Origin of the sequence: Streptomyces sp. NRRL F-5122, from assembly GCF_001507435.1 — a bacterium.
GTDB classification, from domain to species: Bacteria; Actinomycetota; Actinomycetes; order Streptomycetales; family Streptomycetaceae; genus Streptomyces; species Streptomyces lannensis.
Map to the genome: position 1 here is coordinate 228,447 of NZ_LMWH01000001.1, position 56,746 is coordinate 285,192.

The following is a 56,746-nucleotide window of genomic DNA, read 5'->3' on the forward strand; positions in this document are numbered from 1 at the left end:
CTTCCTTGGCGGCGAAGAAGACGTGCCCGCGCACCTGCGGGTACCGCTTGGCCAGGGTGAGGTGCCGGGAGAGTTCCGCCGGGCTCCGCCAGGCGGCGGGCTGGGCCGGGTCACCGGCCTTGTACAGCGCCTCACCCAGGTACAGCCCCACGGACGTGCCCGCGGCGACCGCTGCCCACCAGCGGACTAGCTCCGCGTAGTCGGCGAGGCTGTAGCCGATGTTCCAGTACAGCTGGGGGCAGATGTAGTCGAGCCAGCCCGAGCGCACCCATGTCCTGGTGTCCGCGTACAGGTCGTCGTACGTCTGCACACCTGCCCGCGTCGCCGAACCACGGGAGTCGGTCGCGGCATTGCGCCACACCCCGAAGGGACTGACCCCGAAGCGGGCGGCGGGCCGGATCTGCCGTACACGGGCCGCGGTCTCCCGCACCAGGAGGTCGATGTTGTGGCGGCGCCAGGCAGCCCGGCTCGTGAAGCCGCCGCCGTACGCCGCGAACGCCGCGGCGTCCCCGAACGTCTGACCAGCGACCGGATACGGGTAGAAGTAGTCGTCGAAGTGGACGCCGTCGACCGGATAGCGGCGCACGGCGTCGAGGATCGCGTTCTCGACAAAGGCGCGGACAGCGGGCAGCCCGGGGTTGTAGTAGAGCTGCCCGCCGTACGCCACGGTCCACTCGGGGTGCCTGCGTGCGGGATGCGACGCGGCGAGCCGGGACCGGTCGGTGTGGGTGGCGACCCGGTAGGGGTTGAACCAGGCGTGCAGCTCGAGCCCGCGGGCGTGCGCCTCCTGGACGGCCGTGCCCAGCGGGTCCCAGCCGGGATCCTTGCCCTGGGTCCCGGTGAGGTACTGGGACCAGGGCTCGTACGGCGAGGGCCACATCGCGTCGGCCGTGGGGCGGACCTGGAAGAAGACGGTGTTCAGCCCGCGCCGTACCGCCGCGTCCAGGCGCTCGCGCAGCTGGGCCCGCTGGACGGACGCCGACAACCCGGGACGCGCCGGCCAGTCGCGGTTGAACACGGTCGCCAGCCACATTCCCCGCATCTCGACGCTCGCCCGCGGGTACCGTGGGGCGGCCGCCGCCCCGGTGGTCAGGACCGACAGGGACAGCGCCGCCCCCGTGAAAGCCCGCCGTGACAACCGCCCCATTGCACATCCTCGTACGCTGCGGATCCGCGCCCTCACGGATCGTCTCCGCGGCACAGCATGCACCCACCCCGGCGATCGATCATCGATACTTGGGAGTAACGTGCACGAATGGAGCAGGCGACCGGGACCCGAACGGACCTGCCACAGCCGTAGATCAGCGAAAGGGACGATGTGACCGACATCGAACGCGTCGGAGTGGTGGGCTGCGGCCAGATGGGAGCGGGGATCGCCGAGGTCTGCGCCCGCTCGGGACTGGACGTGAAGGTCGCCGAGACCACCGGCGAAGCCCTGGAGTTCGGCCGGACCCGTCTGTTCACTTCCCTGGCCAAGGCGGCCGAGCGCGGCAAGATCTCCGAAGAGGAGCGGGACGCGACACAGGCGCGCCTGACCTTCACCACCGACCTCGGTGAGTTCGCGGACCGCGACCTGGTGATCGAGGCGGTCGTCGAGAACGAGCAGGTGAAGACGGAGATCTTCCAGGTGCTCGACCAGGTGGTGACCCGCCCGGACGCCATCCTCGCCTCCAACACGTCCTCGATCCCGCTGGTGAAGCTCGCGGTCGCCACCTCGCGTCCCGACCATGTGATCGGCATCCACTTCTTCAACCCGGCGCCGGTGCAGAAGCTCGTCGAGCTGATCCCTGCGCTCACCACGTCCGAAGGCACCATCGGCCGGGCGCAGTTGTTCGCCGAGAAGCTCCTCGGCAAGCACGCGATCCGCGCCCAGGACCGCTCCGGATTCGTGGTCAACGCGCTGCTCGTGCCCTATCTGCTGTCCGCCATCCGCATGTTCGAGTCGGGCATCGCGGGCCGCGAGGACATCGACAACGGCATGGAGATGGGCTGCGCCCACCCGATGGGCCCGCTGAAGCTCTCCGATCTGATCGGCCTGGACACCATCGTCTCGATCGCCAACTCGATGTACGAGGAGTACAAGGAGCCGCTGTACGCCGCTCCCCCGCTGCTGCAGCGCATGGTGGAGGCGGGCCGGCTGGGGCGCAAGAGCGGCTCCGGCTTCTACTCCTACTCCTGATCCGTTCCCGACGTCGCGACCCCTCGGTCACGGACCGTCGCACGCCGTCCCCTGCGGGCCCGGCACCGTTCCCGGTGCCGGGCCCGTGTCATTCACACACCGTGTGCGCACCGGACCCGCATATGCCGCGCGCACACTCTCCCGCCGCGCCCACCAGGCGAGTTGACTCTCCATGCACATGCAAGGGATGTGACGACTACGGAAAGGAGCGGACTCGTGACCGCCGACCCCGAGCATCCCGTGGTCCAAGGAGAAGTCGCAGAGTTACGCCGCCGCCTCGATGTGGCACACGCCCGGGTCGAGGGAGGGCTGGCCCTGCTCAGTCATCGCGCCGAGGAGACCGCGAAGGACCTGGACGACCTGAGCACAAGGGTCGTCGCGCTGGAGCACACGCGCTGGCCCCTGCCCGCGGTTGCCGCACTGACGGCCGTGGGCGCCCTCGTCGTGACGATCTGGCAGGCGTGGGCCCACTAGGGTCCGTCGTTTGGAGCATGTCGGCGTCGCGGGGCGTGGTCTCGCCCCAGCCGACCCGATCCAACGACAGACCCTAGCCCGCCGAGCCGCGGGACGGTGAGGGCCATACGTCCTGGCCGAGCCTGAGGTGGTGCAGGAGGAGGAGCGCGGCCGCCATGTTCGCGGCCGGGACCTCTCCGCGGGCGACCATGTCGGGGACGAGCTTGAGGGGAACCCATTCCCGACGGTCCGACTCGAAGTCGTCCACGGGGTGCCCGACGTACTCGCCCCCGTCGGCCCAGTAGATGTGGTGCCGGGCGTCGGTGAGGCCGTTGGAGGGCTCCACGCTCATGAGATGGTGCAGGGGTCCCGGCCGCCAGCCGGTCTCCTCCTCGAGCTCGCGGGCCGCCGCGTCGGCGATGTCCTCGCCGTCCTCGACGACGCCGGCCGCGAGCTCCCACCCCCAGCTGTCGGTGATGAATCGGTGCCGCCACAGCAGCAGCACCTCGTTGGCCTCGTTGACGACCGTGGCCACGGCCACAGGCCTCAGCCGTATCAGGAAGTGGTCGAGATGCCTGCCGTCCGGCAGCTCGACATCAGCGAGATTGACGCTGAACCAGCGGTTTTCATACACAGTTTGTTCGTTCCGCTTCGTCCACTGCACGGTTCTGCCACCTTCCGTCGAGTAAGTGGCAATATCGCAGCAGGAGCGTCAACTCAGCAGGCTCACAGTGACGCACACCCGGCGCAGCCGCGGGCGCAGTCGGCCGCGCCGGCGGGAGAGCCGGACTCTCCGGCCGTGCGCGCGGCGATGTCTACAGCGGTACGCGCAGGGCCCCGTCGATCAGTTCGGCCGCCTCGGCCGTCCCGGCACAGCCGCTGCGTACGAGGTGTTCGCGCACCGCCCGGAGTCTGTCGCGCAGGCGCATGGACTCCATCCCCCGGGCCCGCTCGGCCATCTCGACGGCGGTGGCCACCGCCTTGTCGGCGTTGCCCTGGCGCAGTTCGATCTGGCTGAGCATCGCGAGCCGGTGCACCCTGCCCCGGTCGTGCGCCGGTGTGTCGACAGCGGCGGCGGCATGCTCCCCCGCTGCCACGAGGTCCCCGAGGCTGAGCAGTGCCTCCGCGACCTGGACGTTGACAAGACCGGGCTGGACGTAACCGGTCTCGTCCGGCTCGTGACCGCGCCGGATGCGCTCGGCGGCCGACTCGGCCCGCCGGATGCAGGACAGCGCGCTCGTGGCGTCGCCGAGGTGCGCGTACGCCTTGGCCTGCATCGCGTACAGGTCGGAGGCGAGCGCCGGGGTGATCTGCCTGCCGGCGGCACGCAGCGCGGCTTCGGCGAACGCGACGGCCTGGCGGTACTCCTTCATGAACAGCGACTGGTTGACCAGCAGCGCTATCACATACGCGCCGAGCCCGCGGTCCCCGCTCGCCTTCGCCAGACGCAGGGCCTGGTGGAAATAGCGCTGGGCGAGCCCGTGTGCGTCCGAGTCGTAGGCGCAGATGCCCGCGATGGCCACAAGGCCGCCGGTGGCACGGTGCAGTTGGCGCCCCATGGCGTCGGTGTAGCTGCCGCGGAGCAGCGGCGCGGTCTCGGCGTTGAGGAAGCCGACGATACGGCTGCGGGTCGCCACTCCCCCCGCCTTGCGGTACATCTGCTCGTAGTGGGCACGGGCGGCGCGCAGCATGTCGACGTCCGCCGGGGTGACCCGGTGCCTGCCGCCGCGCGAGACGTCCACGTCCTCCGGCGGGTTCTCCCACTCCCACACGGGCATCACCGCAGGGGTGCCCGTGACGGCGGCGGCGCCCAGGATGTGGGGCCGCTGCTGCTCGTCGGACCGCCACAGCGCCGTGGCCCGTTCCACAAAGCCGGACAGGCCGGAACCGTGCGCGGCGGCCGGTTCGCCGGGCACCCCGAGACCGATGTCGTCCAGGGTCACCGGACGGTGCAGGCGGGCGGCGAGCACCTCGCAGATCAGGTCGGGCACCTGGCCTCGGGGACGCTGCCCCTTCAACCACCGCGCCACGGCGGTGTGTTCGTATCTGAGCGCGAGACCGCGCGCCCGACCCGCCTGGTTGACGTGCGCGGCGAGTCCCGCGTGGGATATCCCTGCCTCGTCGAGGATCGCGTCGAGCAGAGTGTTGGGCTGCATCCGTGCCCCCCCGTGACTCGGTCTCGACAGCGTAGTGCGTTCGCCTTCACACGGGGTGTGAACAGAGTGCGCGAATCCGGGATGTGCGCGCGCTGTTGCGGACAGTTTCCGCCCGCTTGACTGAAAACCCTCGTAAGAGGCCGGCCGGGCCGCCGGCTCCCCCTCGTACAGTGCGGCGGTCCGAATCCGCGCCGTCCGCCCAGCTGCCTGCCCGACACTCCGTAGCGGGGCGGACGGCGCGGCCGTGTGGACACGCTCCGGCGGAAAGGCGGGGACAGCCGGAGCGTCGTCGGCAGTCAGGAGCGCTGGGTCGGACGCGGGTTCGTCGGCAGAGGACGCGCCCATGCGGTGGCCCCGCACGCGTCACGGTCCGGCGGCTCCGCGGCGGCGGCCCGGGACAGACGGTCGTTGAGCAGTACCAGCAGGGCGACGTCGTCCCGGAGTCGGCCGCCGGTGTGGCGGAGCAGACCGGTGAAGACGTTCCGCAGCAGCGCCTGTGGGTGCGGAGGCCGGGCGCGGACGGCCTCGCCGAGCAGAGCGGGCAGGGGAAAGAATCGGCCACGGCCGTCCCGGGCGTCTTCCGCGCCGTCGGTGTACAGGAACAGCGCCTGTCCCGGCGCCAGCCGGCCGCAGTCGGTCGGAGGCAGGTCCGCGGGAAGGGGGAACGGTCCGAGCGGAGGCAGCGGATCGTCGCCCGACAGAGCCGCGAGCCGCCCGGGCTCGAGCAGATACGGCCAGGGATGCCCGCAGTTCAGCCCGCGTACCTCGCCGCCGTGGTCGATCTCCAGGAGCAGCAGGGTCACGAACTCCTCGGCCACCGGGGTGTCGGGTACGGAGCCGGCCGAGGGATGTTCGGCCCTCGCCCGCTCGCGCAGATGGCGGGCGAGTGACCGGTCCAACCGGCGCAGCACGCCCGCCAGTTCGGGCTCGTCGTGCACGGCCTCCCGGAAGCTGCCGAGGACGGCGGCGACGGTGGCGAGGGCGGCGAGACCGTGTCCGCGCACGTCGCCCATCACGATCCGGACGCCGTGCTCGGTGGCGATCACCTCGTACAGGTCGCCCCCGACGGTGGCCCCGCACTCGGCGGAGAGCCGCGCGGCGGCGACCTCCAGCCCGGCGATGCGCGGCGGGAGCGGCCGCAGCACCACGCTCTGGGCGGCCCCCGCGACCTTGCGGGCCTGCCGTAGCTCCCGGAGAAGGGCGCGTCTGACGTACAGAAGCAGTCCGGTACTCATGGCGACGGCCATCGCGCCGCCCGCGGTCCGTGCGCGGCCACCGCCCTGCCGGGCGAGCGGCGATGCCGACGGCCGGTGGATGCGCGCGGCAACGCTGAGCCATGGCCCACGAACGGGCCAGGCCTTGATACGGGTCATGCCGGCCCCCCAAGAGTCCTGGGTGCACGGAAGCGGCCCGCAGGGTCCGTCCTCGCGCCCCCCGAGCCGGTCCGATTCTGTCGGCAGCCCACCCGGAACAGTCCGGATCCCGCGGATCAGCCACCCGAACGAGTGAGGTGATCGACAGCGGTACGGAGGCTCACACCCCACGAGGGAGCGCGAAACAGAACCGCGCGACCGGCCACGGATGACCGTGGCCGGTCGACGACCCGCCGTTCCCCGCTCCGCCGGTGCGGGCGACTAGCTCCGCAGCGTGGCTCCCGTGCGCTCGGCGGCGAGCGCGACCGCCGTGTCGCGGGCCGCGGAGGCCTCGTCGACGGTCAGGGTGCGGTCGGGCGCCCGGAAGCGCAGCGCGTACGCGAGCGACTTCTTGCCCTCGCCGAGCTGCTCGCTCTCGTAGACATCGAACAGCCGGATGGACTCGAGCAGTTGACCGGCGCCCTCACGCAGCGCGGCCTCGACCTCCGCGTGCGGGACGGCCGAGTCCACGACCAGCGCGACGTCCTGGGTGGCGACCGGGAAGCTCGAGATCCGGGGACCCTTCACGGGCCCGGTGCCCGCCCGCTCCAGCACGTCCAGGTCGAGCTCCATCGCGCATGTGCGCTCGGGCAGACCCAGGGTCTTCAGGACACCGGGGTGCAACTCGCCTGCGTAGCCGATGACCTGCTCGTTCCCGTCCACCACCACGGCCAGTTCGGCACAGCGGCCGGGGTGCCACGGGCCGTACTGGCCCTTGCGGACGACGAGGTCCGCACCCGCCTCCCGGGCGATGCTGCGCGCCGCCTCGATCGCGTCGGCCCAGTCGGCCGGGCGGCCCTTGCCCCACCAGCCGACCTGCTCGCGGGCGCCCGCGAGCACCACCGCGGCATGCCGGGGCTGCTCGGGCAGCGCCGCCGTGAGCGACGCGATCTCCTCGTCGGAGGGCCGGCGGTCGACGGTCAGACGCGTGGCGATGCGCTGCTCCTCGCGCGGGTGGAAGACCAGACCGGTCTCGAAGAGCGCCAGGTCGTGGGAGCCCCGGCCGTCGTTGCGGCGCAGCGCGCCCAGCAGGCCCGGCAGCAGCGTCGTACGGAGGGCGGGCTCCTCGTCGGAGAGCGGGTTGACCAGCTTGACGACCCGGCGGTTCGAGTCGTCGGCGGCCAGGCCGAACTGGTCGAAGATCTGCTCGCCGATGAACGGGTAGTTCGGCGCCTCGACGAAGCCGGCGCCGGCCAGCGCGCGCCCGATCCGGCGGTGCAGCCGCTGCCGGTCGGTCAGACCGCGGCCCGCCGGGGGCTTGGGCAGCGTGGAGGGCAGGTTCTCGTAACCCTCGAGCCGGATGACCTCCTCGGCGAGGTCGTTCGGGTCCGTGAGGTCGGGCCGCCAGGACGGGACAGTGACGATCAGCTCGTCCTGCCCGTAGACGTCGCAGCCGACCTGCTGGAGGCGGCGCACCACGGTCTCACGGCCGTACTCGACACCCGCCACCTTGTCCGGGTGGTTCGCCGGGATGGTGATGGTGTGCGGCGCCGAGGGCGCGATGACCTCGGTGACACCGGCGTCCGCGGTGCCGCCCCCGAGCAGGACCAGCAGGTCGACCGTGCGCTGTGCCGCGGCGGACGCGGCCAGCGGGTCGACGCCCCGTTCGAAGCGGCGGGACGCCTCGGAGGCCAGCTTGTGGCGGCGGGCCGTACGCGCGATCGAGATCGCGTCGAAGTGGGCCGCCTCGATCACCACATCGGTGGTGCCGCCGTTCTCGTGGGCGTGGTCGGCGATCTCCGTGTTGGCACCGCCCATGACGCCGGCGAGGCCGATCGGGCCGCGGTCGTCCGTGATCACGAGGTCCTCGGCGTCCAGCGTGCGCGTCACACCGTCGAGGGTGGTGAGCTTCTCGCCCGCCTCGGCCCGGCGCACACCGATCGCACCCTGGATCAGCGAGCGGTCGTAGGCGTGCAGGGGCTGGCCCAGCTCCAGCATCACGTAGTTGGTGATGTCGACGGCCAGCGAGACGGGGCGCATGCCCGCCTTCTGCAGCCTGCGCTGCAGCCAGAGCGGGGACCGCGCCTCGGGCTCGATGCCGGTGACCGTGCGGGCGGTGAACCGGTCGCAGCCCATCGGCTCGGAGATCTTCACCGGGTGGCCGAACGCGTTCGGTGCCGGGACGTCGATCAGCGCCGGGTCCCGCAGCGGCAGACCGTATGCGACGGCGGCCTCGCGGGCGATGCCGCGCAGGGAGAGGGCGTAGCCGCGGTCGGGGGTGACCGCGATGTCGAGCACCTCGTCGACGAGCTCGAGCAGCTCGACGGCGTCGATGCCGACCTCCGTCTCCTGCGGCAGGACGATGATGCCCTTGCTGCCGTCATCGCCCATGCCCAGCTCGTCGCCGGAGCAGATCATGCCGTGCGAGACCCTGCCGTACGTCTTGCGCGCGGCGATCGAGAAGCCGCCGGGCAGCACGGCGCCCGGCAGGACCACGACGACCTTGTCGCCGACGGAGAAGTTGCGGGCACCGCAGACGATCTCCTGCGGCTCACCCGTGCCGTTGGCCTGGCCGACGTCGACCGTGCAGAACCGGATGGGCTTCTTGAAGCCCTCCAGCTCCTCGATGGACAGCACCTGGCCGACCACCAGAGGTCCCTTGAGGTCGGCGCCGAGCTGCTCGACGGTCTCGACCTCGAGACCGACCGAGATGAGCTTGGCCTGGACGTCGCGCCCGGTCTGAGTCGCCGGCAGGTCGACGTACTCCCGCAGCCAAGAAAGCGGGACCCGCATCAGATCTCCATCCCGAACGGCCGGGTGAACCGGACGTCACCCTCGACCATGTCTCGCATGTCTTCGACGTTGTGGCGGAACATCAGCATCCGCTCGATGCCGAACCCGAAGGCGAATCCGCTGTACTTCTCGGGGTCCACGCCGCAGGCGACCAGCACCCTCGGGTTGACCATGCCGCAGCCGCCGAGCTCGATCCAGCCCTCGCTGGAGCAGGTGCGGCAGGGCCGGTCCGGGTTGCCGACGGACTCGCCCTTGCAGACGTAGCAGAGCATGTCCATCTCGGCGGACGGCTCGGTGAAGGGGAAGTAGTTCGGGCGCAGCCGGGTCTTCATGTCCGCGCCGAAGAGCGACTGGACCATGTGGTCCATCGTGCCCTTGAGGTCGGCCATGGTCAGGCCCTCGTCGACGGCCAGCAGCTCGATCTGGTGGAAGACCGGGGTGTGCGTGGCGTCCAGCTCGTCCGTGCGGTACACCCGGCCGGGGCACACGATGTAGACGGGCGGCTCGCGGTCGAGCAGCGAGCGGGCCTGTACGGGGGAGGTGTGCGTGCGCAGCACGACACCCGACTCGCCACGGTCGCCCTCGGGACCCTCGACGAAGAAGGTGTCCTGCATCTGCCGCGCCGGGTGGTCGGGCGTGAAGTTCAAGGCGTCGAAGTTGAACCACTCCGCCTCGACCTCGGGGCCCTCGGCGATCTCGTAGCCCATGGACACGAAGACGTCCGCGACCCGCTCCATGAACGTGGTCAGCGGGTGGCGGGCTCCGGCGGGCACGCGGTCGTGGGGCAGCGTGACGTCCACGGCCTCCTCGACCAGTACACGGGCGTCCCGCTCGGCCTCCAGCTCGCTCTGGCGCGCGGCGAGGGCCTTGTTCACCGCGCCGCGGGCCATGCCGACCCGCTTTCCGGCGTCGGCCTTGGCGTGCGGGGGCAGGGCGCCGATCTCGCGGTTGGCGAGGGCCAGCGGCGAGGCGGGGCCGGTGTGGGCGACCTTGGCCTCGTGGAGGGCGTCGAGGGAGTCCGCGGCGGCGAAGGCGGCGAGCGCCTCGTCCCGCATGCGCTCGATCTCTTCCGGTTTCAAGGCCTCGACCTCGACAGGGTCGTACGACTTATTGGGTGCCGACATCTCTTCCCGTGCTTCCGATTGGCTGGCTGAAGGTCCCCGTCACTGGTCCTGACACTGGTCCGATGACGCATCGTCGCCGACTTCGGGACACAAAGGTGCCAAAGGCCGAGTCTAACGGGGTGGGAGCGGCTACCGGACCGCACGTCCATGAGGCGGCCCGGTCCGGGGCCCGTCGTCGCACGCGAACCGTCCATCCGAGGGGTGGGCCGGAGCGGCGCCGGTGCGCGAGTACGACAGCGGGATCCGGGGCTCCCGGGGAACGCGGAGGAGCCCGTGGGACCCGACGCTTCTACAGGAGATACGCCGGTGTGCCCACGGGCAACGTAAATCGGAACTCCGCCCCGCCGCCGCGGGCGCGGCCGACCGTGATGGTGCCGCCGTGGGCCTCGACGATGCCTTTGACGATGTACAACCCGAGGCCCGTGCCGCCACGCTTGCTGCCCCGCCAGAAGCGGGTGAAGACGCGGTTCATGGACTCCTCCGGGATGCCGGGCCCCTCGTCGCCCACCGTGACCGACGTGTCGGCGTCCTCCCCGTCGCGCGGGGACGCCGAGGGCGTGATCTCGATGGTGACGGTTCCCTCGCCGTGGCGCACGGCATTTTCCAGGAGGTTGCTCAGCACCTGGTCGATCTTGTCGGGGTCGGCCCACAGGGCGGGCAGCGGATGCTCCAGGCGCAGCAGGAAGCGGTCGGCGGGCTGGCCCGCGGCGACATAGGCCTGGATGTGCCGTCCCACCGCCGCCCCTATGTCGACGGGCTGGCGCCGCACCTCCAGCCGCCCGGAGTCGATGCGTGAGATGTCCAGCAGCTCGGCGATCAGCCGCGTCACCCGGTTCGCGTCGGCGTCGACGGTCTCCAGCATCAGCCGCTTCTGGTCGTCGGTGAAGCGTTCCCACTTGGCGAGCAGGGTGGCCGTGAACCCTTTGACGGACGTGAGGGGCGAGCGAAGCTCATGGGCCACCGTGGCGATCAGCTCGGCATGGCTGCGCTCGGTACGGCGCCTTGCCTCGGTGTCGCGCAGACAGACCACGACGTGGCGTACGGGACCGGTGGGACGGTCCCGCACATAGCGCGCGGAGACGAGCACCTCCCGCCCTCCCGGCAGCAGCAGATTCCGCTCGGGCTGCCGTACCCGAATGGCGAGACCTCCGTAGGGATCGGTCAGCTGCCACCAGCGCCGTCCCTCCAGGTCTTCCAGGGGCAGGGCCTGGTCGAGACGCCCGCCGAGCGCCTCGGCGGCGGGCGTGGCGGTGATCCGGGCGGCGGCGGCGTTGAAGCAGATCACCCGGCCGTTCTCGTCGGCGATCACGAGGCCGTCGGGGAGGTCGTCCGGGTCGATGCCGAGCTCGGCGAGATCACCGCGCCGGGACGCGGGCGCACGGTCCGCGTCACGTGCTCCCGGTGCTCTGCTCGTGCCGATCATCCCCGTACCCCACCTCTCATCCGGTGTGGGGGGTTCCTCCCTGCTCGAGGCAAGTCGAGAGCTGGGGGAGGGGCCCCCGAGCCCGCCACCCTACTAGCCGGGGGTGACGGAACGGCACCCTCCGGCGGCGCGCTGTGCACGGGCGGATGCGTAGAGACATACGGCGGCGGCGGTCGCGAGGTTCAGACTTTCGGCCTTTCCGTGGATCGGCACGCGCACGACGGCATCGGCCAGCGCCCGGGTCTCCTCCGGAAGCCCCCAGGCCTCGTTGCCGAACACCCAGGCGGTGGGCCCGCCCATGGTGCCCTCGTCCAACTCGTCGTCGAGGTCGCGGTCCCCCGCCCCGTCGGCGGCCAGGATCCGCACGCCGGCCTGCTTCAGCCCGGACACGGCGCGCTCGACGGGGACGCCGACGGCCACGGGCAGATGGAACAGGGAGCCCACGGAGGCCCGGACGGCCTTCGGGTTGTAGAGGTCGACCGAGGCGTCGGTGAGGACGACGGCATCGGCCCCTGCGGCGTCCGCACAGCGCAGGACGGTCCCGGCGTTCCCGGGGTCCCGGACATGGGCGAGCACGGCGACGAGCCGCGGGCGCGCGCTCAGGACCGCGTCGAAGTCGGTGTCGAGGAACCGGCAGACCCCCACGAGGCCCTGGGGCGTGACCGTGGTGGACACGTCGGCGATGACCTCTTCGGCCGCCAGGTGCACCCGGGCTCCGGCGTCGCGGGCCGCGCCGACGATGTCGGGATACCGCTCCGCGGCCTCGGGTGTGGTGAAAAGTTCGACGAGGGTGGACCTGCCGTCGGCCCGGTGCCCGGCGGCCTCCCGCACGGCCTGCGGCCCCTCCGCGAGGAACAGCTGCTCCTTGCCCCGGAAGCTCCGCCTGCCGAGCCGCCGGGCGGCGCCGACGCGGGGAGAGCGGGGGGAGATCAGCTCGAGGGCCGGGGGCATGCGTCCACCTTCGATGGGTCAGGGTCTGTTGTCCGCCGCGACGCGACGGCCGCCGGGGCGGCGGGCCCGGTGCCTCGTGCCGTGCAGGCGGTGAGGGGAGGCCGGAACGGCCGTTGCGTCGCGGAACGCAGTCGGACCCGCAGGCTGCGTAGCCTGCGGGCCCGTACGATCACGTCGGCCCGGCCGACGTGGCGCCGTCGTGTGGTTACGCCGCCTTGGGCGCGTTCACGTCCGCCGGCAGCGCCTTCTGGGCGACCTCGACGAGCGCGGCGAACGCGCGGGCGTCGTTGACGGCCAGCTCGGCGAGGATCTTGCGGTCGACCTCGACGTTGGCGGCCTTCAGACCCTGGATGAAGCGGTTGTACGTGATGCCGTTGGCGCGGGCAGCGGCGTTGATGCGCTGGATCCACAGCTGACGGAAGTCGCCCTTGCGCTTCTTGCGGTCGTTGTAGTTGTAGACCAGCGAGTGGGTGACCTGCTCCTTGGCCTTGCGGTACAGGCGCGAACGCTGACCGCGGTAGCCGGAGGCCTGCTCGAGGATCGCCCGGCGCTTCTTGTGGGCGTTGACTGCCCGCTTGACGCGTGCCACTTGTTTGACTCCTTGTAGCGGGGCCGCGGTGGTACTCACGCGGCCCGGGTTCGATTGGGTCCCGGTCCTGACGAACGGCGCGCTCAGATCGGACGATCAGGCGCCGTCACGTCACTTGCCGAGAAGCTTCTTGATCTTCTTGGCGTCGGCCGGGGCCATCTCGGCGTTGCCGGTGAGGCGACGCGTCAGACGGGACGACTTGTGCTCGAGCAGGTGGCGCTTGCCGGCACGCTCACGGAGCACCTTGCCGGAGCCGGTGATCTTGAAGCGCTTGCTGGCACCGCTGTGCGACTTGTTCTTCGGCATAGCGCCGTTCTCTCCTCGTCGGTGGCGCCCCGGTGCCCGGTCGATGAAACCGGGCACATCGGAGCGTCGCTCTTGTAATCGGTTGGTCCTGGGACTGACGTCCCGGGGGTCACGCCTCGGCGGAAGCCTCGGCCGGGGCCTCGGTGGACTCGGCCTCGGCGGCGTTCTGCGAGCGGCCCGGGTGGGCCTTCGCCTCGGCCTTGCGGGCCTCCTGCGCCTGACGAGCCTCGGCCATGGCCTCGGTCTTCTTCTTGTGCGGACCGAGAACCATGATCATGTTCCGGCCGTCCTGCTTCGGGTTCGACTCGACGAAGCCGAGGTCCTGGACGTCCTCCGCGAGACGCTGCAGCAGCCGGTAGCCCAGTTCGGGCCGGGACTGCTCGCGACCGCGGAACATGATCGTGATCTTGACCTTGTCGCCCTGCTTGAGGAACCGGACGACGTGACCCTTTTTGGTGTCATAGTCGTGCGGGTCGATCTTCGGCCGGAGCTTCATCTCCTTGATGACCGTGTGCGCCTGGTTCTTGCGCGCCTCACGGGCCTTCATGGCCGACTCGTACTTGAACTTCCCGTAGTCCATGAGCTTGCAGACGGGCGGACGGGCGTTCGCCGCGACCTCGACCAGGTCCAGGTCGTACTCCTGCGCAAGCTCCAGGGCCTTGGCAAGCGGCACGATGCCCACCTGCTCGCCGCTGGGACCGACAAGTCGCACCTCGGGAACGCGAATCCGGTCGTTGATGCGGGGCTCGGTGCTGATGGATCCTCCTCGGTAGCACCATCACGACCGTCTGGCGGACAGCCGCGTATGTCTGGTTGACATGGGACCCAACCTTCGCGGCACACGAAAAATGCCCCGAACGGTACACAGGCGGGGCTCCAAAGCGTCCGGAGCACCGCGCGGGTGAACCGCGGGGCGCGCATTCGGGCGACTCCACCGTCCGTACGGAACGGTGGTGGCCGCCTGACCGGTGACCCGCCGTCCCGGAGGACGGTCAGGTGGGAGATCGGAGCCTCCACTTGTGGGCCGGGCACTGCCATGTCCGGCCGGTCGTCACACAAGGTTAGCAGCTCCCCGTGAGTGGTGCGAACCGGCGTGCACCCGGCATCCGGCACCCCGCCCACGGTCCGCGCCCGGCCCCCTCCCGAGGGCGGCGGGCACCGGGCCTGGGCCTATCGTGTGGGGCATGAGTGACACCTCCCCCGAGGGATCCCCAGCTTCCGCAGAGTCCCCTGCCGCCGCCGGGAGTCCCGACTTCGACGACATGACCCGTGACATCGCGGAGGTCCCCGCCGTCGAGGTGCTCGTGACGGTCGCCGTCAACCTGATGAGCGCCGCCGCCGTGAAGCTCGGTCTGACCGAGGAGGGCGACAAGTACAAGGACCTGGACGAGGCCCGCAAGCTGGTGCACGCCCTGGCCGGTCTGCTCGACGCCAGCGCGACGGAGATCAGTTCCTTCCACGCGGCGCCGCTGCGCGACGGCCTGAAGTCGCTCCAGCTCGCGTTCCGTGAGGCCTCGGTCGTCCCCGACGAGCCGGGCCAGGGACCGGGCGAGAAGTACACCGGACCGGTCTACGGCTAGTCGGAGGTACAGCGGACCGGTTCCTGGTCCGGCGACCGCGACCAATTCACCCGCGGACGAACAGGGGCTCGCCCGGAGGCGCCGCCTCGGCCGGCAGTACCGCCAGGTCGAGGCCGCGCACCAGGCGGGCCCGCAGTGTCTCGTCGGCCGCCATGCGCCGCGCCACGGCGCCGGCGGCCTCGGCCGGCGCCGCGCCGGGTGCCAGCACGAGGGCCAGGATGCCGTCGGCCTGTCCGGGGCCGAGGTAGGCACGCAGCACGTCGGGCTCACCCGCCACGGCGGCCCGTACGGCGTCGGTCACGGCGGGATCGGCGAGCGGATCCGTCGTCGTACGGCCCTCCGCGAGCGCCAGCAGAGTGGGGCCGGACAGCTCGAAGGGCACCGGGCCTGACATGTCCAGCACGATCGTGTCGGCCTTCTCGTGCACGGCGGCCTGCAGCGCCTGGTGCACGGGGACCGCGACGGGGCGGGCCTGCGGGTCCCAGCGGGCCAGCGACTCGGTGGACGTGAAGGCGGGCAGGGCCGTGCGGCCGCCGGCCTTCAGGGTGGGCACGGCCATCTCACTGGTCTTCTCGCGGCGCAGTACGCCCCCGTGGCCCTCGTGGTCGCCCTCCTCCACCTCGCCGAGGAGGGCGACCACGGGGACGAGGAGCCGCGCACTCTTCAGGGCCTCCAGCACGGGTCCCACGGCGGTTCGGTCCTCGGCCCACGCGGCGAGCGCCGCGCTCAGCCGGGGGTCGGCGGAGCCGTCGTCGTCGGAGAAGCCGGAGTCGGGAATGTTCTTGTTCGCCACGGACCGACCCTATCCGGGGGTCACCGCCGGGGGCGCGCCGGCCCAGGACCCCGGCGGGCGGCGCCTCACGGATTTCTCAGCGATTACTGACACGGCTCTCATGCCCGTCCCAAGCCGCGCACAGGACCGCTTTCGAGCATCGCGGGCATGGAGTCCCACAGAGTCACCCGGCGCCGCGCCCGATCCTCCCGGGGCCGCGCGGTCCTCTCCACGGTGCTGGCCTCGGCCGTCGTCGTCGGCGGCACCGCGGCGGGGACTGTGTATGTGAGGGCGCACGCCGACGCGGGCGCCGTATCGTCGCAGTCGTCGGTGACGCCCTCGGCGTCGGCCTCGGCGAGCCGGGAGGCATCGGTGGAACCTGCGGCGGAACCCTCGGACGATCGGGACGCGCTGCTGGAGAAGGCCATGAGGGCGGTGGCCGTCGAGGACGGCGCCGACGTGGCCGTGGCGGTGCTCGACCTGGACTCCGGTGACAGCGCCCGCTACGGCGACGGCGCCTTCGACACGGCGAGCATCGTGAAGGTGGATATCCTGGCGGCGCTGCTGCTCCAGGCGCAGGACGCGGACCGGCGGCTGACCGCCCAGGAGAAGGCGTACGCCACCGCGATGATCGAGGAGAGCGACAACGACTCCGCCTCCGCGCTGTGGACCGCGATCGGACGGGCGGACGGGCTCGCCCGTGCGAACAAGCGCTTCGGCCTGACCGACACCACGGGTGGCGACGGCCCCCTGTGGGGCCTGACGCGGACGACCGCGGGCGATCAGCTCGTTCTGCTCCAGCAGGTGTTCGGTGACGGCTCCGAACTGAGCGACGCCTCCCGGACGTATCTGCAGGGGCTCATGGGCAACATCGCGGCGGACCAGCGCTGGGGTGTGTCGGCGGCCGCGGACGGTGCCGGGTGGGCGCTGAAGAACGGCTGGCTGGCGCGCAGCACGACCGGGCTGTGGGACGTCAACAGCATCGGGCGGATCACGGCCGGCGGCCGCACCTACCTGGTGGCGACGCTGTCGAACGGCAGCTCCACCAAGGAGAAGGGGATCTCGCTGGTGGAGGCGGCGGCCCGGGCGGCGGTCTCGGCGTTCGCCTGATGACGGCGCCCCGTCAACGCCAACGGCCCCACGGCCCGGTCCGGTTGCGCCACAGCACCACCGACGCCACCAGCAGCGCCACGCCCAGGCCTCCCGCCAGCGGGCCGGCCCAGCCCGGGGAGTTCGACATGACTCCTGATGTGTCGGGACCCGGGCCGAAGTACTTGCCGCCGTACGCCGCCGCGTGCAGGCCCTCGGGTTTCAGGTGCGCTGCCGCCTTGATGGCCGCCGCGGGGTCGATGAAGCCGAAGCCCCGGGAGTCGTCGCGCCCGCCCTTGGGTGCGTTGCGTGCCGTCTTCTCCAGCAACTGCTTGACCTGGGCCGGGGACAGGCCCGGATGCGCTGCCTTGATCAGTGCCACGGCGCCCGAGACGAACGCGGACGCCGCGCTGGTGCCCCAGCCCTCGTAGTACTTGCGGTCGGGGTCGGCGATGACGACGTCGACCCCGGGCGCGCTGACGGTGGCGTACCAGCGGCGGGTGGAGAACGAGGCGCGGGTGCCGTAGCGGTCCACGGCGGTCGCCGCGATGACGCCCGGATAGGCCGCCGGGTAGGAGATGTGGTCGCCCTTCTCGCCGCCGTTGCCGGCCGAGGCGACGACGACGGCGCCCTTCTTCAGCGCGTACTGCACCGCCTCGTCCTCGGCCGCCTCGGGGTGCGCGGACTTGGAGTCGTCGCCGAGGGAGAGGTTGATGACGTCCGCGCCGTGGTCGGCGGCCCACCGAATGCCCTCGGCAAGGGCGTTGCCGCGCGTGTTGCGGGCCTTGGTGCGGCCGGGGTCGCCGTCCTCGAGGATGACCCGGACGGGAAGGATCTTGGCCTCGGGGGCGATGCCGACGACGCCGTCGGCGTCCCCGGCGCCATGGCCGTGACCGGCGATGATGCCGGCCATGGCGGTGCCGTGCCGGGCCCAGGAGCGATCGCCGCGCTCGGCGCCGAAGCCGACCAGGTCCTTGCCCGTCAGGACGTTGCCGGCCAGGTCGGGATGGGTGGAGTCGACGCCGGTGTCGAGGACGGCGACGGTGATCCCCTTGCCCTTGGTCGTCTGCCAGGCCTGCTGGGCGTGCAGGGCGTCGAGGGCCCACTCCTGGGCGCGTATCCCATCGGCGTACGCCGCAGTGGACGGCAGCACCACGAAGGAGCCGGCGAGAAGCAGGGTGAGGAACCGGGCGCCGGCCCCGCGGACACTCATGACGGCTTCTCCGTGGCCGAGGTGACGGTCTTTCGGAGGGCGGCTCCGACGCGGTCGGCGAGTCCGGCCGACTCGAAGCCGAGGCCCGCCTGGGCGGGGGCCGTGGTGGCCCCGGTCGCCGTGGCCTGCGCGGAGGGCTGCGGCTCGGTGACCGTGCGGCCGTCGGCGAATCCGGAGACGGAGTAGACGACGACGGGGGCGTCGGTGCGGACCGAGATCGTCCAGGAGGCGCGCTGGGCGTCGCCGAACCTCTCGGCGGCGGTGCCCTTCGCGGCGTAGGGCCGGGGCATCAGATCGGTGCGCCGGTCCAGGCCTTCCTTCCTGAAGCGGCTGTTCAGGGCGGTCATGGCGGCGGCGTCGGCCCGGGTGAACAGCAGGCCCACCGTGGTGACATGGCTGCCGGTCGCGTCCGTGTAGGTGGCGCGCAGCAGCCGGAGACAGCCGACCGGGGCGAGGACCTTGCGCAGCAGGGGGTCGAAGGCGGCCTTGCAGCTGCCGTCCGGGGCGACGGCGACCCTGGTCCAGGTGCGGTCGGCACCGCCGGGGCCCGCGCCCGGACCCTGGACGGTGGGCGGGAACAGCTGGTCGACCGGCACGCTGTGCCACAGGCCGCCGGCGACGGCGAAGGCGTCCCGGGCTCCCTCCCCCGAGCCCTCCCCGGTGAGCCAGGTCCCAGTCACGGCACCGCCGATGAGCCCGAGGCCGAGGACCAGGCAGGCGGCCGCCGCGGCGATCCGGGGGTGCACCCGGCCGCCGAGGAAGGGACGGCGCCGGGTGCCGGCCGCGGATGTGTCCGGCTGGGCAAGGGTGGTGACGAACGGGCGCGGGGCGGCTGGACCGCTCCCGTCCCGCTGGAACCCGAGGCGCACCGTCGTCTCCACGATGCCCTCGGCGGGCAGGGAGGCCCGCGGCGGCGGCACCGCCTGCGCGTCCGCGCCGCGCGGCACGGCACCGGCGGCCGGAGGCTCGTCGGGGAAGCGCGAGGAAGCCGTGGGCGGGGGCGGGGGCGGGCCGTACGGCTGGGCGCCGCGGTCGAGACGAAGGTTCGGGAACCGGGGGGATTCCGGTGTGCGGCGCGGCGGCGCACCCCCCGTCTCCGACGCGGCGGCGTCGGCGGACGAGGACGCGCTCGGGGGCGTCCCCTCGGCGCTGTGCCGGTAGGGACGGCCGTTCACGGCGGTTCGGCCCGGGCGGCCGTCGGCCGCTGCGGAGGACACCGCTCCCCCACCGGCCGGTACCTGCCCGCGGCCGCCCGAGGGGGCGTCCGTCAGGCCGCGGCTTCCCGTCCTGTCGGCCTGCTCGGGCAGCGGTGGCGGCGGGAACGAGGGCGCTCCGGCGGACGGCACCCGGGGCGCGTCGGCACGGTGTCCTGCGGGCGGGTGCTCGGGCCGCGGCGGTACGGATCCGGGGGTGCCCTCGTGCCACGTCGTCCGGGGCGGCTCCTGCGGGGCCGGCGGCGTACCGTCCGGCTGTACGGGGGCCCCGTCCGGCGGGGTCGGCGGATGAGGCGGTGTCGTGGGGCGCGGAGGAATGGAGGCGCGGTGCGCTTCCGTGCTCATGCACCCCCCGTTTCCTCGTGGCCGGCCCGCCCCGGAGTCGCCGGGGTGTTCGACCGCCCACGGGGAGCGGCCGGTCCTGCGGGATGCGGGACCGCCACCCCGTCCTGGGCAGGCATACCCGCGCGGAAGGACACCCATCCCGGACGTGCGCGCCCGGGGGGATCCGACACGGTCCCCGCGTGCGCGTCACTCTACGGGTTGAACGCCCTCGAACGGGAACCAGTCCGCGGCACCGGGGCATCTGCCCGGATCGTCCCCCTACCCTGCGGTAATCGCATCTGGCAGGCTGCGTTCATGACTGCCCGCGCCGCAGACAGGGCCCGGTACGACCGGGCCACCGCCGACCTCGACGCGCCCCTCGCGATCGTGGATCTGGACGCGTTCGACGCGAACGCCGAGGACGTCCTGCGCAGGGCCGGCGGCAAGCCGGTCCGTGTCGCCAGCAAGTCCGTCCGCTGCCGCGCACTGCTCGAACGCGTGCTGGCCCGGGAGGGCTTCGCGGGCGTCATGTCCTTCACCCTGGCCGAGTCCTTGTGGCTGGCCAGGTCCGGTTTCGACGACGTCCTGCTCGCCTATCCGTCGTCCGACCGGCGGGGCTTCGCCGAGTTGGCCGGCGATCCCAAGCTCGCCGCCGCGGTGACGGTGATGATCGACGACCCGGCGCAGCTGCGCCTCATCGACGGCGCCCGCCAGGGCGGCACCGAGGAGGTGCGTGTCTGCCTGGAGCTGGACACCTCGCTGAAGCTGCTCGGCGGACGCATACGCGTCGGAGCGCGGCGCTCGCCCCTCCACTCCCCCGACCGGATGGCCGAGATAGCCCGTACGGTGGCGCGCACGCCCGGTTTCCGGCTGGTGGGCATCATGGCGTACGAGGGCCACATAGCCGGCGTCGGCGACGCGGTGGCGGGGCGGCCGGTGCGCTCGCGTGCCATCCGGCTGATGCAGGCCGCGGCGCGCAGGGAGCTCGCCGGGCGGCGCGCGGAGGCGGTGCGCGCCGTCCGTTCCGTGGTGCCGGACCTGGAGTTCGTCAACGGCGGCGGCACGGGCAGCGTCCAGTACACGGCCGCCGAGGACGCGGTGACGGAGATCGCGGCGGGCTCGGGGCTGTACGTGCCGCGGCTGTTCGACAACTACACCTCGTTCCGCGGGCGTCCGGCCGCGCTGTTCGCCCAGCCGGTCGTGCGCAGGCCGGGGGTCGGGGTGGTGACGGTGCTCGGCGGCGGCTATCCCGCGTCGGGTGTCGCGGGCCCCGACCGGCTGCCCGTCCCGTATCTGCCGGAAGGACTGAGGTACGACCCGCAGGAGGGACCCGGCGAGGTGCAGACTCCGCTGCTCGGCGCACCCGCCGACGACCTGCTCATCGGCGACAAGGTGTGGTTCCGGCACGCCAAGGCCGGGGAGCTGTGCGAACGGTTCGCCGAACTCCACCTGGTGGAGGGCGACAGGGTCACGGCGACGGTGCCGACCTACCGCGGTGAGGGGCACACCTTCCTCTGAGGCCGGCCGGGCGTCAGTGCCCGGGACCGATGCTGCTGCCCACCCCTCCACTCGCCGCCGCGTCGCCCACCGGTCTGATCCCCTTGGTGATCCTGTCCATGTCGGACAGCGGCGGACCGTCCGGGCCCGCGTCGAAGGCGAAGCGGACGACGACCGGCGTCTGCGAGCCCGCGCTGGAGGGGAACGCCAGGGACTCGACACAACCGCCGGGCCCCTTCGCCGTGTTGACGCGCCAGCGTACGAAGTACCCGGCCCGGCCCGCGACCGCGACCTGGCCGGACCCGAGCAGCCGGTGGGAGGTGACACCGCCGTAGGGCCGGTTGCCGATCGGATCGCGGTCGTACTCCTCGTGCGCGGCGTCGGCGATGTCGCCCTTGGCGATCGACTCCGGGGACGCCCCGGGCACGGACGTGGCGGTGCGCGACAGGACCCGGCCGCGGCGGCAGAAGCCGGGGTCGCCCGGGCAGTCGTACACACCCGGTGTGGTCAGCACGACGTCGTCCTCGGCGACGTTCTCGGCTCTTGCCCACCCCTTCGGCACGGGGAAGGTGATGCCGTTGAGGTCGTCGAGGACGACGTTCGGATCGCCGGTCGCCGAGGGCGCCGCAGCGGTCGGTGACTCGTCGCTCGCCGGGGCCGAAGTCGGCGCCGCGGCGGACGACTCGGCCTGCGCCGCCCCGTCGCCGTCGTGCCCGAGGACGACGACGCCGGTGACGACAGCGGCGACGAGGACGGCCCCGGCCGTCGTGAGCGCGATCGCCCCGACCCGCCGGCGCTCCCGGCCGTCGGCCGGCTCCGGCGGCGCCACCGGCGCCACCGGCGCATCGGGTTGCCGCCGGTGGTCGGTCCAGGCGGCCCCGTCCCACCAGCGTTCGGTGAGCGGGTACGACGGATCCCGATACCAGCCGGGCGGGGGCGCACTGCTCATCCCGGCACTGTAGGCCGTGCCGGGAACCGCCACACGGGGCCGGCGGCAACTCGCTCAGAACACGGTGTCCTGCTGGTCCGGGACGACCGAGCCGTCGCGCCTCAGGACCGGACCGCGGCCGCCGTCCGGCCTGTTGTAGGCGGTCGTCGAGCACGGATAGGGGTCGGGCCTGCGCGGCAGCGGCTCGATGAACATGGGGTTGATCAGCCAGCGCCCGTCGGCGTCGTCGTACGCCCTGCACATCAGTTCGTCCTTGTTCCGGTTGATCACCAGATGGACGCCGGTGGCGTCGCCGACGAACGTGACATCGGTATCGGCGTCACCCGCCGCGAGCACCGGGCGGTGTTCCGCGCGCTGCCGGTGCCACGCCGCCGCACCCCGGACACCGTAGATCTCCTGGTTGATCCAGCAACGCTTGCCGTCGATGTACGGGATGACCTCGCCCCGGCTCGCCGGGACTCCGCCGCAGCCCCGGGTCAGGGTGGTGATGCGACCGCGGCGGTCGAGGACCGAGCGGATCGCGACGGTGTGCGCGGGGTCGACGCCGACGCCGCGCGACCACACCTCGGTGACGGGTTCGAAGCCGGCGGAGACGATGTAGACCTCGAACCCGGCCTGGTGCAGCGTGCGGATCAGATCGCGCTGCTGCGCGTAGTAGCGGACGTACGCCGGAACCGTGTGCGTGCCGAGGACCCGGGTCGCGCCGACGGGTGCGGCGAGGTCCCGGGCGCGTGCGCGGCGGGCGTACGCGGAGACTTCGGCGGGGGTGTGGCCCGCGAAGAGCTGCGGGATCCAGGCGTACTGCGGGACCGTGCGCCGGTGGTTCCAGCGGCCGGCGAAGGCGGCGGCGCCGCTCATGGTCCTGCCGTCCTCGTAGATCTCGAGGATCTCGTCGGTGCAGCGGGGTTCGGTGGACGTCGGCAGCGGCGCCCCGACCGGGGTGCCGGTCCCGCACGCCTCGGTGAGGGCCCGGTCGGCCTCGTCGGTGAGCCACCGGCTGGTGTGCTTCCAGCGGGCCGGGCGCAGGATCTTGTCGTGTCCGAGTGCCCAGTAGAGGGTGGCGTCGGTGACGTCGTTCTTGGTCACCGTGTTGTCCCAGTCGAAGACGGCCACCGGGCCCCGGGCGGACTCGGAGCAGGTGCCCCGCTCGTCGATCAGCCGCTGCAGGCGCTCCCGGTTGTCGCCGTACCAGTTTCCCTTCAGGCGGGGGCACTTCGTGGGAGGGGCGGTGGCGGCGGCCGGCGAAGGCGTCGCGGCCGCCGCGAGGACGGCGGCCGCGACGAGGGTCCACGCGTAGAGGTGTCTCATATGGCGTGGACCATACCCTTTGCCCCTAAAGGGGCGTGACGTACGCGCCCGAGATTCCGCCGTCCACAAGGAAATCGGTGGCGTTCACGAAGGAGGAGTCGTCGCTGGCGAGGAACGCGACCGCCGCGGCGATCTCCTCGGCCCGCGCGAACCGGCCGACCGGGATGTGCACCAGTCGGCGCGCGGCACGCTCCGGGTCCTTGGCGAACAGCTCTTGAAGGAGCGGGGTGTTGACGGGCCCGGGGCACAGGGCGTTGACCCGGATGCCCTCGCGGGCGAACTGCACGCCGAGTTCCCGGGACATGGCGAGCACCCCGCCCTTGGACGCCGTGTAGGAGATCTGCGAGGTGGCCGCCCCCATCCGGGCGACGAACGACGCCGTGTTGATGATGGAACCCCTGCCCTGGCGCCGCATGTACGGGATGGCGGCCTTGCAGCACAGGTAGACGGACGTCAGGTTGACCTCCTGGACCCGCTTCCACGCCTCGAGGCCGGTGTCCAGGATGGAGTCGTCGTCCGGCGGCGAGATGCCCGCGTTGTTGAAGGCGATGTCGACACTGCCGTAGGTGTCGTGGGCCGCCTTGAAGAGCGCCTCGACCTGCTCGGGGTCGGTGACGTCGACCTTCACGAACAGCCCGCCGACCTCCTCGGCGGCCGCCTTGCCGCGGGTCTCGTCGATGTCCCCGCACACCACGTGGGCCCCCTCGGAGGCGAGCCGTCGCGCGGTGGCGAGACCGATGCCGCTGCCGGCACCGGTGATGACGACGGTACGGCCGACCAGTCGGCGGCAGATGGTGTCCGATGTCTGAGCTGTCACTGTGCGGGGCCCTCCGTGCTGATGAAGACGTTCTTGGTCTCGGTGAAGGCGGTCAGGGCGTCCGGGCCGAGTTCGCGGCCGATCCCCGACTGCTTGAAGCCGCCGAAGGGGGTCCAGTAGCGGACGCTGGAGTGGGAGTTGACGGAAAGGTTGCCCGCCCGGACGGCCTGGGAGACGCGCAGTGCGCGGCCGACGTCCCGCGTCCAGATGGAGCCGGAGAGGCCGTACACGGTGCCGTTGGCGAGGCGGATCGCGTCGGCCTCGTCCTCGAAGGGCAGGACCACGGCGACCGGTCCGAACACCTCCTCGACGGCCACCGGGGCGTGCGGGCCGACCTCGGTGAGGACGGTGGGCGGGAACCAGAAGCCGGGGCCCTCGGGCGCCTTGCCGCGGATGCCGGGTGCATCGGCGGCGACGTACGAACGCACCTTGTCCAGCTGCGCCCTGGAGATCAGCGGGCCCATCTGGGTGCTCTCGTCGGCCGGATCGCCGACCCGGACCGACTCGACCGCGGGGGCGAGGAGGCCGAGGAAGCGGTCGAACACCGAGCGCTGGACGAGGATGCGGGTGCGGGCGCAGCAGTCCTGGCCGGAGTTGTCGAGGAACGACATCGGCGCTGCGGCCGCCGCGGCGTCCAGATCGGCGTCCGCGAACACGATGTTGGGACTCTTGCCGCCGAGTTCCAGGGTGACGCGCTTCAGATGGGCGGAGCCCTTCGCCAGCACCTGCGTGCCCACGGCCGTGGACCCGGTGAAAACGATCTTCGCCACACCCGGGTGCTCGACGAGCGCGTTGCCCACGACGGGGCCGTGGCCGGGCAGCACCTGGAACAGATCCTCGGGCAGACCGGCCACCAGGGCGAGTTCGGCCAGGCGCAGGGCGGTGAGCGGGGTCGTCTCGGCGGGTTTGAGGATCACCGCGTTGCCCGCCGCGAGCGCAGGTGCCGTGCCCCATGCGGCGATCGGCATCGGGAAGTTCCAGGGGGCGATCACACCGACCACACCCAGCGGTTCGAGGATCGTGATGTCGAGGCCGCCGGGCACCGGGATCTGCCGGCCGGTCAGGCGCTCCACCCCCCCGGCCGCGTAGTCGAGCAGGTCACGGACGTTGCCCGCCTCCCAGCGGGCGTTGCCGACCGTGTGACCGGCCTCGCGGACCTCCAGCCGGGCCAGCTCCTCGAGGTGGTCGTCGACCGCCGCGGCGAACCGGCGCAGCAGCCGGGCACGGTCACCGGGAGGGAGCGCGGCCCACCGCGACTGCGCCCGCGCGGCCCGTCCGACGGCCGCGTCCACGTCGGCCGCGGTGGCGGCGGGGACGGTGGCGACGACCTCCTCGGTGGCCGGATTGAGTACCTGCAGATCGAACTCGTTCGGCACGAAAGAACCTTTCACATGCGTTCGAAGGAGCGGCGCAGCTCCCAGTCGGTCACCGCGGCGTCGAAGGCGGCCAGTTCCACGCGGGCCATGTTGTGGTAGTGCGCGACCACCTCGTCGCCGAAGGCGGCCTTGGCGACAGGGCTGTTCTCCCAGAGCTCGGCGGCCTCACGCAGCGTGGTGGGCACGTGCTCGTGCTCGGCGGTGTACGCGTTGCCCGCGCACGGCTCGGGGAGCTCCAGCTCCTGCTCGACGCCGTACAGCCCGGCCGCGATCATCCCGGCGACCGCGAGGTGCGGATTGACGTCACCGCCGGGCAGGCGGTTCTCGAAACGCAGTGAGCGGCCGTGGCCGACGACCCGCAGGGCGCAGGTGCGGTTGTCGTAGCCCCAGGCGACGGCGGTCGGGGCGAAGGACCCGGCCTGGAACCGCTTGTAGGAGTTGATGCCCGGAGCGTAGAGGAGCGAGAAGTCCCGGAGCGCGGCGAGCTGCCCCGCGAGGAAGTGTCGCATTGTCTGCGACATCCCGCCGGGGGCACCGGACGAACCGGCCATGACGTTGTGGCCGTCCGCGTCGGCGAGTGAGAGATGGATGTGGCAGGAGTTGCCCTCGCGCTCGTTGTACTTGGCCATGAAGGTGATCGAGACGCCCTCCTGGGCCGCGATCTCCTTCGCACCCGTCTTGTAGATCGCGTGCTGGTCGCAGGTGACCAGGGCCTCGTCGTACCGGAACGCGATCTCGTGCTGGCCCGGGTTGCACTCGCCCTTGGCGGACTCCACGGTCAGGCCCGCGCCCGTCATCTCGTTGCGGACGCGGCGCAGCAGGGGCTCGATCCGTCCCGTGCCGAGCACCGAGTAGTCGATGTTGTACTGGTTGGCCGGTGTCAGACCCCGGTAGTTGGCGTCCCAGGCCTGCTCGTAGGTGTCCTTGAAGACGATGAACTCGAGCTCCGTGCCGACCTGGGCCGTGAGTCCGAGGGCGGCGAGGCGCTCCGTCTGGCGGCGGAGGATCTGGCGGGGGGCGGCCACCACGGGAGAGCCGTCGTTCCAGGCGAGATCGGCGATGACCATGGCCGTGCCCTCGTTCCAGGGCACCCGGCGCAGTGTGTCCAGGTCCGGCCGGAGGGCGAAGTCGCCGTAGCCGCGGTCCCAGGAGGACATCTCGTAGCCGTCGACCGTGTTCATCTCGGTGTCGACTGCGAGGAGGTAGTTGCAGCCCTCCGTGCCGTGCTCCAGGACCTCGTCGAGGAAGAACCGCGCGGCGAACCGCTTGCCTTGGAGCCGTCCCTGCATGTCGGGAAAGGCCAGCACGACGGTGTCGATCTCGCCGCCCGCGACGAGGGCGTGCAGCTCCTCGACGCCGAGCGGGGGTGTGCGGTGTGCCACGGGAGGTCTCCTTCGGTCCGCCGAGAGCCATAAGGTATTTCCGAGAACCATTTCTTGGGAAGGGGGCACGGCCGGATGTCGCAGGCGGAACCCGGGAGCGGCTCCGTGCAGGACCGGCTGACGCCGGTGCTGCGGACCGTACGGGCCGGCAACGGCTTCGAGGAAGCGCTGGAGCAGATCCTCCAGGTCGTCCGGCTCGGGCTGGTGCCCGCCGGTGAACGACTGCCCGCGGAGCGGGAGCTGGCGGAGCGGCTGGGCATCAGCAGGGTGACGCTGCGCGAGGTGCTGAAGGTGCTCCAGGACCAGGGTCTCGTGGAGTCGCGGCGGGGGCGGTACGGCGGAACGTTCGTGCTGCCGCGCCTCGACGCAGGCGGCCAGGACGAACTGCGCCGGCGTATCGAGCAGGTCGACATCGAGGACGTGCTGCGGTTCCGCGAGGTACTGGAGGTGGGGGCGGCGGGACTGTGCGCGGCGCACGGCCTCACGGCGGAGCAGGCCGGCCGTCTGCGGGAGGCGCTCGCGCGCACGCAGGACGCCCCGCTCTCCGAGTACCGGCGGCTGGACACGCTGCTGCACCTGACCCTGGCCGGGCTCGGCGGCTCGCCGTCGCTGACCGCGCAGTACGCGGCCGTGCGGGCGACGGTGAACGACCTGCTGGACTGCATCCCCCTGCTGGTGCGCAACCTCGAGCACTCCCAGCGGCAGCACGAGGCGCTGGTGGAGGCGGTCCTCGACGGGGACGCGGACGGGGCGCGGGAGATGATGCGGGAGCACTGCGCGGGCACGGCGGCGCTGCTGCGGGGTTTCTTGGCATAGCCCGCCGCGTAAAGGTATGAAGGCGTTCCATTGAACCCCGGGAGGTCCGCGTGGCGGCACGACCGCTGATCGGTGTGAGTACGTATCTGGAGGCCGGCGCGCGCTGGGGTGTGTGGGAGCTGGAGGCGGCACTGCTGCCCGTGGGCTATCCGCGCCTGGTGCAGCGGGCCGGCGGACTCGCCGCGATGCTCCCGCCGGACGGTCCCGCGCACGCGGCGGCGACGGTGGCCCGGCTGGACGGCCTGGTGATCGCGGGCGGCCCGGACGTCGACCCGGCCCGCTACGACGCGGAGCGCTCCGCGCGGACCGGCCCTCCCGCGCCCGAGCGGGACGCATGGGAACTGGCCCTGATCGAGGCGGCCTTGGCGTCCGGCACACCGCTGCTCGGCATCTGCAGGGGGATGCAGCTGCTGAACGTCGCCCTCGGCGGCACGCTCGTCCAGCACATCGACGGACATGTCACGCAGGTCGGGGTGTTCGGCCGGCACGCGGTGGATCCGGTGCCCGGAACCCGGTACGCGGAGGCGGCGCCGGAGCCGGCCTCGGTGCCGACGCACCACCATCAGGCGGTGGACCGGCTGGGCGACGGCCTGGTGGTCTCGGCGTACGCGGCGGACGGCACGGTGGAGGCGGTGGAGCTGCCCGGTGCCGGCTGGGTGCTGGGCGTCCAGTGGCACCCGGAGATGGACGAGGACCTGCGGGTGATGCGGGCGCTGGTACGGGCGGCGTCCGCCGCCCCGTGACGCCGGCGTGATCCTGACGACAGACCCTAGCCCCGGGTCAGGGCCAGCAGGTCGCGGCCGGGTCCCGCCGGCCGGTGGCCGGTGCGCCACACCGCGCGCAGGTCCCGGTCCAGCCGCACGTCCTCGACCGGGACGCTCACCAGCCGGCGGGCCGCGAGTTCCTCGCCCACGGCCAGCTCGCTCAGGACCGCAGGACCGGCCCCGCTGACCGCGGAGGCCTTGACCGCCGTCGTCGAGGACAGCTCCAGGAGGGGCCGGGCCAGACCACCGAGCGCCGCGTCCAGCACCTGGCGGGTGCCCGAGCCCTCCTCACGGAGGATGAGCGGTGTCGAGGCCAGCTCCGTGGCCGACAGCGGGCGCCGGCGACGCGCCCATGGATGCCCGGGCGCCGTCACCACGATCAGCCGGTCGTGCGCGATCACCGCCTCTTCCAGACCCGCCGGCACGGACAGGCCCTCGACGAAGCCCAGATCGGCCTCGTCCGCGAGCAGCCGCTCCACGACCGCCGCCGAGTTCCCGGCCAGCAGCGACACCGCCGTGTCCGGCCGCCGGCCACGCAGTGCGATCAGCCAGCCCGGCAGCAGGTACTCCGCGATCGTCATGCTCGCCGCCACCCGCAGCCGCGAGTCCCGCCGGCCTCGCAGCGCCTGCGCCCCCGCGTCGAACGCCTCGGCAGCCTCCACGATCCGCCGCGCCCAGTCCGTGACGAGCGCTCCGGCGTCGGTCAGCCGTGAGCCCGCAGGGGAACGGTCCACCAGCGCCACGCCCAGTTGCCGCTCCATCGACCGGATCCGGCTGCTCGCCGCGGGCTGGGTGATGCCCAGATCCCGGGCCGCCCGCCCCAGGCTGCCCAGCCGGGCCACCGCGAGCAGAAGCTCGAGCGCCCCCAGCTCCGGCACCCGGTGCGCGAGTCCGGCCACGGAATGCCCAACGTCCTCCCTCATAAACTCACCTTATGCCCCCATAGAGAAGCAGCCCCTGGTCAGGGGCCCGTTTCGGCGCCACCGTGTGGGACATGGTCTTCGCAGCCCGGTCCCTCGCCCTGCCCGCACCGCGTCGGCGCGCCACCGCCGTCCGGCACCTCGGCCCGAACTGGTACGCCGCCGTGATGGGAACGGCGATCGTGGCGACTGCGGGCGCGGGACTGCCCGGGCCCGCGCAGGAGGCCTGGCTGCGCACGGTCTGCGCGGCCGTCTGGGCGCTGTCGTCCGCCCTGCTGCTCGCCCTCCTCGGCGCTCGTGCGCTGCACTGGACCCACCACCGCGACCAGGCGCGCGCCCATCTGCTCGACCCCGCCATGGCGCCCTTCTACGGTTGTCTGGCCATGGCCCTGCTGGCCGTGGGCGGCGCCACCCTGGTCGTCGGCCGGGACTGGCTCGGGGCGGGCCCGGCCCTCGCCGTGGACACCGTGCTCTTCACCGCCGGTACGGCCGTCGGTCTTGTCGTCGCCGTCGCCGTGCCGTACCTGATGGTCGCCCGGCACCGCATGGAGCCGGGCCAGGCCTCCCCGGTCTGGCTGCTGGCCGTGGTCGCCCCCATGGTCTCGGCGGCCCAGGGCCCGCTGCTGGTCCCGCATCTTCCGGCCGGTCAGCCCCGGGAGACGCTGCTGCTCGCCTGCTTCGCGATGTTCGGGCTGAGTCTGCTGGCCACCCTTGCGCTGCTGCCGGCGATCCTCGCCCGGCTCATCACCGCGGGCCCGCCGCCGCTCCCCCAGACCCCGGCCCTGTTCCTGGTGCTCGGCCCGCTGGGCCAGTCGGCGACGGCGGTCGCCGCGGTCGCGAACGCGGCGACGGGCGTCGTCCCGGCCCCTCACGACCGGGGATTCGGCGTGTTCGCCCTGCTCTACGGTGTTCCGGTGCTGGGCTTCGCCCTGCTGTGGCTGGGGCTCTCCGCCGCGCTGGTGGTGCGGGCCCGCCGCCACGGCATGGGTTTCGGTATGACCTGGTGGGCGTTCACCTTCCCGGTCGGCACCTGCGTCACGGGCGCGGAGGCGCTCGCCCGGCGCACCGGCCTCGTGGCTCTGGACGGGCTCGCGATCGGCCTGTACTTGCTGCTCGTGGCCGCCTGGGCGGTCATCGCCCTCCGCACGGGCCGGGGGCTCGTCAGCGGACGGCTGCTCGCAGCGCCTCGGTGACGACCTGCGGCGCCCGGGCCAGCGACGGCCCGTACCAGGTGAGGTGGCGCCCGCTGACGAGCGCGCAGCGGACTCCCTCGAAGGCCTCGGGGCCGTCGTCCGCCGTGAAGCGGTACGGCTCGTCGGGCAGGACCACGAGGTCGGGCGCCGCCTCCCGCAGTTCCGGCAGGGGGATGCGCGGATAGCGCTCCGGGTGGGTCGCATACAGGTTGTCCACACCCAGCCTGGCCAGGACGTCCCCGGCGAAGGTGTCCCGGCCCAGCACCATCCAGGGCCGCCGCCACACCGGGACGACGGCGGTCCTCCGCGTCGCCGGCTCCGCGAGCCCCGACCATGCCGCCCTGGCCTGCGCAAGCCAGTGCGGCGGGACGGCCGCCCCGCAGGCGGTGACGACCCGCTCCAGCTCGCCGAAGGCCTGGGGGACGGTGCGCACCTCGGTGACCAGGACCTCGAGGCCTGCCGCGCGCAGGGCGGCCAGGTCCGGCTCCCGGTTCTCCTCCTCGTTGGCGACCACCAGATCGGGGGCCAGCCGGACGATCCGCTCGACATCCGGGTTCTTGGTTCCCCCGATCCGGGTGACATCGAGACCGGCCGGATGGCTGCACCAGTCCGTGGCACCCACCAGGGCGCCCGGCACGGTGGCGGCCACTGCCTCGGTCAGCGACGGCACGAGGGAGACGACACGCACGTCGGGCATGACGGTGAGTATTGCAGCGGGGCGCACCCTCGCGCGCCGGCAGAACGGGCCGGGACGGCGTTCGGGCCTCTCCGTCGGGTGTCGGGGGCCTCCGGGCCGAGTCAGCGCCGCCTGGACGCGTCCTCGATGGCTTCGATATGGTCGGCGACCGCGACCACGACCACGCGGGTCTCCGGCTCCGTCGCCCGCCAGCGGTGACGCACCCCGCCGCTCAGGTAGAGCGTGTCCCCGCGCCCGAGCCGGTGCGCCCGGCCCTCCGCCTCCACCTCGACGGCGCCGTCGACGACGTACATCAACTCGTCGTTGCGGTGCTGGAACTCCCGGCCCTCGTCGTGGTCGCCGATGAACTCCATCGCGTGCAGCTGGTGGTGGCCGCGCACCAGGGCGCGCATGCGCGCCGCTCCCGGCGCGACCTCTTCGTCGTCGGCACGCAGCACGTCCACGCTGCACGCCGGGTCGGCCGCCGCGAGCAGTTCGACGGCGGTGGTGCCCAGGGCGTCGGCGATGCGCTCCAGTGACGGGCGGCTCGGGCGCGCCCGCTCGTTCTCGACCTGGCTGAGGAACGGGACCGACAGACCGCTGCGCTCGGCCACGACGGCAAGGGTGAGCTCCAGCGTCCGGCGCCGTCGCCGAACGGCGGCGCCCACCCGAAGGGGCTGTTCTTTGCGGTCGCCCATCGCTCCGGCTCCCTCCCTCGCTCGTCGGTCCGCTGCTCTGCCCGGCGGGCGTGTCGCCGCCGCCCGATGGTTCACCGGTCATTGCTTCTGTTGAGTTGTCTGCACCCTACGCATGTTCGGCAAACCGTTTCATGCGCCCGTCACATCGCTGTCACATACAAGAGTGGTGAAGGCAACGGTTCGCGCCACCGGGCGAGCCGTCCCGCCGACCGGCGCGCGCCTCCCGTGTACGAGGGTGAAATCCCTGACCAGACGGGTGGAGCAGGGCTGGGGACCCGTTTCGCCACCAGGGCGGGCGACGTGGCGCCGAAGGTCGTGGACGGCGCGAAGCCCGGCGGATCCGGACAACCCCGACGGGACCGCCGGCCCCGGGAGCAGCACAACAGGACCGAGGGGCGCCGAAACGGTGTTCGGCGCCCCTCGTCGGCAGGGCTGTGCGGTCCGTGCGTGGACCCGTCGGGGTTGTCCGGATCCTTCCCGTACGGCGGTACGAAGCGGTCCGCGACTACTGCGGCGTCATCCGCTCCACCATGTCCGGGTGCTGCTTCAGCCAGGTGGCCACCGCGTCCTCCTCATGGCCCTGGCCGCCGCGCTTGACCTCGCTCTCCAGGCTGCCCAGCTCGGCCTCGCTCATCCTGAAGTTCTTGATCCACTTCGTGAGCTGCGGGTACTGCTCCGGGAACGACCGGCCGGAGATGGTCCGGATCGTGTTGCCCTCGCCGAACAGCTTCTTGCCGTCCTGGAGCTTGGTCAGCTTGTACTCGCTGTAGGCCCAGTGCGGGGACCAGAGGACCACCGCGACCGGCTCCTTCTTGGCGTAGGCACGCTTGAGCTCCGCGAGCATCGCGGGCGTGGAGCCGTCGACGACCTTGTACTCCTTGTCGAGGCCGTAGCCGGGCAGCACCTTCGTCTTGAGCAGGTTCATCTCGCCGGTGCCCGGCTCGATGCCGATGATCCTGCCGCCGAAGGTCTTCGCCTTGCCCTTGAGGTCCTCGAGGGACTTGACGTCCTTCACGTACGAGGGCACGGCGATCTCCAGCGAGGTCGGCTGGTACCAGGTGCCCAGGTCTCTGAGGTCGTCCTTGCTCTTGTCCCAGTAGTTCTTCTGGGCGTAGGGCAGCCACGCGTCGAAGTTGAGGTCGAGGTCGCCCGAGGCCAGTCCGGTGTAGACCGGGCCGACGTCCATCTGCTTGAGGTTCAGCTGGTAGCCGCGCCGCTCGAGGACGTTCTTCCACAGGTAGGTGACGGCCACGTCCTCGTCCCAGGGGAACCAGGCGACGTTCAGCGCGCGCTTCGCCTCGGCCGGGGTGCCGGTGGCGGACTTCTGGACGGGGGCCAGCTTGTCGACGATGCCGGGGTTCTTCTTCAGCCAGGCGCGCACCGCGTCCTGCTGCTTGCCCTGGCCCGACCGGTTGATCTCCGCCTCCAGGCTGGTGAGCTGCTTCTCGTCCATCCTGAAGTTCTTCAGCCAGTTGCCGACGACCGGGTTGTCCTTCGCGAAGCCCTTGCGGGAGAGGGTGTGCACGGCGTCGCCCTTGCCCCAGGCGCCCTTCGGGTCCTTGAGCTTCTTCAGGTCGTAGTCGTCGTACGCCCAATGCGGCGACCACAGCGTGACGACGATGGGCTCCTTCTTGGCGTAGGCGCGCTTGAGCTCCGCGAGCATCGCGGGCGTGGAGCTGTCGACGACCTTGTACTCCTTGTCCAGGCCGTACTGCTTGAGGACGGTGCTCTTGAGCAGGCTCATCTCGCCGGCGCTCGACTCGATGCCGGTGATCTTGCCGCCGAACGTGGCGGCCTTGCCCTTGAGGTCCTCCAGCGAGTCGATGCCCTTCATGTACGAGGGCACGGTCAGCTCGAGCGAGGTGGGGCTGTACCAGGAGCCCACGTCGTCGAGCCGGCTGCCGTACTTCTTCCAGTACTGCTCGTGCGTGGTCGGCAGCCAGGAGTCGGTCTCGAAGTCGATGTCGCCCTGGGCGAGGGAGGTGTAGAGCGGTCCGGCGTCGAACTGTTTGACGTCGACCTGGAACCCGCGCTGCTCGAGTATCTCCTTCCACAGGAACGTGGAGGCGACTCCCTCGTCCCACGGTATGTACCCGATGCTGACCTTCTTGCCCTGGCCGACGTTCTGCGCGTCGGACGCGTCGGCGGCCTTGTCCCCACCGCCGAAGATGCCCATGCCTCCGGCGACGAGCGCCAGGACGACCACGCCGATCACGGCCACGGCGGGCCGGGGACGGTAGTTCCAGATCTGCAGCCCCCGCGCGGCCCTCAGCCGGGCGGCGGCGCGCCGGCCCAGCGGGGAGACCTGGGTGCCGAGCGCGCTGGTCATCCGGTCCAGGTAGATCGCCAGGATGACGATGGCGACACCGGCCTCGGAGCCGAGACCCACGTTGAGCTGGCCGATCGCCTCGTTGACGTCGCCGCCGAGGCCGCCGGTGCCGACCATGCCCGCGATCGCCGCCATGGACAGGCCCAGCATGATCACCTGGTTGACGCCGGCCATGACGGTGGGCAGGGCGAGCGGCAGCTGCACACGCAGCAGCGTGCTGCGCGGCGTGGTGCCGAAGGCGTCGGCGGCCTCCACCAGCTCCTTGTCCACCTGGCGGATGCCCAGCTCGGTCATGCGGACGCCGGGTGCGAGGGCGAAGATCAAGGTGGCCACGATGCCCGCGGGGGCACCGGTGCCGAAGAACAGGATCGCCGGGATGAGGTAGATCATCGCCGGCAGCGTCTGCATGAAGTCGAGCACCGGCCGCACCAGCCCGCCGACCCGGCTGGAGCGGGCCGCCCAGATGCCCACGGGCACGGACACGACGAGCGCGATGAGGGTCGCCACCAGGACGAGCGACAGGGTCACCATCGCGTCCTCCCACAGCTCCAGGGAGTCGATGAAGGCGAATCCCACGAAGGTGAGGAGGCCGGCGGAGGTGCCCCGCAGCCAGAGGGCGATCACGGCGAAGATCGCCGCGAGCAGAAGCGGCTCGGGAGCCTGGAGGACGGCGTTGATGCCCTCGAAGGCGCCCTGGAAGACGGTCTTGCAGAAGTCGAACAGCCACGCCATGTGGTTCAGCAGCCAGTCGACCACGGAGTTGACCCAGTCGCCGAACGGGATCCTAGGCACGAGCGATCACCTTCCCGCCCTGGTCGTGCCGGGAGGCACAGGGCGTGGGCTCGTCCTCCCGGTCCCCGAGGAAACCCACCAGCCGCTGCCGCGGTACGACGCCCACGAGCCCCTCGCTCGGGTCGAGCACCGCGACCGGGTGCGTGAGGCGCGCGCTGATGGCGCACAGCTCCACGAACGGGGTGTCGGGCGTCGCGGTCTCACAGTCGCAGTCGGCCTCGTCGCCGCGGACCGAGGTGTCCATGACGGCGCCGGCAGTGAGCACACGGGAACGGTCGACGTCCTTGGTGAAGGAGGCGACGTAGTCGTCCGCCGGGCGCACCAGGATGTCCTCGGCGGTGCCGATCTGCACGATGCGGCCGTCGCGCATGACGGCGATGCGATCGCCGAGACGCATGGCCTCGTTGAGGTCGTGGGTGATGAAGACGATGGTCTTCTTCAGGGTCTTCTGCAGCTCCAGGAGCTGGTCCTGCATATCGCGGCGGATCAGCGGGTCGAGCGCGCTGAACGACTCGTCCATCAGCAGCAGGTCGGCGTCCGTGGCGAGCGCGCGGGCCAGGCCCACACGCTGCTGCATGCCGCCGGACAGCTCGTCGGGCCAGGACTTCTCCCAGCCGGCCAGGCCACACAGGGCGAGCGCCTCGTCGGCACGCGCGGCGCGCTCGGCGCGGGGCACGCCCTGCACTTCCAGGCCGTAGGCGGCGTTCTCACGAACGCTGCGGTGCGGGAAGAGCGCAAAATGCTGGAAGACCATGCTGATCTTCCGTGAACGGACCTCGCGCAGCTCGCGGGGACCGAGTGCGGTGAGGTCCTGGCCGTCGAAGAGCACCTTGCCCGCGGTGGGCTCCAGCAGTCCGTTGAGCATGCGCAGCAGGGTGGACTTGCCGGAGCCGGACAGCCCCATGACCACGAAGATCTGGCCCGGGTCCACGGTGAAGGAGGCATCGATGACGGCAGCCGTCGTGCCGTCGGCACGCAGCTCTTCGCGGTCCGCTCCCTGCCGGAGCCGCTCCACCGCCTCGTCCGGTCGTCTGCCGAACGCCTTGTACAGGTGCTCGGCTTCAAGCCTGGATGACACAGGTACCTCTCGTCTCGTGAACTCCGAGCCGCTGCAAACGATTGAATGTGCAACGGGCATCGCTCCGAGGCCGCGCCTGCCCGGGCTTTTGTCCGGCAAACACAGGAGTGATCCTCTTCACACCGCGTTCACAGATGTCATCCCCGCCCCGATGTCCGTCGCCTGAGGGTCGCTGTCGGTGGCGTACGGCATGATGCGGAAGGTGACCCGACGCCTGATGCTCCTCGACACCGCCTCGCTCTACTTCCGGGCCTACTTCGGCGTCCCGGAATCCGTGAAGGCCCCGGACGGCACGCCCGTGAACGCGGTGCGCGGACTGCTGGAATTCATCGACCGCCTGGTCCGGGACCACCGTCCGGACGACCTGCTGGCCTGCATGGACGCCGACTGGCGCCCGCAGTGGCGGGTGGAGCTGATCCCCTCGTACAAGGCGCACCGGGTGGCGGAGGAGCGCGAGGCCGGCCCGGACGAGGAGGAGGTGCCGGACACCCTCTCGCCCCAGGTTCCCGTCATCGAGGACGTCCTGGACGCGCTGGGCATCGCGCGCGTGGGCGTCGAGGGGTACGAGGCGGACGACGTGATCGGCACGTTCACCGCCCGGGCGAAGGGCCCGGTCGACATCGTCACCGGCGACCGCGATCTCTACCAGCTGGTCGACGACGCCCGCGGTGTGCGCGTGCTGTATCCGCTCAAGGGCGTGGGCACGCTCCAGCTGACCGACGAGGCCTTCCTCCGCGGCAAGTACGGGGTCGACGGCCCCGGTTACGCGGATCTGGCACTGCTGCGCGGCGACCCCAGCGACGGGCTCCCGGGGGTGCCGGGCATCGGCGAGAAGACGGCCGCGAAGCTGCTGGCCGAGTTCGGCGACCTGGCCGGGATCATGGCCGCGGTGGACGACACGACGTCGAAGCTCACCCCGGCACAGCGCAAGCGGCTCGACGAGGCGCGGCCGTACGTCGCCCTCGCGCCCGAGGTCGTACGGGTCGCGGCCGATGTACCGCTCCCCGATGTGGACCCCGGCCTCCCGCGTACCCCGCGCGACCCGGCCGCGCTCGACGGCCTGGCGACCCGCTGGGGGCTCGGCGGCTCACTGCAGCGCCTGCTCACCACGCTCGGGGCGTGACACGGCCCCGCCGAGCGACGGGCCCGGCAGGACCCCGGCCCGAAACCCCCTCGCGCACCTCGCACGTCCCCACCGGGTGACTCAGCGGCCGGCCCCGGCGGGGCCGGCCGTGCGGTGCACATCGCGCGCCCGGCTCCGGACGTGAGGGTTCCGACGAGATGTGGTCATCAAGGCTTCATGGGAGAGGTGTTAACCGCCCGGAGATGCTAGGTTAGGTAAACCTAAGCACGTGAACTGGGAGGCCGTCATGGCAGAGCGCCCGGCAGCCAGGGCCCGCAAGGCCCACTCCGCGCAGGTCATCCGCACGGAGAGGCTGACCCCGCACATGCAGCGAGTGGTGCTCGGTGGCGAGGGTCTCGCCGATTTCACGGTGGGCGACTGCACGGACCACTATGTGAAGCTGCTCTTCCCTGCCGAGGGCGTCACCTATCCCGAACCCTTCGACATGCAGCGCATCCGCGAGAACTTCCCCCGCGACCAGTGGCCCGTGACACGGACGTACACCGTGCGGGCCTGGGACCCCGAACACCGCGAGCTGACACTGGACTTCGTGATCCACGGCGACGAGGGTCTCGCCGGCCCCTGGGCGGTGCGCGTCCAGCCGGGCGAGACCGTGCGCTTCATGGGCCCCGGCGGCGCCTACGCCCCGGACGCGGGCGCCGACTGGCATCTGCTCGCCGGGGACGAGAGCGCGCTGCCCGCCATCTCCGCCGCCCTGGAGGCGCTGCCGCCCGGTGCGGCGGCGCATGCCTTCGTCGAGGTCACGGGCCCGCAGGAGGAGCAGAAGATCGACTCCGAGGTGGACGTGGTCTGGCTGCACCGCGGTGACCGGCCCGTCGGCGCCGCCCTGGTGGAGGCGGTCCGCGCACTGCGGTTCCCGGAGGGCCGGGTGCACGCGTTCGTGCACGGTGAGGCCAGTTTCGTGAAGGAGCTGCGCCGGCTCCTGCGGGTGGAACTGGAGATCCCGCGCGAGCACATGTCCATCTCCGGTTACTGGCGCCTCGGCCACAACGAGGACGGCTGGCAGGCGTCGAAGCGGGAGTGGAACGCCCGCATCGAAGCGGAGCAGGAGAGCTCGGAGCAGGAGAGTTCGGAGCGGGAGAGCGCCTCCGCCGCCTGACCGACCGCGAGCGGCGGCACCGTGCCGGTGCCGCCGCCGTGTCGTGCGGGGCTCACACGGAGCGCTGGTACGACCGGAAGGTACGGATCGACAGCCACACCGCGACCACCGCGAGCCCGAGCAGCGCTGCGCCCCGGCCGGCCACGGCACCCCACTCCGGCTGCTCCGACATCGCCGAACGTCCGGCGACCATCGCCCAGTTGAGCGGATTGAAGTCGGCGATGTGCCGCATCCACGAGGGCATCTGGGACGGCGCCATGAAGGCCGTGGACAGGAATGTGAGCGGGAGCAGCAGGAAGGTGTTGATGCCGATGATGGACTCCCGCTCCTGCACCAGCATACCCAGCGCGTTGGACAGCGCCCCGAAGATCGTGCCGAGCAGCACGGCGGCGAGGACGAGGATCGCGACCCCGCCGACGCCGCCCGCGCAGTGGGCGCCGCCGAGCAGCCCGAGCAGGACGATGATCACCGACTGAAGGGCGGTCACCAGGCCGTTGTGGACGACGTTGCCGTTCATCAGCGCGGCCCGGCTGACCGGCGTCGTCAGGAACCGGTTGAGTGTTCCGCGCTGGATCTCCTCCAGGGTGCCCATGCCCGCCCACATGTTGGAGCTGAGCGCGCTCATCACGACCACACCCGGCACGAGGTAGTCCAGATAGGAGACCGTGCCGAAGCCGCCCAGTTCCACGACCTTCCTGAAGAGGCTGCCGAACAGGAACAGCCAGATCACCGGCTGGATCAGGGTGATGACCGCGTATGCGGGCTGCCGTGCGAACACCATGAGCTGACGCTGCGTCATGTACCAGGTCTGGGCCACCGCCGTGCTCATCGCGCACCTCCCGCGAGGGCGAGGTGGCCCGCCGCCTCGGCTTCGACGTCGGAGTAACGGCGCCCGGCGTAGCGGAGGTAGACGTCGTCCAGCGAGGGGCGGGCGACGGTCGCGGCGGCGACCCCGACACCGGCCCGCTCGAGTGCCCCCAGCAGCGCGGGCATCGCCGCGGCCCCGTCGTCGGCGCGGACGCTGACGCGGCTCGCGTCGAGGTGCGTCTCGTTGATGCCCGGCAGTGCCGCGAGGGCACCCCTGAGCAGGGTGCCGCCGGCCTCGCCGAGAGGTTCGCGCAGTTCCACATGGACCGCGTCACCGCGGAGTTCGCCCTTGAGCGAGTCCGGGGTGCCCTCCACCACGATCCGGCCCCGGTCGACGATCGCCACCCGCCCGGCGAGCCGGTCGGCCTCTTCGAGGTGGTGCGTGGTGAGCAGGATGGTCAGGCCCTCTTCGCCGGCCAGACGGCCGATCTCGTCCCACATTGCGGTGCGGGCCTCCGGGTCGAGGCCGGTGGTGGGCTCGTCCAGGAAGAGCACCTCGGGCCGGTGCACCAGGCCGAGCGCGACATCGAGACGCCGGCGCATGCCGCCGGAGTAGCCCTTGACCTGACGCCCGGCGGCGTCGGTGAGCGAGAAGCGCTCGAGGAGCACGGCGACACGCTCGTTCAGTGCCCGGCCCTTCAAGCCGTGGAGCCGGCCCTGGAGTCGGAGGTTCTCACGGCCGGTGGCGACCGGGTCGGCGCCGGAGTTCTGGGCGACCACACCGATGGCGCGCCGCACCCGGTCGGGGTGGCGCATCACATCATGGCCGGCGACGGTGGCCGAGCCCGAGTCGGGGCGGGCCAGGGTGGTGAGGATCTTGACCGTGGTGGACTTCCCCGCGCCATTCGGGCCGAGGAGCCCGAGGACGGTGCCGGGCTCGACGGTGATGTCCATGCCGTTCAAGGCCGTGACATCACCGGGATAGGTCTTGATCAGCTGACGCGCCTCGACTGCGGGCGCACGGGTGGTCATGCCGACTGCTCTCCTGTGGTCAGCGGACGACGACGGGTCCGCGGTGCAGCGGACGGGCCGCCCTCCTGATGAGGGATGACTGCTGATCCACGTGAGGAGCGCCGGGCTATCCTGGGTGTGCCGCACCTCGATCGCCTGGATGTGCCTCACGGCGGATTCAGCTCGGGGTTCGAGACCCTGGCGGGACTGCTGCAACAGCCCTGCCGGGGTTTTTACTTGTTCAGCGGCTACGGTCTGCCGACATCGCCGCCTTCCGGCTTCAGGTACTCCTCGGGGAACTCCCCCGTCTCGTGGAAGGTCCGCCACTCCTTGACGCCGGGCAGCGTGCCCGACTTGATCTCCGCGAGGAAGCCGCGCACCCACGCGGCTTCCGCCTCGACCATGTGGAGCTTGTACTCGGTCTCCACGAGGAAGAGTCGCGGAAGCGTCTCGTACAGCTTCTCCAGCCCGCCGCGCGCGCTGGCGGCCTGCACCACCAGCGTGTCCAGCCGCTCCTCGAGCAGCCGGGCCACCTCGTCGGGATGGATCACTGCCATCAGTGACAGCGCCGACTCGAAGATGGGGTACTCCTGCACGGGGACGGCGAGCAGGTCCGACAGCCACTCGGTGGCCTCGTCGCGCCCGGCGTCCGTGATGCCGTAGAGCGTGCGCTCAGGACGGTTGCCCTGGCGCTGCACGTCGGCGACCTCGACAAAACCGTGCTTCTCCAGGTTCTGGACGACGGTGTAGAGCGAGCCGTAGTTGATCTTCAGGCTGGTGTCCTTGCCGCGACGGCGCAGCGTCTGGGCGATCTCGTACGGATGCATCGGCCTCTCGGTGAGCAGCACCATGACCGCGAGTGCCAGTGGGTTGCCGAGCTTGCGGCGCTTCGTCGCCATGGGGTGTCACCTCGATTGCACTTCTCCACCGAATATCCGTCACCGAACATATCGCGACCGCGAGGCGCCGGTCAAGATACACGATGTATCGCGTATCCGGACGGTTCTCAAGGCCTCCGGGCGGTTCGCAGGGTGAGGGAGCGCCCCGACGCGCCCTGCCCCGTCGGACCGCAGCGGCGTGCGGGCGGCGGGCCCCCCACGCCGCACGTGGGCGGCGAGGGAGGCGACGCGGGGCGGCGACAGCGCGGCATATGGGTGCCACGCCCCGCGACGCCTGCACCGTCCGAACGACGGGCCCTAGGCCGGATGACCCTCGAGCCGCGCGTGCAGGTGCATGTCGTGCCAGCCGTCCGGGTGGAGCAGGGCGCTGCGCTTGGTGCCCTCCAGGGCGAAGCCCGTCTTCGTGGCGACGCGGCAGGACGCCTCGTTGCGGACGGAGTGCGTCAACTCGAGGCGGTGGAAGCCGACGCCGAAGGCCCAGCGCGCGAGCGCGGTCACCCCGCGCGGTGCGACACCCCGGCCCCGGGCGGCGGCGACCGTCCAGTACGCCACCTCGGCCGCGCCGTCACCGAGCAGCATGTTGCGCAGGGCCACGCGGCCCAGCAGTGCACCGGTACCGGGGTCCACCACCGCCCACTGGGCCTGCCGCTCCCCCCTCCACGACCTCACCCACTCGGCTATCCAGTCGCGCACCTCGTCCTCGGAGTCGGCGCCGCGAATGTGCCATTGCTGCAAGGCGGGGTCCTGGAACGCCTCGTACACGGCGGGCGCGTCCGCGGCCGTCCAGGGACGCAGGACCAGGCCGTCACCGGTGATGGTGGGCTGTGCGGTGCGAGCGAGGGCTCCGGGCGGCAGAACGCCACTGATCAGGAATGGCATGCCCGACATCCTGCCAACCGCCCGGCACCGCACCCGGCGGATTCCGGCCGTCCGCCCGTGGCACCGGGCCGGCCGCGGCCCTCCGCGCCCGATCCCGTTCCGCCGGTGCCCGCGCCCCCTCGTACGCTGGGCGGTGATGCGACGCAAACCCCCGGCCCCGCCCTCTCCCCTGCCGCAGCGCGACGGGATCGATCCCGTGCGGGTACGGCTGCCCTTCGACGGGGCGTGGGACACCGTGCGGGATCATCTCGTGGCGCGGCTGGCCGCCGGGGCCGGGGTGATCGACGGCATGCTGGACGCGGGTCTGATCGTCGGGGTGGACGGACGGCCCGTCACACATGACACGGCGTACGTGCCGGGCATGTATGTGTGGTTCCACCGCACGCTGCCCGACGAGGTGCGGGTGCCCTTCCCGGTGGAGGTGGTGTACCGGGACGAGCACATCGTGGTCGCCGACAAGCCGCACTTCCTCGCCACGACCCCGCGCGGCAGCCATGTCACCGAGACCGCCCTGGCCCGGCTGCGGCGCGACCTCGGCATCCCCGCGCTGTCCGCGGCGCACCGGCTGGACCGGCTCACCGCCGGGCTCGTCCTGTTCACCGTGCGGCCCGCGGAACGCGGCAGGTACCAGACGCTGTTCCGCGACCGCAGGGTCGCCAAGGAGTACGAGGCCGTGGCGCCCTACGCCCCCGGGGTGTCCCTGCCGCACACCGTGCGCAGCCGGATCGTCAAGGAGCGCGGGGTGCTGACGGCCCGCGAGGTGGTGGGCGAGCCCAACGCGGTGAGCCGGATCGAGCTGCTGGAGAACCGCGCCGGGCGCGGTCGCTACCGCCTGCTGCCGCACACCGGGCAGACCCATCAGCTGCGCGTCCACATGAACGCGTTGGGGCTGCCCATCCTCGGCGATCCCCTCTACCCGGTGGTGGCCGACCCCGGGCCGGCCGGCGACTTCCGGCGGCCGCTCCAACTGCTCGCACGGGTACTGGAGTTCACCGATCCGGTCACGGGGCACGCGCATCGCTTCGTCAGTGGGAGGGCGCTCGAGGCCTGGACGGCATACGAGTCATGGGCCCGTTAGGCGCCGTCCACCCTGCGCAGGACCGGCGCCCGGCGGCCGTGACGACGCCGGTCCCCGGCTCATTCGCCCCGCCACCACCGCACCAGGCGCTGCCACACTCCGGGACGTTCCGGCGGCGCCGGTGCCACGGAGGGCACCGGCGGGACCGGCGGAGCGGCCTCCGGGACCGGAGCGGTGGCCGCCGAACCGGGCGTCGCGACCAGCCATCCGGGACGCTGATGCGGCATCGCGTGCAGCGACGGCCGCTGGGTCGTGTCCTGCGGCGGCCTCGGCTCGAACCGCACCGGCAGCTCCACCAGATGCCGCGACGCGATGGACCCGGTCCACTGCAGTGCGTCCTCCCCGCAGTCGAGCCGGATGTCCGGCAGCCGCATCAGCAGTGCGTCGATCCCGGTGTCGGCGATGGCACGGCCGATGTCCTGGCCCGGGCACTCGTGCGGGCCGCCGCCGAAGGCGAGGTGGGAGCGGTTGCCCTGCATGTTGGCGGAGAGGTCGGGCCGCACCCGGGGGTCGACGTTGCCGGGCGCGATGCCCAGCAGGAGTCCGTCGCCCTTGCGGATGCGCCGGCCGCCCAGCTCGGTGTCCTGCTTGGCGTAGTAGCCGAGAATGCTGCTGAAGGGCGGCTCGTCCCACAGGGACTGCTCCACCGCCTCGGGCACCGTCATCTGCCCGCCGTTGAGCTGGGCCCTGAAGCGCGGATCGGTGAGGATCACGCGCAGCACGTTGGCGAGGAGGTTCGCCGTGGCCTCGTAGGCGGCGATCAGGACGACCCGCAGATGCTCCCGGATCTCACCGTCGGTGAGCGCGGCCGGGTGGTTGACGAGGTGGCTGGTGAAGTCGTCCTCGGGCTGGGCGCGGCGCCGGGCGGTGAGCCGGGTCAGCGCGTCCACGATGTACTGGTTGCTGGCGATCGCGGTCTCGGTGCCCTTGAGCATGTCGCGGGCGGCCTGCACGATCCGGTCGTTGTACTCGTCCGCCATGCCGAGGACCTCGCACATCACCGCCATCGGCAAGTGGTCGGCGAACTGGCCGACCAGATCGGCCCGGCCCGTCTCGCAGAAGCGGTTGACCAGCATCTGCGTGGCGCGGTTGATGTGGCGGCGCAGACCCCGGTAGTCGATGGTCGAGACGGCGCCGGTGACGGCGCCGCGCAGCCTGAGGTGCTCGTCGCCCTCGACGTGCGAGCAGATGGGCTGCCAGGCGAAGTGCGGGCTCAGCGGGTGGTCCGGCTTTACCTCGCCCGACATCAGCGGCGCCCACACACGGCTGTCCCGCGTGAACTGTGCGGGTGACCGCACCATGTGCAGATTCTCGCTGTGGCCGAGCACCACCCAGATCGGGACGTCGTCGTGGAGCAGCGCGGGCGCCACGGCGCCGTGTTCGGCACGCATCTTCTCGTACAGGGCCCCCAGGTCCTCCGCCTCCGGACCGTACAGCCGGTGCGCGCCACCGGGGCCGCGGCCGTGGGCCGGGCAGCCCGGCGGAGGCGTGGGGGTCGAGTCGTCCGTACCGGTGAGGTCCCTGCCGATCAGGGAGTGGGATTCAGGCGTCACGATGGTCGCTCCGAAGCTGAGGTGGATCCGGTGTCGGGGGTGGGGACGGGACGTGCGGACGGGTGCGGCGGGGTGCGGGCGACGGACGCCGCGATCAGACGGGCGCGCGGGCCGTCGCCAGCGAGTGCAGGAAGTGCATCAGCGTCATCAGGACGTCGCGGCTGGAGGCCCGGCGCCGCGCGTCGCACTCCACGATCGGGATCTCGTCGGACAGGTCGAGCGCGGCGCGCAGCTCCCTCATCGGGTGACGGGGCGCGCCCGGGAAGGAGTTGACGGCGACCACGAACGGCACGCCGCGCTCCTCGAGCCGGCCGATGACGTCGAAGCTGACCTCCGGACGGCGGGTGTCGAGCAGCACCACCGCGCCGAGGGCCCCCTCGAACAGGCCGTTCCACAGGAACCAGAAGCGTTCCTGGCCCGGGGTGCCGAACAGGTACAGCACCAGTTGCTCGGTGATGCTGATCCGGCCGAAGTCCATCGCCACGGTGGTGGCCGTCTTGCTGTCGGAACCGAAGTTGTCGTCGACCCCGACACCCGCCTGGGTCATGGTCTCCTCGGTCGTCAGCGGTCTGATCTCGCTGACGGAACCGACCATGGTCGTCTTGCCGACCCCGAAGCCGCCCACGATCACGATCTTGACCGCTGCCCGTGCCGTGTGCGGCAGATGGTCCTCGGCCCGTGGACCGGGGACGGGGTCAGAGCTTTTCCAGTCCATGCATCACCGCTTCGAGAAGGGAACGGTCGGGCGTCGCCTTCCGGACGACGGGGGCGCGTGCCTGGACCAGTTCGGCCGCCAGCAGGTCGGTGAGCAGGAGGGTCACGACGCTGAACGGCAGGCTGAGGTAGGCCGAGATCTCGGCCACGGACAGGGGTGACCGGCACAGCCGGAGCAGCGCCGACTGCTCCGGCGTGGCCGTGGGTTGGGGGTCGGCGCACGCCACGATCAGGGTGACCAGGTCGATGGAGGCCCGCTCGCCCCCGTCGGTCGCGCCGGTGAGGATGTACAACCGCTCGGGTTGCCTCTGCTCACCCTCCTTTCCGCCGGGGCCCGCCGGGGCGGGCCCCGGCGGCGGCTGTTGCTCGGGGTCGCGCCGACGGCGTCGCGGAGGAGTCATACGGTCTGCCCGTTGCGCCGCGGCGGGCTGGTGAGATGGGAGCCGATGCGGACCACGAGGTCCCGCATGCGGTTGCTCATCAGCCCGGCCTCGGCGACCGTGTCGGCCAGCACCGCAAGGTAGGCGTTGGGGCCGGCCGCCATCATGTAGAAGTAACCGCCGTCGATCTCGATGATGACCATGCGCATCCGGCCGTCGCTGTCCGGGATCTCGGCCGCGACCGCCCCCGCGAGGCTCTGCAGTCCGGCACAGGCCGCGGCGACACGGTCGGCCGCGTCGGGGTCACCGCCGTAGCGGGCGATGCGCAGACCGTCGGCGGAGAGCACCACGACCTGGTGAACGCCCGGTACGCCGTCGGCGAGTTCCTTCAGCAACCAGTCGAAGCTTCCTCGCTGCTGGATCACTTGAGGTCCCCCTCGTCGTCGGCCCGGGCCGGGGCCGGCTCGTCGTTGGTGGATGCGTACGGGGCGTCGGCCGGAGGGCCGGCGGAGAAGGCGTTCGGGTCCGGGTCGGCCTTGAGCCCGTTCATGAAGGCCTCGACCCACAGGCCGGGGGCGGGCTCCTCCTTCTCCGGCTCGGGCTCGGGCGTCCACGGGGCGTGCGTCGAGGCCTCCGCGGCGGCCGCCGCCTCGGCCGCGGCGGCCTCCGCCATCCGCCGGCTCAACGGGATCTTGACGCGGCTGCGGCGCTGCGGCAGACCGCCCGGTGTCCACTCGGTGACGACGGGGACGTCGTCCTCCATCGCCAGGTGCTGCGGGATCCGGGGGCCGGTGGTGGGCCGGCGCTTCTTGGACTTGCGCTCGGGACCCTTCACCCCCTCGTTGTCCAGGGTCGGCACGGAGGTGGCGCCGATGCCGTGGGCGAACCCGGGGGCGGGGTCGGTGGTCAGCATGTCGTTGGGGACGACGAGGATGGCGCGGACTCCGCCGTACGCGGACTGCCGCAGCGAGACATGCATGTTGAACATCGACGACAGGCGTCCGACGACGGCGAGGCCGAGACGCGGTGCCTCGCCCAGTTCCTGGACGTCCACGCCGGCCTGGGCCTCGGCGAGCATCCTCTCGACCTTGGCGCGGTTCTCCTCGCTGAGGCTGATGCCGCCGTCCTCGATCTCCACGGCAATGCCGGTCTGCACCTCGGTGGCGGTTACGTGCACCTTGGTCTGCGGCGGCGAGTAGCGCGTGGCGTTGTCGAGCAGTTCGGCGGCGGCGTGGATGATCGGCTCGACCGAGATGCCCTTGACGTTGACCTTGGCGATGGAGTGCAGCTCGATGCGGCGGTACTCCAGGATGCGGGACATCGCCCCGCGCAGCACGCTGTACAGCGGGACGGGCTGGGGCCACTGACGGCCGGGGCGGCCGCCGCCGATGACGGCGATGGAGTCGGCGAGGCGGCCGATCAGCGCTGTGCCGTGGTCGATGCGCAGCAGGTCGTCGAAGACCTCGGGATTGCGGCCGTGGTCCTCCTCCATCTCCCTGAGTTCCTTGGCCTGCTGGTGGACGATGGCCTGGACACGGCGGGCGATGTTGACGAAGGCACGCTGCGAGGAGTCCCGCATCGCGATCTCCCGGTCGACGATCTGGAGCAGGGTGCGCAGCAACTGCCGCTGCGGTCGGGGCAGTTGGCGGAACCGGGGATGGGAGTCGACGACCGTGCGGATGACCTCCGCGGGGGAGACGCCGCTGCGCAGGCTGTTGAGCGTCCGGGGCAGCACCTCGGCGCGGAAGTACTCGATGTCCTCGTCCTGGGAGGCGATGCGCTGCTCCAGGTACGCGTTGCGCTGCGCGAAGTCGGCGCGCAGGGCGCGGAGGGTACGGCCGCGGCGGGCCGCCACGGCCGCGACGGCGGTCACCAGGACGGCGGCGACGGCTCCGCACCAGCCGACGGTGATCCGGAACTGGTCCGGCACCACCGCGGCGGCGGCCCCGGTCACCGCCGCCGTCAGCACGGCGGGCGCCAACAGCTCGCGCGTGTAGAGAAGTTCACGGCCACCGGGAGGCGATTGAACACTCACCATGTATGCCCTCTGAGACGAATCGGCTGGTTCGCGGATGCTGGGGAGGAGAGGCGGGGGGGTCGCCGGATCGAATCCGGACAAAAACCGACTCTTCATAACGTTTAAGAACAAACGCACGAATACATCTCAACCCGGTGCGCTGCGGGCGAGCCTAATCCGAGCGGATCATCGCCGTGTCATATTCGGCAAGCACCTGAAATGCCCACGGGCCAGGAGTACGCTCGGCTGATTTACACGCCGCGGCATCGTTCGAACACAATGCGTCATGACGTGCCGGCGTACGAAACAAGCCTCTCCGGCGGGTGAGATCCCGTGCTGTGAAGGCGATTTGAGGAGCCGTCGGTCATCTGCCGGAACACCCGCCGGACCGGCCGGACAACGCGCTCGGGACTTCGCATCGGCAGGGGTGAGCCCTGGGCCCCCCTCGGTCGCCGAGGGGGGCGGCGCCGCAGCGTCGGTACGGTAGGCCCGGCAGCCCACCGGAGCCGCCGAGCCGTTCGCCGCCGCGGGCGCTCAGGTGTGTGCGACCGTCACCCCACCGACGAGTACGCCACGACGCCCCGCAGCAGCCCGTCCACGGCCTTGCGTGCGTTCCTGGCAAGGGTCGAGCTCTCGGCGGGGGCGGCCGCCGCGATCTGGCCGAGGACGTCGATGACCTGCTTGCACCAGCGGACGAAGTCGCCGGCCGGCATCTCGGCCTCGCGCAGTACCTCGTCCAAGCCCTTGCCGCTGGCCCACATGTACGCGGCCCAGGCAAAGCCCAGGTCCGGCTCGCGCTGACCCACACCCTCGGTCTGGGTGATCCGGAACTCCTCCTCCAGACCGTCGAGCCGGCCCCAGATGCGCACCATCTCGGCGAGCGCGGCCTTGGCCCTGCCCGACGGCAGCTTCGGCGCCATCGCGTCGTCGGCCATCCGGGACTCGTACACCAGCGCCGAAGCGCACGCGGCCAGTTCGGCCGGGGCGAGCCCCTCCCAGACGCCCTCCCGCAGGCATTCGCTGGCCAGCAGGTCCAGTTCGCCGTAGAGCCGTGCCAGGCGCTTTCCGTGTTCCGTCACCTCGTCGCCGCGCAGGTAGTCCATCTCGGTCAGCAGCGCGACGATACGGTCGAAGGTGCGGGCGATGGTGTTCGTACGGCCCTCGATGCGGCGCTCGAGCTGGGAGGTGTCGCGCAGCAGCCGGTGGTACCGCTCGGCCCAACGAGCGTGGTCCTCACGATCGTTGCAGCCGTGGCAGGGGTGAGCGCGCAGGGCCGTGCGCAGCCGGGCGATCTCGCGGTCGTCTGCCGCCGCGGCACGCCTCTTGCGGTGCCGCTCGGGCGGGATGTGCCCGGCCTTGCTGCGCAGGGCGGAGGCCAGGTCGCGACGGGACTGCGGCGAGCGCGGGTTGAACGACTTGGGGATGCGCATCCGCTCCAGCGGCTCGACGGGCACCGGGAAGTCCATGGCCGCCAGCCGTTTGACCTGCCGTTCGACGGTCAGGACCAAAGGACGCGGGCCGTCGTGCTGTTCGAAGCCGCGGTGGCCGTTGGAGCGGCCGGCGGGCAGGCCGGGGTCGAGGACGAGGGCCAGACCGGCGTACTTGCCGGTGGGGACGTGGATGACGTCACCGGGCTTGAGCTTCTCCAGGGCCACGGCGGCCTCCGCACGTCGCTCCACCGCGCCCTGCCGCGCCAGCTCCGTCTCGCGGTCCTTGAGCTCGCGGCGCAACCGGGCGTACTCCCCGAAGTCGCCGAGGTGGCAGGTCATCGACTCCTGATAGCCCGCGAGTCCTTCCTCGTTGCGCTGGACCTGACGGGAGATGCCCACGACCGACTTGTCGGCCTGGAACTGCGCGAAGGACGTCTCGAGGAGTTCGCGCGAGCGGTGCCGGCCGAACTGCTCGACCAGGTTCACGGCCATGTTGTACGACGGCTTGAAGCTAGAGCGCAGCGGGTAGGTGCGCGTGCCGGCGAGGCCCGCGAGGTGCTCGGGGTTCATGCCGCGCTGCCACAGCACCACCGCGTGGCCCTCGATGTCGATGCCGCGTCGGCCCGCACGGCCGGTCAACTGAGTGTACTCACCGGGGGTGATGTCGGCGTGCTGCTCGCCGTTCCACTTGACGAGCTTTTCCAGCACCACCGAGCGCGCCGGCATGTTGATGCCGAGCGCCAGGGTCTCGGTGGCGAACACGGCCTTCACCAGGCCGCGGACGAAGAGTTCCTCGACGACTTCCTTGAACGTCGGGAGCATGCCTGCGTGGTGGGCGGCGATGCCGCGCTCCAGGCCCTCCAGCCATTCGTAGTAGCCGAGGACGTGCAGGTCCTCGGGCGGGATCGAGGCGGTGCGCTCCTCGACGAGGGCGCGCACCTGCTCGCGCTCCTCCTCGTTGTTGAGCCGCAGTCCCGCGTACAGGCACTGCTCGACGGCGGCCTGGCAGGCGGCGCGGCTGAAGATGAAGGTGATGGCGGGCAGCAGGCCCTCGGAGTCGAGGCGCTCGATGACCTCGGGTCTGCCCGGAGTCCACACCCGGGCGCGCTGTCTGCGCTCCCGCTCACGGTCGGCCTCGCGCATGGCACGGCCGCGTCTGCGGTCCGTGTAGGACGGGCGGGTGGCCTCCGTGCGGGCGAGGCGCGCCAGATCGGGGTTGACGGCCTTCTTGTGGCCCTCACCCTCCTCGAACAGGTCGTACATCCGGCGGCCGGCCAGCACATGCTGGAACAGCGGCACGGGCCGGTGCTCGGAGACGATCACCTCGGTGTCCCCGCGGACGGTGTCGAGCCAGTCGCCGAACTCCTCGGCGTTGGACACGGTCGCCGACAGGGACACCAGGGTCACCGACGCGGGCAGGTGGATGATCACTTCCTCCCAGACGGCGCCGCGGAAGCGGTCGGAGAGGTAGTGCACCTCGTCCATGACCACATAACCGAGGCCGAGGAGGGTCTGCGAGCCCGCGTAGAGCATGTTCCGCAGGACCTCGGTGGTCATGACGACGATCGGGGCGTCCGAGTTGACGCTGTTGTCGCCGGTCAGGAGGCCGACCTTGGCCGCGCCGTAGCGGCGGCTCAGATCGGAGTACTTCTGGTTCGACAGCGCCTTGATGGGTGTCGTGTAGAAGCACTTCTTGCCCTGCTTCAGGGCGAGGTGGACGGCGAACTCGCCGACGATCGTCTTGCCGGAGCCGGTGGGTGCGGCCACCAGTACGCCCTTGCCGGCCTCGAGTGCCTGACAGGCCTCGATCTGGAAGGGGTCGAGACCGAAGTCGTACATCTCGCGGAAGGAGGCGAGGGCGGTGGCCTGCTCGGCAGCCCGCTGGCGGGCTGCGGCGTACCGCTCGGCCGGTGAGAGGTCCTCTGTCATCGTACTTTCGAGCGTACCGGGCGTCGCTGACAACAGGACGATCATTATCCGGATCAAGGCCCCTGGCCATGCCGCCGACGGCGACGGGCCCCACCGTTGTACTCGGTGGGGCCCGTGGGACGGTCCGTCAAGGCGCCCGGGGCGCCGGTCGGATCAGGTGACGTCGTCGTAGCCGTTGACCCGGTCCGTACCCGGCTCCGCCGGTGCGCCGCCGGCCGACACCGACTCGGCCTCGCCGATGTCCTCGGGGGTCAAGTCCAGGTCGGAGGCCTCGTCGTCGTCCGGTCCCGAGGAGTCGCGCAGCCGCCTGCGCCGGTCGTTGATCAGCGAGAAGGCGACCGCGGCGAAGTACAGCACCCAGATCGGGCCGGCCAGCGCGAGCATCGACAGCGGATCGGTGCTCGGGGTGGCGACGGCCGCGAAGACCGTGATGCCCAGGATCATGGCGCGCCACCAGCCGAGCATGCGCTTACCGGCGATCATCCCGGTCATGTTGAGCATGATCAGCAGCAGGGGCAGCTCGAATGACAGACCGAAGACGACCACCATGCGCGTGACGAGCTGGAGCAGGTCGTCGAGCGGCAGCAGGTTGTCGACCCCGCCCGGGGTGAAGTCGATGAGCACCTTGGCGGTGGTGGGCAGCACCCGGTACGCGAAGTAGGCGCCGCCGAGGAACAGCGGGACGCCGGTCCCCACGAAGGCGTAGGCGTACTTCCGCTCGTGCCGGTGCAGCCCGGGCGCCACGAACGCCCACAGCTGGTACAGCCAGACCGGCGAGGCGAACACGATGCCCGCCGTCAGCGAGACCTGGAGGGCGAGCGTGAAGGGAGCGAGCAGGCCGTTGATCGTGATCCGCGCGCACGGCTGTGCGTGTTCGGTCGACCTCGCCAGTTCCTCGAACGTCTTACCGCAGCCGACCGAGTCGAGGATCGGCTTGGTGAGGTAGTTGATGATGTCGTTGTAGAAGAAGGCGGCGACGACCGTGACCAGGATGATGGCCAGCATCGCCTTCGCGAGCCGGTTGCGGAGCTCACGAAGGTGGTCCGCAAGGGGCATCCGCCCCTCGGGGTCCTTCTCCTTGCGGGCAGGCTTGAGCAACCCACGTCCTCATCTCATGCGGCGGGCCGGAGGCATCCGGCCCTGCGTCAGCGCTGGGTCGTGTCCGTCGGCTCGGTGACCGGGCGGGAGCTGGTCACATCGCCGGGAGCGGCCTGGATGGTGCGCTGCGCGGAGGCCTCGTCGTTCGGCGGACCGGCCGGCGCGGACGGCTTGCCGTCGTCCTTCATCGCCTTGGCCTCGCTCTTCAGAATGCGCGCGGACTTGCCGAGGGACCGGGCCATGTCCGGAAGCTTCTTCGCGCCGAACAGCAGGATGATGACGACGAGGATGAGAATGATCTCGGGAGCTCCGAGCCGTCCGAACATAAGTCTTTACCTTCTCACCGAGGCGGCATGGGGTCGGGTTGCTGTCCGATCAGTCGGACATGCGTCCGACCATCGTCCAGCGATCGTAACGCTCAGGAGTGAACGTGGAGCAATCCCTGGGCGTACTCCCGGTCTGCGGACCGCGCCTCATTCTCGGGCCCGCGATCAGAGAGTACCTGTCCCGGGTGGCAAGTAGACAGGCTGTGGTCACTCATTGCGCGGCCGTGGGGCTGCTCCGTTCGCATCGCGGAGCAGCCGGTGAGCGGCCCGAGCGGCCCGGATGTCCGTCCGCACGGCGCCCGGGCGGCGCCGGGGACCGTGCACGGCTCACACCTGTTTCATATCCGGTCGGCGGCCCGTGCGGCGCCGACGGCGGCCGTCTCCAGGTCCTCCGCGGCGCGGTTGATCCGGCGTGCGGACTCCGAGACCTGCCGCCCGAGACGCTCCGCCTCCACGAAGACGCGGACGGCGAACACACTCAGAACGGCGAGCCCGAGGAATCCCAGGGCGATCGCCAGCATCGGCCAGAACATGACGCCGAGCCTAGAGGGTCGAGTGCAGCCGCAGGGTCCGCACCCCGCCCCCGGTGAGCAGCTCGACAACACGCTCCCCCGCCGGCTTGCGGACCAGGGCGCCGCACTCGGGGCAGGTGAAGGAGTAGAAGGTGGTCTTGCTGCTGGCGCCGATGGCCAGCCGCAGCGCGCCCGCCCCCAGTTCGAAGCGGCCCCGGCAGTCCGGGCAGCCGGCCCTGAACACCACGTCGGCCACCCGCCGCATGCCGGCGAACGCCGTGCGCACCGACATCTCCGGCTCATCGGGCGTCTGCGGCACACCGGCCGACGCGTTCGACTGCTCCGACGCACCACCAGACGTCGCCGACGTGCTCACAGCCCCTGCTCCTGCCTGTCGTACAGCCCGTCCTGGACCGCGCCCGGCCCGTCGTACGCCGCAAGCGCCTCGGCTGCCGCCCGGCGGGCGTTGTCCGCGAGGTCCTGCGGCGACACGATCCGGCCGTCACGCCCGAGCCGCAGCGCCAGCCGTCGCAGCGACGCCGGGTCCGGGGTCCGCAAGGTGATACGCAGCCCGCCGTCCGCAAGCTCATCCGCGCGGTCGTGCGGGTAGTACTCGGCCACCCAGCGACCCGCCGGGCCGACCTCGACGACCACCTCGGGGTCCTCGGCGGCGGGCTGGACGAGCCCCTCGGAGAGGTCACGGAGCTCTACCTCCGGCGGTGCCGACGGCTCGTCGAGGATCCTGATCTCGGCGACCCGGTCGAGCCGGAAGGTGCGCCGCGCCTCCGAGCGGCGGCACCACGCCTCCACATAGGTATGGCCCACGCTGACGAGGCGGATCGGGTCGATCTCGCGCTCGGTGACCTCGTCACGGGCGGGCGAGTAGTAGCGGATCCACAGTCGGCGCCGCTCCGAGATGGCCCGGTCGACGTCGGCGAAGACGCCGCCCTCGGACTCGAAGGTGACCGAGAGCCGGGAGCTGGCACCCGCGGCCTCCCCTGCGGCGGTCTCCACCTTCGCGGTGGCGCGCAGCAGGGCCTGGCGGTCGCTCTCCCGCAGACCCGGCAGGGTGGCGACGGCCCGGGCGGCGACCAGCAGTGCGGTCGCCTCGTCGGCCGCCAGCCGCAGCGGCTCGGCGGCGTCCGCCCCGAGGGCGGCCGGATTGTGCCACCAGATGCGCTCGCCGTCGGTGTCGATGTCGAGCAGATCACCGCCGCGGAAGCTGGTCCCGCACATCGGGAGCACATCGAGGTCCGAGACGAGCTCGTCCTCGGTGATCCCGAAGGCCCGGGCGACGTCCTCGATGCGGGCGCCGGGACGCTCCCGCAGATAGGTCACCAGCGACAGCATCCGCCGGGTCTGGTCGATGGCGTTCGCCGGTCTGGCCGGTTTGCCTGCCACGTTCGTGCCCCTCCCCCTCAGCCCTTGGCCACGGCGCGCAGTCGGTCCACCACGTCGGCCCTCAGCTCCGCCGGCTCCAGGACCACGACATCGGGTCCGAACTCCACCAGCCAGGCGTCGAGGCCGTGCCCGTACGGAATCTCCAACTCGTCCCACCCGTCACCGAGTTCCCGCACGGCGGTGGCCTTCGCCCGAAGGGGGTACCCCGCGCCCGTGCGCAGCCGGATCAGGGCCGAACGGTCGGCGGTCTCCCCCGCCCAGCTGGCGACGGTCTCACGGACGGTGACGACGTCCGGCACCTCGGCGGTGAAGGCGCCGCCGCGGCTGCGGACCTTGCCCGTGATCCGGGAGAGCCGGAAGACGCGCTCGGCACCACGGTCGCGGTCCCATCCGGCCATGTACCAGTGGCCGCGCCAGCACTCCAGCGCCCAGGGCTCGACATGACGCGTCTGCGGACGCGCCGCGGTGGCCTTGCGGTAGTCGAAGACGACCGGGCGGCGGTCGCGGCAGGCGAGCATCAACGGCTCGAAGGCGGCCTCGTGCACGGGGATGCGTGGCTCCAGCGCCCCGTGCGCCTCGTACGGGTCCACGTCCTCGGGCAGGCCGGCGGCACGCAGCTTCTGCAGCGCACCGCTCGCGGCACCGGCGAGCCGCGCCTGCTGCCACACCTTGGCGGCCAGTCCCAGCGCGGCGGCCTCCTCCGCGTCGAGCGTGATGGGCGGAAGACGGTTGCTGTCGCGGCGGGCGAGATAGCCGACCTCGCCGTCCAGGTTCTCGACGGTCTCGATGACCAGGCCGAGTTCGCGCAGATCGTCCTTGTCACGCTCGAACATGCGGTTGAAGGAGTCGTCGGAGCCCGCCGACGCCTTCTCCGGCCCGAAGGACTCGACATAGGCCTCGATGGATTCGCGCAGCTCCCGCTTGCTGAGCGGCCGCCGCGTCCCGAGCAGACACAGCGCCAGGTTCATCAGTCGCTCTGCCTTGGCAATGGCCATCGACGCCCTTCGCCTCCCCATGATGCCTACGACCGACGACCGTACCTCTCGCAGGTGCCCCGGCAAAAGCGGAGGGCCCATGCCCGTACAGGCATGGGCCCCAGGTGATCGTTTCCGGTCGGATCCGGTGTCGCCCCCGGTCCGGGCCCGTCCCGCGTCGGGCGGCGGGTCGCGGGCCGGTACCGGCGGCGCCGATGCGCCTCCCGGACCGGCGGTGCCGGGGTCCGTGCCCGCACCCGGTCCGGCGGTGTCGCGTCCGCCCTCGCACCGGGGCGGGAGTGCGCCGCAGCGCCCGGACCACCACCGAGCGTGCCGGGCCTCCCGGGCGTCCGGTGACGGCGCCGGTGACCCGGCCTCCGCTCAGCGGGTCCCGATCAGACCGCGACCAGGTCGCAGACGAAGATCAGCGTCTCGCCGGGCTTGATCCGGCCACCCGCGCCACGGTCGCCGTAGGCGAGGTGCGGAGGAATGATCAGCTGGCGGCGGCCGCCGACCTTCATGCCCTGCACGCCCTTGTCCCAGCCCTGGATGACCTGACCCACGCCGAGCTGGAACTTCAGCGGCGTGCCGCGGTTCCAGGACGCGTCGAACTCCTCACCGCTGGAGAAGGCCACGCCCACGTAGTGGACGGAGACGGTGTCGCCCGCCTTGGCCTCCGGGCCGTCACCCTCCCAGATGTCCTTGATCTCGAGGTCCGCCGGGGGCTCGCCGCCCGGGAAGTCGATCTCGGGCTTCTCGATGCTCACGTCAAAAACTCCTGCTCATTGGTGTTGAGGCCATTGCGGCACCTCCGACACTCTCATATCCCCGCGGGCGTTACATCTTCGCCAGGATGTCGACCGAGAACACCAGCGTGGAGTCCTTCTTGATGCTGCTGCCCGCGGGCGGGTTGTCGCCGTATCCCAGCTTGGGCGGGATCACGACGAGCACACGGCTGCCCACCTTCTTGCCCGTCAGGCCCTGTGCCCAGCCCTTGACGACCTGCTGCAGCGAGAACGAGGCGAGCTGACCGCGGCTGTACGTCGAGTCGAACTCCTTGCCGTCCTCCCACAGCACGCCCTTGTACTGCACGAGCACGCTGCTGTCCGCGGCCACCGCCTCGCCGTCGCCCTCGATCACGTAGTTCGCCACCAGGTCCGCCGGCGCCTTCACCTTGGGCACGTCGATGGACGGGGCCTTGCCGTCGGTGTTGGTGCCCACCTTCGGCAGGTTGGCGTCGTTTTGCGCGACGACCTTGCCCTTCGCCGAGCTCTTGCCGCTGAACGTGTTCTGCAGGTCCACCACGAACACCAGGGTGTCGGTGCCCTTGATGCCCGCCTGGGTGTTGCCCTGCGGGCCGTAGCCCCAGGTCGGGGGCACGG

At 71.6% G+C, this 56,746-nt stretch carries 53 protein-coding genes (2 of these 53 only partly in view); 11 read left to right on the forward strand and 42 right to left on the reverse strand.

Annotation, left to right across the window (positions count from 1 at the left end; all coding sequences use genetic code 11):
- Positions 1-1,147: the 5' portion of a glycoside hydrolase family 10 protein gene (locus ADL25_RS01060; RefSeq protein ID WP_059125637.1), read on the reverse strand. 77 nt of this gene lie to the left of the window's left edge; 1,147 of the gene's 1,224 nt are visible here — the first part of the coding sequence; the start codon lies at positions 1,145-1,147; its stop codon lies off the left edge, out of view.
- A gap of 171 nt (positions 1,148-1,318) precedes the next feature.
- Between ADL25_RS01060 and ADL25_RS01065 the strand changes: the two genes are divergently transcribed.
- On the forward strand, positions 1,319-2,179 hold the full coding sequence (locus ADL25_RS01065) for a 3-hydroxybutyryl-CoA dehydrogenase (RefSeq protein ID WP_059125638.1): 861 nt from the start codon (positions 1,319-1,321) through the stop codon (positions 2,177-2,179).
- Between the two features lie 216 nt (positions 2,180-2,395).
- A complete protein-coding gene (locus ADL25_RS01070; protein ID WP_059125639.1) occupies positions 2,396-2,653 on the forward strand; it encodes a hypothetical protein in 258 nt (85 codons plus the stop codon).
- A gap of 73 nt (positions 2,654-2,726) precedes the next feature.
- On the opposite strand, the gene ADL25_RS01075 is transcribed toward ADL25_RS01070, so the two are convergent.
- The 10 genes from ADL25_RS01075 to infC all read right to left on the reverse strand — a co-directional run bounded on the left by ADL25_RS01075 (position 2,727) and on the right by infC (position 14,083).
- Positions 2,727-3,296: an NUDIX hydrolase gene (locus ADL25_RS01075; RefSeq protein ID WP_079050104.1), complete on the reverse strand. Its 570-nt coding sequence runs from the start codon at positions 3,294-3,296 to the stop codon at positions 2,727-2,729.
- Between the two features lie 151 nt (positions 3,297-3,447).
- Entirely contained in the window at positions 3,448-4,788 is a 1,341-nt protein-coding gene (locus ADL25_RS01080) for a hypothetical protein (RefSeq protein WP_059125641.1), read from the reverse strand.
- A 296-nt stretch (positions 4,789-5,084) separates the two neighbouring features.
- A complete protein-coding gene (locus ADL25_RS01085; protein ID WP_107116474.1) occupies positions 5,085-6,161 on the reverse strand; it encodes a PP2C family protein-serine/threonine phosphatase in 1,077 nt (358 codons plus the stop codon).
- Positions 6,162-6,422: 261 nt separating this feature from the next.
- Entirely contained in the window at positions 6,423-8,933 is a 2,511-nt protein-coding gene (pheT, locus tag ADL25_RS01090; protein WP_059125642.1) for a phenylalanine--tRNA ligase subunit beta, read from the reverse strand.
- The gene (pheS, locus tag ADL25_RS01095; protein ID WP_059125643.1) at positions 8,933-10,057 is read right to left on the reverse strand and encodes a phenylalanine--tRNA ligase subunit alpha; all 1,125 of its coding nucleotides are present in this window, start codon (positions 10,055-10,057) and stop codon (positions 8,933-8,935) included. Before pheS ends, pheT begins: the two co-directional genes overlap by 1 nt.
- A 289-nt stretch (positions 10,058-10,346) precedes the next feature.
- Positions 10,347-11,480: a sensor histidine kinase gene (locus ADL25_RS01100; RefSeq protein WP_059125644.1), complete on the reverse strand. Its 1,134-nt coding sequence runs from the start codon at positions 11,478-11,480 to the stop codon at positions 10,347-10,349.
- Positions 11,481-11,573: 93 nt separating this feature from the next.
- Entirely contained in the window at positions 11,574-12,431 is an 858-nt protein-coding gene (locus ADL25_RS01105) for a TrmH family RNA methyltransferase (protein ID WP_059125645.1), read from the reverse strand.
- 205 nt (positions 12,432-12,636) lie between these two features.
- Positions 12,637-13,020, reverse strand: coding sequence for a 50S ribosomal protein L20 (rplT, locus tag ADL25_RS01110; protein ID WP_059125646.1), 384 nt, complete (start codon positions 13,018-13,020; stop codon positions 12,637-12,639).
- Positions 13,021-13,131: 111 nt separating this feature from the next.
- Positions 13,132-13,326, reverse strand: a complete 195-nt coding sequence (gene rpmI, locus ADL25_RS01115) for a 50S ribosomal protein L35 (protein ID WP_059125647.1) — start codon at positions 13,324-13,326, stop codon at positions 13,132-13,134.
- Positions 13,327-13,435: 109 nt separating this feature from the next.
- Positions 13,436-14,083: a translation initiation factor IF-3 gene (gene infC, locus ADL25_RS01120; protein WP_079050106.1), complete on the reverse strand. Its 648-nt coding sequence runs from the start codon at positions 14,081-14,083 to the stop codon at positions 13,436-13,438.
- A 427-nt stretch (positions 14,084-14,510) separates the two neighbouring features.
- Here infC and ADL25_RS01125 point away from each other — a divergent pair, with 427 nt between their 5' ends.
- Positions 14,511-14,906, forward strand: a complete 396-nt coding sequence (locus ADL25_RS01125) for a DUF1844 domain-containing protein (RefSeq protein WP_059125649.1) — start codon at positions 14,511-14,513, stop codon at positions 14,904-14,906.
- A 46-nt stretch (positions 14,907-14,952) separates the two neighbouring features.
- Here ADL25_RS01125 and ADL25_RS01130 read toward each other — a convergent pair whose 3' ends face one another.
- On the reverse strand, positions 14,953-15,699 hold the full coding sequence (locus ADL25_RS01130; protein ID WP_059125650.1) for an SseB family protein: 747 nt from the start codon (positions 15,697-15,699) through the stop codon (positions 14,953-14,955).
- Positions 15,700-15,846: 147 nt separating this feature from the next.
- Between ADL25_RS01130 and ADL25_RS01135 the strand changes: the two genes are divergently transcribed.
- Positions 15,847-16,788 (forward strand): serine hydrolase, encoded by a 942-nt coding sequence (locus tag ADL25_RS01135; protein ID WP_059125651.1) that lies wholly within the window; start codon positions 15,847-15,849, stop codon positions 16,786-16,788.
- A 13-nt stretch (positions 16,789-16,801) separates the two neighbouring features.
- Here ADL25_RS01135 and mycP read toward each other — a convergent pair whose 3' ends face one another.
- Positions 16,802-17,980, reverse strand: a complete 1,179-nt coding sequence (mycP, locus tag ADL25_RS01140; RefSeq protein ID WP_059125652.1) for a type VII secretion-associated serine protease mycosin — start codon at positions 17,978-17,980, stop codon at positions 16,802-16,804.
- Complete coding sequence (locus ADL25_RS52065; protein WP_416070639.1) at positions 17,977-19,539, reverse strand: hypothetical protein; 1,563 nt, start codon at positions 19,537-19,539, stop codon at positions 17,977-17,979. Before ADL25_RS52065 ends, mycP begins: the two co-directional genes overlap by 4 nt.
- A gap of 294 nt (positions 19,540-19,833) precedes the next feature.
- Between ADL25_RS52065 and ADL25_RS01150 the strand changes: the two genes are divergently transcribed.
- Complete coding sequence (locus tag ADL25_RS01150) at positions 19,834-21,036, forward strand: amino acid deaminase/aldolase (protein WP_059125653.1); 1,203 nt, start codon at positions 19,834-19,836, stop codon at positions 21,034-21,036.
- 13 nt (positions 21,037-21,049) lie between these two features.
- Here ADL25_RS01150 and ADL25_RS01155 read toward each other — a convergent pair whose 3' ends face one another.
- The 5 genes from ADL25_RS01155 to ADL25_RS01175 are packed head-to-tail and all read right to left on the reverse strand — an operon-like array spanning position 21,050 to position 26,847.
- Positions 21,050-21,964 (reverse strand): DUF2510 domain-containing protein, encoded by a 915-nt coding sequence (locus tag ADL25_RS01155; protein WP_059125856.1) that lies wholly within the window; start codon positions 21,962-21,964, stop codon positions 21,050-21,052.
- Between the two features lie 54 nt (positions 21,965-22,018).
- The gene (locus ADL25_RS01160; RefSeq protein ID WP_059125654.1) at positions 22,019-23,272 is read right to left on the reverse strand and encodes a haloacid dehalogenase-like hydrolase; all 1,254 of its coding nucleotides are present in this window, start codon (positions 23,270-23,272) and stop codon (positions 22,019-22,021) included.
- Between the two features lie 25 nt (positions 23,273-23,297).
- Positions 23,298-24,089, reverse strand: coding sequence for a 3-oxoacyl-ACP reductase (locus ADL25_RS01165; RefSeq protein ID WP_059125655.1), 792 nt, complete (start codon positions 24,087-24,089; stop codon positions 23,298-23,300).
- The gene (locus ADL25_RS01170) at positions 24,086-25,465 is read right to left on the reverse strand and encodes an aldehyde dehydrogenase family protein (RefSeq protein ID WP_059125656.1); all 1,380 of its coding nucleotides are present in this window, start codon (positions 25,463-25,465) and stop codon (positions 24,086-24,088) included. Before ADL25_RS01170 ends, ADL25_RS01165 begins: the two co-directional genes overlap by 4 nt.
- A gap of 11 nt (positions 25,466-25,476) precedes the next feature.
- The gene (locus ADL25_RS01175) at positions 25,477-26,847 is read right to left on the reverse strand and encodes a glutamine synthetase family protein (RefSeq protein WP_059125657.1); all 1,371 of its coding nucleotides are present in this window, start codon (positions 26,845-26,847) and stop codon (positions 25,477-25,479) included.
- A 75-nt stretch (positions 26,848-26,922) separates the two neighbouring features.
- Between ADL25_RS01175 and ADL25_RS01180 the strand changes: the two genes are divergently transcribed.
- Positions 26,923-27,663, forward strand: a complete 741-nt coding sequence (locus ADL25_RS01180; RefSeq protein ID WP_059125658.1) for a FadR/GntR family transcriptional regulator — start codon at positions 26,923-26,925, stop codon at positions 27,661-27,663.
- A gap of 50 nt (positions 27,664-27,713) precedes the next feature.
- Complete coding sequence (locus ADL25_RS01185; protein ID WP_059125659.1) at positions 27,714-28,406, forward strand: gamma-glutamyl-gamma-aminobutyrate hydrolase family protein; 693 nt, start codon at positions 27,714-27,716, stop codon at positions 28,404-28,406.
- Between the two features lie 26 nt (positions 28,407-28,432).
- Here the strand turns inward: ADL25_RS01185 and ADL25_RS01190 are convergent, their stop codons facing one another.
- On the reverse strand, positions 28,433-29,350 hold the full coding sequence (locus ADL25_RS01190; RefSeq protein WP_059125660.1) for a LysR family transcriptional regulator: 918 nt from the start codon (positions 29,348-29,350) through the stop codon (positions 28,433-28,435).
- A 71-nt stretch (positions 29,351-29,421) separates the two neighbouring features.
- Here ADL25_RS01190 and ADL25_RS01195 point away from each other — a divergent pair, with 71 nt between their 5' ends.
- A complete protein-coding gene (locus ADL25_RS01195) occupies positions 29,422-30,540 on the forward strand; it encodes a TDT family transporter (protein ID WP_059125661.1) in 1,119 nt (372 codons plus the stop codon).
- Here the strand turns inward: ADL25_RS01195 and ADL25_RS01200 are convergent.
- The 4 genes from ADL25_RS01200 to ADL25_RS01215 all read right to left on the reverse strand — a co-directional run bounded on the left by ADL25_RS01200 (position 30,509) and on the right by ADL25_RS01215 (position 36,113).
- Positions 30,509-31,237 carry a helical backbone metal receptor gene (locus ADL25_RS01200; RefSeq protein WP_059125662.1) on the reverse strand — a complete coding sequence of 243 codons (729 nt, stop codon included), beginning with the start codon at positions 31,235-31,237 and terminating at the stop codon, positions 30,509-30,511. The genes ADL25_RS01195 and ADL25_RS01200 overlap by 32 nt on opposite strands.
- Positions 31,238-31,338: 101 nt before the next feature.
- A complete protein-coding gene (locus tag ADL25_RS01205; RefSeq protein WP_059125663.1) occupies positions 31,339-31,914 on the reverse strand; it encodes a helix-turn-helix domain-containing protein in 576 nt (191 codons plus the stop codon).
- 505 nt (positions 31,915-32,419) lie between these two features.
- Positions 32,420-35,035, reverse strand: a complete 2,616-nt coding sequence (locus ADL25_RS01210) for an ABC transporter permease/substrate binding protein (RefSeq protein WP_059125664.1) — start codon at positions 35,033-35,035, stop codon at positions 32,420-32,422.
- Positions 35,028-36,113, reverse strand: coding sequence for a quaternary amine ABC transporter ATP-binding protein (locus ADL25_RS01215; RefSeq protein ID WP_059125665.1), 1,086 nt, complete (start codon positions 36,111-36,113; stop codon positions 35,028-35,030). Before ADL25_RS01215 ends, ADL25_RS01210 begins: the two co-directional genes overlap by 8 nt.
- 178 nt (positions 36,114-36,291) lie before the next feature.
- Here ADL25_RS01215 and ADL25_RS01220 point away from each other — a divergent pair, with 178 nt between their 5' ends.
- A complete protein-coding gene (locus ADL25_RS01220; RefSeq protein ID WP_059125666.1) occupies positions 36,292-37,236 on the forward strand; it encodes a 5'-3' exonuclease in 945 nt (314 codons plus the stop codon).
- A 247-nt stretch (positions 37,237-37,483) separates the two neighbouring features.
- Positions 37,484-38,356, forward strand: coding sequence for a siderophore-interacting protein (locus ADL25_RS01225; RefSeq protein WP_059125857.1), 873 nt, complete (start codon positions 37,484-37,486; stop codon positions 38,354-38,356).
- Positions 38,357-38,408: 52 nt separating this feature from the next.
- On the opposite strand, the gene ADL25_RS01230 is transcribed toward ADL25_RS01225, so the two are convergent.
- The 4 genes from ADL25_RS01230 to ADL25_RS01245 all read right to left on the reverse strand — a co-directional run bounded on the left by ADL25_RS01230 (position 38,409) and on the right by ADL25_RS01245 (position 41,952).
- The gene (locus ADL25_RS01230; RefSeq protein WP_059125667.1) at positions 38,409-39,185 is read right to left on the reverse strand and encodes an ABC transporter permease; all 777 of its coding nucleotides are present in this window, start codon (positions 39,183-39,185) and stop codon (positions 38,409-38,411) included.
- Positions 39,182-40,195, reverse strand: coding sequence for an ATP-binding cassette domain-containing protein (locus ADL25_RS01235; protein WP_059125668.1), 1,014 nt, complete (start codon positions 40,193-40,195; stop codon positions 39,182-39,184). Before ADL25_RS01235 ends, ADL25_RS01230 begins: the two co-directional genes overlap by 4 nt.
- Positions 40,196-40,422: 227 nt before the next feature.
- Positions 40,423-41,073, reverse strand: a complete 651-nt coding sequence (locus tag ADL25_RS01240) for a PadR family transcriptional regulator (RefSeq protein ID WP_059125669.1) — start codon at positions 41,071-41,073, stop codon at positions 40,423-40,425.
- 297 nt (positions 41,074-41,370) lie between these two features.
- Positions 41,371-41,952: a GNAT family N-acetyltransferase gene (locus tag ADL25_RS01245; RefSeq protein ID WP_059125670.1), complete on the reverse strand. Its 582-nt coding sequence runs from the start codon at positions 41,950-41,952 to the stop codon at positions 41,371-41,373.
- 136 nt (positions 41,953-42,088) lie between these two features.
- Between ADL25_RS01245 and ADL25_RS01250 the strand changes: the two genes are divergently transcribed.
- Positions 42,089-43,030, forward strand: a complete 942-nt coding sequence (locus ADL25_RS01250) for an RluA family pseudouridine synthase (RefSeq protein WP_059125858.1) — start codon at positions 42,089-42,091, stop codon at positions 43,028-43,030.
- A gap of 59 nt (positions 43,031-43,089) precedes the next feature.
- Here ADL25_RS01250 and ADL25_RS01255 read toward each other — a convergent pair whose 3' ends face one another.
- The 14 genes from ADL25_RS01255 to ADL25_RS01320 form a co-directional block, all read right to left on the reverse strand.
- The gene (locus ADL25_RS01255; RefSeq protein WP_059125671.1) at positions 43,090-44,583 is read right to left on the reverse strand and encodes a cytochrome P450; all 1,494 of its coding nucleotides are present in this window, start codon (positions 44,581-44,583) and stop codon (positions 43,090-43,092) included.
- 94 nt (positions 44,584-44,677) lie between these two features.
- The gene (locus ADL25_RS01260; RefSeq protein ID WP_059125672.1) at positions 44,678-45,298 is read right to left on the reverse strand and encodes a GTP-binding protein; all 621 of its coding nucleotides are present in this window, start codon (positions 45,296-45,298) and stop codon (positions 44,678-44,680) included.
- Complete coding sequence (locus ADL25_RS01265; RefSeq protein WP_059125673.1) at positions 45,279-45,698, reverse strand: DUF742 domain-containing protein; 420 nt, start codon at positions 45,696-45,698, stop codon at positions 45,279-45,281. The genes ADL25_RS01260 and ADL25_RS01265 overlap by 20 nt, the downstream gene beginning before the upstream one ends.
- Positions 45,695-46,102, reverse strand: coding sequence for a roadblock/LC7 domain-containing protein (locus tag ADL25_RS01270; protein ID WP_059125674.1), 408 nt, complete (start codon positions 46,100-46,102; stop codon positions 45,695-45,697). The genes ADL25_RS01265 and ADL25_RS01270 overlap by 4 nt, the downstream gene beginning before the upstream one ends.
- A complete protein-coding gene (locus tag ADL25_RS01275) occupies positions 46,099-47,715 on the reverse strand; it encodes an ATP-binding protein (protein ID WP_059125675.1) in 1,617 nt (538 codons plus the stop codon). Before ADL25_RS01275 ends, ADL25_RS01270 begins: the two co-directional genes overlap by 4 nt.
- A gap of 530 nt (positions 47,716-48,245) precedes the next feature.
- Positions 48,246-51,098 carry a DEAD/DEAH box helicase gene (locus ADL25_RS01280; protein ID WP_059125676.1) on the reverse strand — a complete coding sequence of 951 codons (2,853 nt, stop codon included), beginning with the start codon at positions 51,096-51,098 and terminating at the stop codon, positions 48,246-48,248.
- Positions 51,099-51,206: 108 nt separating this feature from the next.
- Positions 51,207-52,151 carry a twin-arginine translocase subunit TatC gene (gene tatC, locus ADL25_RS01285; protein WP_059125677.1) on the reverse strand — a complete coding sequence of 315 codons (945 nt, stop codon included), beginning with the start codon at positions 52,149-52,151 and terminating at the stop codon, positions 51,207-51,209.
- A gap of 47 nt (positions 52,152-52,198) precedes the next feature.
- Entirely contained in the window at positions 52,199-52,477 is a 279-nt protein-coding gene (tatA, locus tag ADL25_RS01290; protein ID WP_059125678.1) for a Sec-independent protein translocase subunit TatA, read from the reverse strand.
- Between the two features lie 338 nt (positions 52,478-52,815).
- Positions 52,816-53,010, reverse strand: a complete 195-nt coding sequence (locus ADL25_RS01295; protein WP_059125679.1) for a hypothetical protein — start codon at positions 53,008-53,010, stop codon at positions 52,816-52,818.
- 10 nt (positions 53,011-53,020) lie between these two features.
- On the reverse strand, positions 53,021-53,281 hold the full coding sequence (locus tag ADL25_RS01300) for a hypothetical protein (RefSeq protein WP_059125859.1): 261 nt from the start codon (positions 53,279-53,281) through the stop codon (positions 53,021-53,023).
- An 80-nt stretch (positions 53,282-53,361) separates the two neighbouring features.
- The gene (locus tag ADL25_RS01305; RefSeq protein ID WP_059125680.1) at positions 53,362-54,390 is read right to left on the reverse strand and encodes a helix-turn-helix transcriptional regulator; all 1,029 of its coding nucleotides are present in this window, start codon (positions 54,388-54,390) and stop codon (positions 53,362-53,364) included.
- 17 nt (positions 54,391-54,407) lie between these two features.
- A complete protein-coding gene (locus tag ADL25_RS01310; RefSeq protein ID WP_059125681.1) occupies positions 54,408-55,385 on the reverse strand; it encodes a helix-turn-helix transcriptional regulator in 978 nt (325 codons plus the stop codon).
- Between the two features lie 374 nt (positions 55,386-55,759).
- Positions 55,760-56,131 (reverse strand): FKBP-type peptidyl-prolyl cis-trans isomerase, encoded by a 372-nt coding sequence (locus ADL25_RS01315; RefSeq protein WP_059125682.1) that lies wholly within the window; start codon positions 56,129-56,131, stop codon positions 55,760-55,762.
- 70 nt (positions 56,132-56,201) lie between these two features.
- Positions 56,202-56,746, reverse strand: the 3' portion of a protein-coding gene (locus ADL25_RS01320) for an FKBP-type peptidyl-prolyl cis-trans isomerase (RefSeq protein WP_059125683.1). The gene runs 460 nt beyond the window's last position; only the last 545 of its 1,005 coding nucleotides appear in the window; its start codon lies beyond the right edge, outside the window — the gene reads right to left on this strand; the stop codon is at positions 56,202-56,204.

Bases quoted from the DNA above. Each gene is read 5' to 3' on its own strand.
- ADL25_RS01080 (WP_059125641.1), bottom strand. From the start codon at position 4,788: ATGCAGCCCAACACTCTGCTCGACGCGATCCTCGACGAGGCAGGGATA.
- ADL25_RS01085 (WP_107116474.1), bottom strand. From the start codon at position 6,161: ATGACCCGTATCAAGGCCTGGCCCGTTCGTGGGCCATGGCTCAGCGTT.
- pheT (WP_059125642.1), bottom strand. From the start codon at position 8,933: ATGCGGGTCCCGCTTTCTTGGCTGCGGGAGTACGTCGACCTGCCGGCG.
- pheS (WP_059125643.1), bottom strand. From the start codon at position 10,057: ATGTCGGCACCCAATAAGTCGTACGACCCTGTCGAGGTCGAGGCCTTG.
- ADL25_RS01100 (WP_059125644.1), bottom strand. From the start codon at position 11,480: ATGATCGGCACGAGCAGAGCACCGGGAGCACGTGACGCGGACCGTGCG.
- ADL25_RS01105 (WP_059125645.1), bottom strand. From the start codon at position 12,431: ATGCCCCCGGCCCTCGAGCTGATCTCCCCCCGCTCTCCCCGCGTCGGC.
- rpmI (WP_059125647.1), bottom strand. From the start codon at position 13,326: ATGCCGAAGAACAAGTCGCACAGCGGTGCCAGCAAGCGCTTCAAGATC.
- ADL25_RS01125 (WP_059125649.1), top strand. From the start codon at position 14,511: ATGAGTGACACCTCCCCCGAGGGATCCCCAGCTTCCGCAGAGTCCCCT.
- ADL25_RS01135 (WP_059125651.1), top strand. From the start codon at position 15,847: ATGGAGTCCCACAGAGTCACCCGGCGCCGCGCCCGATCCTCCCGGGGC.
- mycP (WP_059125652.1), bottom strand. From the start codon at position 17,980: ATGAGTGTCCGCGGGGCCGGCGCCCGGTTCCTCACCCTGCTTCTCGCC.
- ADL25_RS52065 (WP_416070639.1), bottom strand. From the start codon at position 19,539: ATGAGCACGGAAGCGCACCGCGCCTCCATTCCTCCGCGCCCCACGACA.
- ADL25_RS01150 (WP_059125653.1), top strand. From the start codon at position 19,834: ATGACTGCCCGCGCCGCAGACAGGGCCCGGTACGACCGGGCCACCGCC.
- ADL25_RS01155 (WP_059125856.1), bottom strand. From the start codon at position 21,964: ATGAGCAGTGCGCCCCCGCCCGGCTGGTATCGGGATCCGTCGTACCCG.
- ADL25_RS01160 (WP_059125654.1), bottom strand. From the start codon at position 23,272: ATGAGACACCTCTACGCGTGGACCCTCGTCGCGGCCGCCGTCCTCGCG.
- ADL25_RS01180 (WP_059125658.1), top strand. From the start codon at position 26,923: ATGTCGCAGGCGGAACCCGGGAGCGGCTCCGTGCAGGACCGGCTGACG.
- ADL25_RS01190 (WP_059125660.1), bottom strand. From the start codon at position 29,350: ATGAGGGAGGACGTTGGGCATTCCGTGGCCGGACTCGCGCACCGGGTG.
- ADL25_RS01195 (WP_059125661.1), top strand. From the start codon at position 29,422: ATGGTCTTCGCAGCCCGGTCCCTCGCCCTGCCCGCACCGCGTCGGCGC.
- ADL25_RS01200 (WP_059125662.1), bottom strand. From the start codon at position 31,237: ATGCCCGACGTGCGTGTCGTCTCCCTCGTGCCGTCGCTGACCGAGGCA.
- ADL25_RS01205 (WP_059125663.1), bottom strand. From the start codon at position 31,914: ATGGGCGACCGCAAAGAACAGCCCCTTCGGGTGGGCGCCGCCGTTCGG.
- ADL25_RS01225 (WP_059125857.1), top strand. From the start codon at position 37,484: ATGGCAGAGCGCCCGGCAGCCAGGGCCCGCAAGGCCCACTCCGCGCAG.
- ADL25_RS01230 (WP_059125667.1), bottom strand. From the start codon at position 39,185: ATGAGCACGGCGGTGGCCCAGACCTGGTACATGACGCAGCGTCAGCTC.
- ADL25_RS01235 (WP_059125668.1), bottom strand. From the start codon at position 40,195: ATGACCACCCGTGCGCCCGCAGTCGAGGCGCGTCAGCTGATCAAGACC.
- ADL25_RS01240 (WP_059125669.1), bottom strand. From the start codon at position 41,073: ATGGCGACGAAGCGCCGCAAGCTCGGCAACCCACTGGCACTCGCGGTC.
- ADL25_RS01245 (WP_059125670.1), bottom strand. From the start codon at position 41,952: ATGCCATTCCTGATCAGTGGCGTTCTGCCGCCCGGAGCCCTCGCTCGC.
- ADL25_RS01250 (WP_059125858.1), top strand. From the start codon at position 42,089: ATGCGACGCAAACCCCCGGCCCCGCCCTCTCCCCTGCCGCAGCGCGAC.
- ADL25_RS01260 (WP_059125672.1), bottom strand. From the start codon at position 45,298: ATGGACTGGAAAAGCTCTGACCCCGTCCCCGGTCCACGGGCCGAGGAC.
- ADL25_RS01265 (WP_059125673.1), bottom strand. From the start codon at position 45,698: ATGACTCCTCCGCGACGCCGTCGGCGCGACCCCGAGCAACAGCCGCCG.
- ADL25_RS01275 (WP_059125675.1), bottom strand. From the start codon at position 47,715: ATGGTGAGTGTTCAATCGCCTCCCGGTGGCCGTGAACTTCTCTACACG.
- ADL25_RS01280 (WP_059125676.1), bottom strand. From the start codon at position 51,098: ATGATCGTCCTGTTGTCAGCGACGCCCGGTACGCTCGAAAGTACGATG.
- tatA (WP_059125678.1), bottom strand. From the start codon at position 52,477: ATGTTCGGACGGCTCGGAGCTCCCGAGATCATTCTCATCCTCGTCGTC.
- ADL25_RS01295 (WP_059125679.1), bottom strand. From the start codon at position 53,010: ATGTTCTGGCCGATGCTGGCGATCGCCCTGGGATTCCTCGGGCTCGCC.
- ADL25_RS01300 (WP_059125859.1), bottom strand. From the start codon at position 53,281: ATGTCGGTGCGCACGGCGTTCGCCGGCATGCGGCGGGTGGCCGACGTG.
- ADL25_RS01310 (WP_059125681.1), bottom strand. From the start codon at position 55,385: ATGGCCATTGCCAAGGCAGAGCGACTGATGAACCTGGCGCTGTGTCTG.